We start from the raw sequence: 55,762 nt of genomic DNA, 5'->3' as shown, positions 1-55,762 counted from the left end.
TTGCCTCCAATTGGCTGGCGCAGCATCTCGGTTCGTTCCAGGTCGCGCATCCGTCGCTGGCGGTGCGCGTCGATACTTCGAACAGGGTTGTCGACTTTGCCAGAGAGGATATCGACATCGCCATCCGCTCCGGCGGCGGCAACTGGCCGGGCGTCGAGACCCATATGCTTTTCAGGGCCGATTTCACGCCGGTCCTTAGTCCAAAGCTCGCGGCAAGCATCGGCGGCGTCAAGGAGCCGGCCGACCTGCTGCGGCTGCCGATCCTCGACCCGGGTGACATCTGGTGGCGGGACTGGTTTGCCGCCGCCGGCCTGCCGGTCGAGGAGCTGGCCAAGCGTCCCGGCACCAGCATGGGCGCGCAGGCCTACGAGGCCAATGCCGCGATTGCCGGCCACGGCGTGGCGATCGTTACCAAGGCGCTGTTCAAGACCGAACTTGCCGACGGCCGCCTGATCCAGCCCTTTGATCTGGTCGGTGACGACGGCCACGCCTATTGGCTGGTCTATCCGACGGCACGACGCAACGTGCCGAAGATCCGCGCCTTCCGCGATTGGATCCTGAGCGAGATCGCTTGCCAGTAGGCTGAATCCCAGCAAGCCCGAGCAAAGCGCCGGGCCCAATCAGCCCGGCCGAATCCTTCGTCAGACATGCCGCAAACGTCCCAGGCTTGCCGCTGCACAAGACCCGGCGTGCTGCGCTGCAGCAACGAATCCGTCTTGACATAATTCATCGCAAGTGAGTAATTGCTCACAGCCAAGGCAAATGCTCATCTTGGTTTATGGGAGGAATTTTGATGAAACTTCGCACGTTCACCCTAGGCCTGTTCTCGGCCAGCGCCCTCGCTTTCGCCGCGCATGCCGAATCCATCACCATCGCCACGGTCAACAATGGCGACATGGTCCGCATGCAGAAGCTGACCGACGACTTCACCGCCAAGAATCCCGACGTCCAGCTGCAGTGGGTCACGCTCGAGGAAAACGTCCTGCGCGAGCGCGTCACCACCGACATCGCCACCAAGGGTGGCCAGTACGACGTGATGACCATCGGCACCTATGAAGTGCCGATCTGGGCCAAGCAGAACTGGCTTTTGCCGCTCGACAAGCTCGGCGACGATTACGACGTCAAGGACATCATCCCGGCCATAGCCGGCGGCCTGTCGGTCGACGGCAAGCTCTACGCAGCCCCGTTCTACGGCGAAAGCTCCTTCGTCATGTACCGCAAGGACCTGATGGAAAAGGCCGGGCTCAAGATGCCCGATGCACCGACCTGGGACTTCATCAAGCAGGCCGCCGACAAGATGACCGACCGCGCCAACGGCGTGAACGGCGTCTGCCTGCGCGGCAAGGCCGGCTGGGGCGAGAACATGGCCTTCCTGACCGCCATGTCGAACTCGTTCGGCGCGCGCTGGTTCGACGAGAACTGGAAGCCGCAATTCGACCAGCCCGAATGGAAGAACACGCTGCAGTTCTATGTCGACCTGATGAAGGCCGACGGCCCCGAGGGCGCGTCGTCCAACGGTTTCAACGAAAACCTGGCGCTGTTCCAGCAGGGCAAATGCGGCATGTGGATCGATGCTACCGTCGCTGCCTCCTTCGTTTCCGACCCGAAGAACTCCACCGTCGCCGACAAGGTCGGCTATGCGCTGGCGCCGGACAATGGCCTCGGCAAGCGCGGCAATTGGCTGTGGGCATGGTCGCTAGCCATCCCCGCCGGCACGCAGAAGGCCGACGCCGCTCAAAAGTTCGTATCCTGGGCAACCAGCAAGCACTATGCCGAGCTCGTCGCCTCGAAGGAAGGCTGGGCCAACGTTCCGCCGGGAACGCGCTCGTCGCTCTATGCCAATCCCGAATACCAGAAGGCAGCACCTTTCGCCAAGATGACGCTGGACTCGATCAACTCCGCCGATCCGACGCACCCGACCGTCAAGCCGGTGCCTTATGTCGGCGTCCAGTTCGTCGCCATTCCTGAGTTCCAGGGTCTCGGCACCACCGTCGGCCAGCTCTTCTCGGCGGCACTTGCCGGCCAGTCGAGCGTCGACGATGCCTTGAAGCAGGCGCAGGACGCCGCCACCGCGACGATGACCGAAGGCGGTTACATCAAGTAAGCTCCTCCCGGTGCCGGTTGCCAATGGCGACCGGCAACGGCCGCCCGAATCCCAGTTCGGGCGGCCAGCTTTCACACCGCTGAAAAACTTGGCCGACCTCGAAGGGTGACCGTCATGGCTACTCAGCAGACCCGTTCGCTTGCCCGTTTCATGATGGCGCCATCCGTGGTGCTGCTGCTGGTCTGGATGATTGTGCCGCTGGCATTCACGCTGTGGTTTTCCTTCCAGCAATACAACCCGCTCAATCCGATGCGCGACGGCTTCGTCGGGTTTTCGAACTACGCGCTGTTCTATTCCAACCCGGCATTCCTGCAGTCGATCCTCAACACGCTCACCATCGTCGTCAGCGTGCTTTTGATCACGGTGATTGGCGGTATTCTGCTCGCCCTTCTGCTCGATCAGCCGATGTGGGGACAGGGCATCGTCCGCATCCTTGTCATCTCGCCGTTCTTCGTCATGCCACCGGTGGCAGCACTGGTCTGGAAGAACATGATCATGCATCCGCAGTACGGGGTTTTCGCCGATATTGCGCGCTTCTTCGGCGGGCAGCCGATCGATTGGTTCGGGCAGCACCCGCTCCTGGCGATCATCATCATCGTTGCCTGGCAATGGCTGCCGTTTGCTACGCTGATCCTGTTGACCGCGCTTCAGTCGCTCGACGTCGAGCAGAAGGAAGCCGCCGAAATGGACGGCGCCGGCTTCATCAGCCGCTTCATCTATTTGACGCTGCCTCACATGTCGCGCGCCATAACCGTCGTCATCCTGATCCAGACGATCTTCCTGCTGTCGGTCTATGCCGAGATCCTCGTCACCACCAACGGCGGCCCGGGTTACGCCTCCACCAACCTGCCCTTCCTCGTCTATCAGAAGGCATTGCTGGAGTTCAAAATCGGCCAGGCGTCCGCCGGCGGTATCATTGCCGTCATTCTCGCCAACATCGTTGCCTTCTTCGCCATGCGCGCTGTCGGCAAGAACCTGGATAAATAAGGGAGGATAAGATGGCACGTGCAGTCACCACCCAGCACAAGACGATTGCTACCGCGGCCGCCTGGATCGTCGCGCTGCTGATCTTCTTCCCGATCCTCTATACGATCATCACCTCGTTCAAGTCGGAGCAGGAGGCTATCCAGGGCTTCAACCTGTTCCCGTCGGGAACCACGGAGAGCTATTCCGAGGTCCAGGCGCAGAACGGCTATTTCAAATTCTTCCTGAACTCGGTGTTCCTGTCGGTCGGCTCGACCATCCTGGCTCTGCTCGTCGCCATACCGGCGGCATGGTCGATGGCGTTTTCGCCGGGCAAACGCACCAAGGACATCCTGATGTGGATGCTTTCCACCAAGATGATGCCGGCCGTCGCCGTGCTGTTTCCGATCTATCTGATCTTCCGCGATACCGGTCTGCTCGACAGCCGCATCGGCCTGATGGTCATGCTGATGCTGATCAACCTGCCGATCGTGGTCTGGATGCTTTACACCTATTTTCGCGAGATCCCGGGGGAGATCCTGGAAGCGGCGCGCATGGACGGCGCATCGCTCTGGAACGAGATCATCTACGTGCTGACGCCGATGGCGGTCCCCGGCATCGCCTCGACCATGCTGCTCAACATCATTCTCGCCTGGAACGAGGCGTTCTGGACGATCCGGCTGACCACCACCGAGGCCGCGCCGCTCACCGCTTTCATCAGCTCCTTCTCCAGCCCGCAGGGGCTGTTCTGGGCCAAGCTTTCGGCCGCCTCGACGCTGGCGATCGCGCCGATCCTGATCATGGGCTGGTTCAGCCAGAAGCAGCTGGTCCGAGGCCTGACATTCGGTGCGGTAAAGTAGCGGGCATCGCCTGACGCAAAACGAAAAGATAGCCCTTCGGGGGAGGAAACCATGGGAAACATCACGCTCAAGAACGTCTCCAAATCCTTCGGGGCGACGTCCATCATCCTCGGCCTCGATCTGGTCATCGAGGACGGAGAGTTCGTCGTCTTCGTCGGCCCGTCGGGCTGCGGCAAATCCACCCTGTTGCGTCTGATCGCCGGTCTCGAGGATACCAGCGGCGGCACCATCATCATCGATGGTCGCGACGTCACCGGCGAGGCGCCGGCCAAGCGCAAGCTGGCTATGGTGTTCCAGTCCTATGCGCTCTACCCGCACATGACGGTGGCCAAGAACATCGCCTTCCCGCTGAAGATGGCGGGCGAGGACCAGGCGACCATCGACAAGAAGGTGAAGGACGCCGCGCGGATCCTGAACCTCACCAACTACCTCGACCGCCGCCCCGGCCAGCTCTCCGGCGGCCAGCGGCAGCGCGTCGCCATCGGCCGCGCCATCGTGCGCCAGCCGTCGGCCTTCCTGTTCGACGAGCCTTTGTCCAATCTCGACGCGGCGCTGCGCGGCACCATGCGGCTGGAGATCAGCGAGCTGCATCACCAGCTCAAGACAACCATGGTCTACGTCACCCACGACCAGATCGAGGCGATGACCATGGCCGACAAGATCGTCGTGCTCAATGCCGGCAATATCGAGCAGGTCGGCTCGCCGATGGAGCTCTATAAGACGCCGAAGAACCTGTTCGTCGCCGGGTTCATAGGTTCGCCGAAGATGAACCTGATCGAAGGCGCGCCGGCCGCCAAATATGGCGCCAAGACAGTCGGCATCCGCCCGGAGCATATGAACATTTCGAAGACGTCAGGCGACTGGAAGGCGACGGTCGGGGTTGCCGAGCATCTCGGCTCCGACACGTTTTTGCACGTCCAGGCGGATGGTGTCGGGCAGCTGACGGTGCGTGCCGACGGCGAGTTGGCCGCCCATCACGGCGACACAATCTACCTGACGCCGGAAAAGGCCAAGCTGCATCGTTTCGGCGCCGACGGGAAGGCGATGCTGCAATGAGGCTCCGGGGTAAATCGGCGCTGATTACCGGATCGGCGCGTGGCATCGGCAGGGCGTTTGCCGAAGCCTACATGCGCGAAGGGGCGACGGTCGCGATTGGCGACATCAATCTCGAAGCCGCCGAGAAGACGGCTTCGGAAATCGGCCGCAATGCCTACGCGGTAAAGCTCGACGTCACCGATCTCGCGTCTATCGATGAGGCCGTCAAGGCGGTCGAAGCCAGGGCCGGCGGCCTCGATATCTTGATCAACAACGCTGCTTTGTTCGACTTGGCGCCGATCGTCGAGATCACCAAGACAAGCTACGACAAATTGTTTTCGGTCAACGTCGCCGGCACGCTGTTTACGTTGCAGGCCGCCGCCCGTTCGATGATTGCCCGCGGCAAGGGCGGCAAGATCATCAATATGGCAAGCCAGGCCGGGCGCCGCGGCGAGGCGGTGGTTGCCGTCTACTGCGCCACCAAGGCCGCGGTCATCTCGCTCACCCAGTCGGCAGGGCTCGACCTGATCAAACACCGCATCAATGTCAACGCGATAGCACCGGGCGTCGTCGACGGCGAGCATTGGGACCATGTCGATGCCTTGTTCGCCAAGTTCGAGAACCGGCCGAGAGGCGAGAAGAAGAGGCTGGTCGGCGAAGCCGTGCCTTATGGCCGCATGGGCGCGGCGCAAGACCTCACCGGCATGGCGGTGTTCCTGGCCAGCGATGAGGCCGAGTACATTGTCGCGCAGACCTATAATGTCGATGGCGGCCAGTGGATGAGTTGAGGGGGCGAAGGCGCTCTTCCCCCCGTCTCCTCCACGGGGGGAAGAGCCGTCCCGCTAAAGGGTAAAGCAGATGACCGTGAAACTCTCTTCTTCCATCCTCGCCAAGCTGCCGCCCAAGGTCGCCGGCCCGAAATACGATCGCGCCGCGCTCAAGGCCGGCTTCGTGCATTTCGGCGTCGGCAATTTCCATCGCTCGCACCAGGCCGTCTATCTCGACGACCTGTTCAATTCGGGTGTCGGCCACGACTGGGCCATTGTCGGCGCCGGCGTCTTCGAAGGCGAGAAGGTCGGCCGCGGCAAGCTGCAGGAGCAGGACTGGCTGACCACCGTGGTCGAGCAGGACAGCGGCCATATGAGCGCGCGCGTCACCGGCGTCATGATCGACTTCCTGGTGCCGGGCGATGCGGCCGCAATCGTCGAGCGGCTTGCCGATCCGGCGATCAAGATCGTCTCCCTGACCATTACCGAGGGCGGCTATTTCATCGATCCGGCATCCGGCGTCTTCAATCCGACACATCCCGACATCGTTGCCGACGCTGAGCCGGGGGCGACGCCGAAGACCGTCTTCGGCCTCGTTCTCGCCGGGCTGCTGCGCCGCCGCGCCGACGGTATCGTGCCCTTCACAATCATGTCCTGCGACAACATTCCCCATAACGGCCACGTCACCTCAGATGGCGTCATCGGCCTTGCGCGGCTAATCGACGAAGGTTTGGCAAACTGGGTGAGCGAGAACGTTGCGTTTCCCAATGGCATGGTCGACCGCATCACGCCGGCCACCACCGACCGCGAGCGCGGCATTCTCTCCAGCGAGTTCGGCCTCGACGACAATTGGCCGGTGTTTTGCGAACCGTTCAAGCAATGGGTGCTGGAGGACCGTTTCACCGACGGCCGCCCGCCGCTGGAAAAGGTCGGCGTGCAGTTCGTCAGCGACGTCGCGCCCTATGAGCTGATGAAGATCCGCATCCTCAATGGCGGTCATGCGACCATCGCCTATCCGGCCGGGCTGATGGACATCCATTTCGTCCATGAGGCGATGCAGGAGCCGCTGGTACGCGGCTTCCTCGACAAGCTCGAGCATGACGAAATCATCCCGACCGTGCCGCCGGTTCCGGACACCGATCTCGAAGATTACTACCAGCTCATCGAGCACCGCTTCTCCAATCCGAAGATCGGCGACACCATACGCCGGCTTTGCCTCGACGGCTCCAACCGCCAGCCGAAATTCATCATCCCGACCATCACCGACCGGCTGAAGACTGGCAAAAGTGTCACCGGCCTTGCGCTGGAATCGGCGCTCTGGTGTCGCTACTGCTTCGGCACGACGGATTCCGGTGCCGTCACCGAGCCCAACGACCCGAACTGGGGCCGGTTGCAGGCGACGGCCAAGGCGGCGAGGGACATGCCTGCCGCCTGGCTTGCCATGGAGGACATCTATGGCGATGTCGGCCGCTCGCCGCCGTTCGCTGAAGCCTTCGGCCAAGCGCTGAGACTGCTGTGGGCGGACGGCGCGCGCGCGACACTGACGCGCTATCTCGCCGGCGACCTCTGAAGCCGATCCAGCGCGATGACGCCTGAACTGGTCATTTTCGACTGTGACGGCGTGCTGGTGGACAGTGAGATGCTGTCCGTCTCGGCATTGCTGGAGATGATCGCGCTTGCCGGTGGCAACGTCAGCGAGGACATTGCCTACGAGCACTTCCTCGGCAAGAGCATGAAGAGCGTCCGCGAAATCCTCGCAAGCGACTTCGGGCTCGATCTCACCGAGCAGCATCTGACCGAGATGCGCTCCGAACTGATGCGCAGATTCCGCGAGGAGCTGAAACCGATGCCAGGTATCGCACAGGTCCTGCCGAGGCTCGGCGTACCGTGCTGCGTCGCCTCCTCCGGCACCCTGGAACGCATCCGCTATGCGCTCGACGTCACCGGGTTGCTTGGGCTGCTGGAGCCGCATTTGTTCAGCGCCGCCATGGTGGCGCGGGGCAAACCGGCGCCCGATCTCTTTCTCCATGCAGCAGATAAAATGAGAGCGGCCCCGCGAAACTGCCTCGTCGTCGAGGACAGCCCGGCCGGCATCGAAGCGGCGCGGGCGGCCGGCATGCGCGTCCTTGCCTTCACCGGCGGCTCGCACACCGGCAACCCGGCATTGAAAGCGCGGCTTGCGTCGAGTGAGCCGGACTTTATATTCGCTGACATGCTGCAATTGCCCGATCTGATTGCAGGCCTGGGAGCGAGAGCAAGAACACCTTGACCAACAGTTTCGTTTGCGCGGTCGATGTCGGCACCGGAAGCGCTCGTGCCGGCATTCTCGACACCGGTGGCGCCTTGCTCGGCCGCGCCGAGCACCCGATCGCCATGCAACAGCCAAAGGCCGACCATGCCGAGCACGATTCGCAGGATATATGGTCGGCGGTGTGCATGGCCGTCCGCGCTGCCCGCGAAAAGGCGGGCGTGCGGGCCGAGGATATCGTCGGCATCTCCTTTGATGCCACCTGCTCGCTGGTGGTGCGAGACCGGCAAGGCGGCCAGCTCAGCGTGTCCGTCACTGGTGAAAGGCGCTGGGACACCATTGTCTGGCTCGACCATCGCGCAATTGCCGAGGCCGACGAATGCACTGAAAGCGGCCACGCTGTGCTCGACTATATCGGCGGCGTCATGTCGCCGGAAATGGAGACGCCGAAGCTGATGTGGCTGAAGCGCAACCTGCCCGGAACATGGAACGAAGCCGGCTATCTATTCGACCTCACCGACTTCCTCACCTGGAAGGCGAGCGGCTCGCTCTCCCGTTCACAATGCACGCTGACCGCCAAATGGACCTATCTAGCCCATGAAGCGACCGGCTGGCGGCGCGACTTCTTCGAAGCCGTCGGGCTCGGCGATGTCTTTGAGCACGGCAACCTGCCGGAAAAGGCAAGCCCGGTCGGTGCCGATATCGGCCCGCTCGGCGCGCAAGCCGCGACGGAGCTTGGCCTCACCGAAAAATGCCGGGTCGGCGCCGGCGTCATCGATGCCTATGCCGGCGCGCTTGGCGTGCTCGGCGGTTTCGCCGGTGACGCGACGAACATCGGCCGCCATCTGGCCCTGATTGCAGGTACGTCGAGTTGCGTCATGGCGATGTCGCCCGATCCGCAGCCTTTCGCCGGTGTCTGGGGCCCATATTATGGCGCAGCCCTTCCCGGCCTGTGGCTGTCGGAAGGTGGCCAGTCGGCCACCGGCGCGCTGCTCGACCACATCATCCGCTGGCATGGCGCTGGCGGCGAGCCGGATGCCGCCATGCATGCCAGAATTGCCCGCCGCGTCGCCGAGCTGCGCGCCGCCGAGGGCGACAACCTCGCCGCAAGGCTGCACGTGCTGCCCGATTTTCACGGCAACCGCTCCCCGCTCGCCGACCCGCATGCCGTCGGCGTCATCAGCGGGCTGACGCTGGATGCCTCCTTCGACAGTCTGTGCAAGCTCTACTGGCGCACCGCCGTCAGCGTCGCGCTTGGCGTCCGTCATGTGCTGGAAGCGCTGAACGAGAACGGCTATCTGATCGACACGCTGCACGTCACCGGCGGCCACACCAAGAACCCGCTGTTGATGGAGCTCTATGCCGATGCCACCGGCTGCACGGTGGTCGAGCCGCTGGCGGACGAGGCGGTGCTGCTCGGCACCGGCATGATTGCCGCCACCGCGGCTAGGCTTTTTCCCGATTTGAACGCTGCCTGCGTCGCCATGCAACAGGGCGGCAGGACGCGAGAGCCCAATCCGGCTGCCGCCGGCCGGTTCGATCGCGACTACCGCGTGTTTCTCGAAATGCACAGGCAAAGGCAGGCGCTGGACGCGATCCGATAAATCGGATCGGTTGCTATCTCTGGTTCCAGCGCCGGATGACCGGCTCGTCAAGGTCGTGCTCATAACCGAGCACGCTTATGCTGGCGGTATCCAGCACGAAAAACGCGCCGGCTTGCGGCGGCAGGCCGAGCCAGCGTGCGGCCAGCACTCTAAGGAAATGCGAGCTTGAGAAGACCAGGACATTGCTGCCGACCTCGCGCAACCGGCTGACGATCCGGTCCGCCCTCGAGCCGACATCCGTGGCGGACTCGCCGCTCGGGCAGCCGTCGCGAAAAAGACGCCAGCCGGGGCGCTCGGCGACAATTTGTTTGGTGATCAATCCCTCATAGGCGCCATAATCCCACTCCGCCAGATCGTCCTTCTTCACGCCTGACGAGCCGAAGCCGGCCAGGGCACAGGTGTTGAAGGCGCGCTGCGACGGGCTCGACCACACCGCCGAGAAGGACAGGCCCTTGAGCCGCTCAGCGATCCGCCTTGCCGCTTCCTCGCCGGCCGGCGTCAGCGGTATGTCGGTTCGGCCGGTATGTTTTCCGGACGCACTCCATTCCGTCTCGCCATGCCGAACCAGATAGATTTCGGGAAACGTGCTCATCAGGCTGCCTTTCAAATGGATCTGCCGCGACCATAGCGGCTTCCATAGCCTCTCCAACAGCCTGCATGGAGCTGACTGGCTTAACCCTTCCGCAAGTCAGCCTCTTGCCACCGGTGCCTATTTCATAGACAAACTCGCCGTAATGCGGAATCCGGCCGATCATGGCCGTTTCCGCGCTGAGACGCGGCTTCCGGCTCTTGCCGACGTGCCGCAATCGGATAGGCGGAAAACTAGAATGTCTGCGATCGAAGCCGACGCTCGCGCGCCGGAAAACCTTTGGCGTCGGGAAATCAGGGCGATGCTGGCGCTCGCCTGGCCGATGGTGCTGACCAATCTCGGCCAGACCGCGATGACCGCTACCGACGTCATGATGATGGGACGGCTGGGGCCGGACACGCTGGCCAGTGGTGCGCTTGGTGCCAACCTCTACTTCATGCCGCTCATCTTCGGGCTCGGCCTGATGCTGGCGACCTCGCCGATGATGGCGACGGAGCTCGGCCGCCGTCGGCACTCGGTGCGCGACCTGCGCCGCACCGTGCGCCAGGGTCTGTGGCTGGCGATCCTCATTTGCATTCCGATATGGGCCCTTCTCTGGCACGGCGAGAGCGTGTTGCTGGCCATGGGTCAGGAACCGGCGTTGGCGCACCAGGCCGGCATCTATCTGCGCTGGCTCGAATGGGCGGTGCTGCCCTTTTTCGGCTACATCGTCCTGCGCTCGTTCATTTCGGCGCTGGAGCGGCCGGGCTGGGCACTGATCATCGTTTTCGTTGCCGTCGCCTGCAATGCCTTCTTCAACTGGCTGTTCATGTTCGGCAATCTCGGCATCCCTTCGATGGGCATCGCCGGCTCCGGCCTTGCCACCACTCTGTCCAGCACGCTGATGTTCGCCGGCATGGCGATGGTGGTGATGCTTGAGAAGAAGTTCCGGCGCTATCGTCTGTTCGGACGCTTCTGGCGCGCCGACTGGCCGCGCTTCAAGGGCCTGCTGCGGCTCGGCCTGCCGATCGCCGGCCTGCTGGCGTTCGAGGTGACGATCTTCAACGCGGCCGCCTTTCTCATGGGCCTGATCGATGCGGCTTCGCTTGCCGCCCATGCGATCGCCATCCAGATCGCCTCGGTCACCTTTATGGTGCCGCTCGGCCTCAACCAGGCGGTGACGGTGCGCGTCGGACTTGCCCACGGCGCCGGCAATCCGGAAGGTGTCAGCCGGGCTGGCTGGACCGCCTATGTCGTCGGTGTCTCCTTCATGGCGCTGATGGGGCTGGTGATGATCCTGTGGCCGCATCTCTTGATCGGCGCCTTCATCGATCTGGGCAATCCGGCTAATGCCGAGGTGGTGGCGCTTGCCGTCTCGTTCCTCGCCTTTGCTGCGCTGTTCCAGGTTTTTGACGGTGCGCAGGCGGTCGCCAGCGGCATGCTGCGCGGCCTGCACGACACCAAGGTGCCGATGATCTATGCCGCGATCGGCTATTGGGGCATCGGGCTGCCGCTCGGCGTGCTGCTGGCCTTTCGTTTCGGCTTCAACGGCGTCGGCATCTGGATCGGCCTGTCGTCGGGACTGGCGGTGGTTGCGGCACTCCTGCTGGTGCGCTGGCTGCGGCGTGACAGGATCGCGCCGCCGCTGGTATTCGGGCGTTGAATTGCTGGTCGCCCGCTCAGCGGGCCGCCGCCCGTTGCTCGAGCGAACGTGCGTATTGCGTCAGCGGAAAGCACATGACGAAGAAGATCAGCGCTACCAGCCCATAGACTTTGAACGGTTCGAAGGTCGCATTGTTGATCGCGTTGGATGTCCTCACCAGCTCCTCGAAACCGATGATCGAGGTCAGCGCGGTCGACTTGATCAGCTGCACCAGGAAGCCGACGGTCGGTGCGCGGGTGATCGAAAACGCCTGCGGCAGGATGATCAGCCGGAGTTCATGCAGATAGTGCAGGCCGAGGCTGGCGCCGGCGTCCCACTGGCCGCGCGGCAGCGCATCGACGCCGCCGCGCCAGATCTCGGCGAGATAGGCGCTGGCGAAGAAGGTCAGGCCAAGCACCGCCGCGGTCCACGGCTCGATGCGCAGGCCCAGCATCGGCAAGCCGAAGAACATCAGGAAGAGCTGCATCAGCAGCGGCGTGCCCTGGAAAAGCGCGATGTAGCCGGAGGCAAACCGGCGCGCCCATTTATTCTTGGCGATCCGGAAGAACAGCACGATCATGCCGACCACGGCCCCGCCGACAAACGCGGCCAGCGACAAGAGCACCGTCCAGCGCGCCGCCAGCAGCAGGTTGCGCAGAATGTCCCAGAAGGTGAATTCGATCATGAAACGCCGGCTCCGAGAAGCCGGCGGCCGCCGCCGACCAGCAGCCGGCGCAGCCCAATCGACAGGGCGAGGTAGACCATCGTCACCACGAAATAGGTCTCGAAAGCCCGGAACGTGCGCGCCTGCAGCATGTCGGCTTCATAGGTCAGCTCGCGAACGGCGATCTGCGATACCACGGCGGATTCCAGCATCATGATGACGATCTGGCTGGTCAGCGCCGGATAGATCACCTTGAGCGCCTGCGGCAGCACGATCTTGATGAAGACCTGGCGCGGCCTGAGCCCAAGCGCCAGTGCCGCTTCCGTCTGCCCGGGCGGCACCGCGTCGAGCCCGGCGCCAACGATCTCGATCGTGTAGGCGGCCATGTTGAGCGTCATCGCCAACATGGCTGCCAGCACCGGATCGAGCCTGACGCCGATGCTGGGCAGCCCGAAGAAGATGAAGAACAGCTGCACCAGGAACGGCGTGTTGCGGATCATCTCGACATAGACGCCGATCGCCCGCTTGAGCAGCAGCGGACCGTTCCGCCGCCCTGCCGCGCCGAGGATGCTGAGCAACGTTCCCGCCAGCGTGGTGACAGTGATCAGCAGGATCGTCGTGGCCGCGCCGCGCGCGATCGCCCCTGTTGCCCCGGCAAGCCAGCCGAAGTCGAGGCTATAGGTCACTGGCCGTCAATCCTTGAGATTGGCGGGATCGAGCGGTGTCTTCAGCCAGGCCTTCGAGCTTTCGTCCAGTTTGCCGTCGGCCAGCATCTTGGCGACCGCATCGTTGACCGCTTGCTTGAGGCGGTCTTCCTTCTTGTTGAGGCCGATATGCGAGGGCGAGGTGAGAAGCTGGAATTTCTGCTCCGGCTTCAGTTCCTCCTGCCGGGCGAGCACCTGGGCGCCGACATCGTTGCCGACCACCATCAGTTGGGTCTGGCCCGAGATGAACGCCTGGATGACGGAATTATAGTTGTCGAAACGGCGGATGTCGGCCGAGGCGGGTGCCGCCTCGGTCAGCGAGGTGTCCTCCAGCGTGCCGCGATTGACGGCGATCGACTTGTCGGCAAGGTCTTCCTTGCCTTTGACCGAGAGTGCTGCCGGGCCGATGACGGCGATGTAGTAGGGTGCGTAGGCGGCGGCGAAATCGATTACCTGCTCTCGCTCCTTGGAGTAGCCGACGCTCATCAGCAGGTCGACGCGCTTGTCGGTCAGGTACGGAATGCGGTTCTGGCCGGTCACGCTGACCAGATTGAGCTTGACCTTGAGCTGGTCGGCGATGGATTGCGCCACGTCGATGTCGTAGCCCTTGATGCTCATGTCGGCGCTGGCCGAGGAGAAGGGCGGGAAGTCGGAAAAGATGCCGACATTGATGGCGCCGGCCTTGGCGATGTCGTCGATCGCGTCGGCATTGACGGCCTGCGTGGTGAAAGCAAAACCGGTCGCGCCGAGCACCAGCACGGCGGCGATGGACGATTTGAGTTTCATGTGAAGTGTCATTGTCATTCCCCTGCTGGAAGCTTGTTTGTTTGAGTGCAACCGCCGGCTCCAGCGCGGCGGTCGCCTTTGGATTCTCTGGTGGACCATGATCTTCTCCGAAAACCGGTTCCCACTTTCGGGATCATGGTCGAGCGTGTCAGCCCGCCTTGCCGGTGATTGCCGGGCTGAAGACCATCAGGCTGAGGATCTCGAACAGCACCTGCGCGCCGGCGTGCGCCGTGTTGGTGGTCGCGTCGTACTGCGGTGCCACCTCGACCACGTCGCCGCCGACGATGTTGAGTCCCTTCAGGCCGCGCAGCAGCTCGAGCACTTCGCGCGTCGTCAGCCCGCCGACTTCCGGTGTGCCGGTGCCCGGCGCGAAGGCCGGATCGATGCTGTCAATGTCGAAGGAGACATAGGTCGGGCCGTCGCCGACTATCCTGCGCGCCTTCTCGATAATGGCGGGAATGCCGAGGCCGGTCACCTCTTCGGCATGCACGACGGTCATGCCGGACTCATAGGTGAACTCCCACAGATATTCGGCCGAGCCGCGAATGCCGATCTGGATGGTGCGGCTCGGGTCGAGCACGCCGTCCAGTACCGCGTTGCGGAACGGCCCGCCATGGTGGAACTTGGTCATGTCGAACAGGCCGCTGGTATCGCAATGAGCGTCGATATGGATCATGCCCACCGGCGCCTTCTTGCCGACCGCCTTCAGGATCGGGTGGCTGATCGAATGGTCGCCGCCGACAGACAAGGGTAGGACGCCGGCGTCGACGATCTGGTTGGTGCGGCGTTCGATGTCGTCATGGCTGGTCTCCAGCCGGTAACGGCTCTGGAACGGCACGTCGCCGATGTCGGCGACCTTCAGCTCATGCGTCGGTGCGCATTCCAGCACATGATTGTAGGGGCCGATGCGCTCGATGGCGCGCAACGCCCTTGGCCCGAAACGGGCGCCCGGCCGGTTGGTGACGCCCAGATCCATCGGCACACCGATCATCGCCACCTGCAGATCGCCGAAATCCGGATTGTCGGCGGCGATTTCACGATAGGGCGCCGCGAGGAAGGTCGGGATGCCGGAATAGGGCGCCAGTCGCGTGCCGGTCTTGGAGAAGATCTTGTCGGCGACACGCTGGAATTTCGGGTCGAACATTTCGCCGCCATGGCTCTCGCCGTATTTGCGGCGCAATGCTTCGAGCTTGCCGCGGTCGTAACCCATGTCGGTCCTCCATGGCTGGTGCGGCGCGCGGGCGGCGGCCTCGATAGCCGCAGCCGCCGGCTGCCTGCAGATTTCACGTCTTGATGCAATGCCTGGGCAAAGTGTCCCGTAGCTGCATTGAAAAATCAATTGATATTGTTAGTGTGTTATCTGTGAGAAAATCTCACAGAGCCCAGGGTCCAAATGGCCAAGCGTTTGCCACCGCTCAACCCGCTGCGCGCCTTCGAGGCGACGGCGCGCCACGCCTCGCTGAGCAAGGCGGCGGCTGAGCTCAACGTCACCCACGGCGCCATCAGCCATCAGATCAAGGCGCTCGAGCAATCGTTGGGTGTCAAGCTGTTCGAGCGTGCCGGTCAGCGGGTGAAGCTGACGCCGCACGGCGCCGAGTTGCTGCCGGCGGTGTCGACCGCCTTCGACGGCATTGCCGCCGCCACGCAGCGCATGACGAGACCGGCCAGCACCGGCGTTCTCTCTGTATCCTGCGTGCCGGCGCTACTGTTGCTGTGGATGATCCCGCGGCTGGGCAGCTTCACCTCGCAATATCCGGATATCAGGCTGACGCTGATCCCATCCAATGATGCCAAGGACGTCCGCGCACCGCACATCGATGTCTGCGTGCACTATGGTGACGGCAGCTGGACCGACTGCTGGATGCGCAAATGGTCGGGCCTCGAACTGTTCCCGGTGGTCAGCCCGACGCTGATCAACAACCGCCCGATCCGCACCGTCCGCGACCTCGCCGATCACGTCTTCCTGCATGGCGACGACGGCCGCGAATGGCATACCTGGCTGGCCGCCGCCGACGCACTGGACCTCGAGCGCGGCCGTCGCCATCATCTCGGCGATGCGCGGATGGCGACCGAGGCCGCGGTTCACGGCCATGGCGTGGCGCTCGGCGATACGGTGACGGCAAGCGGACTGCTCGCCAGGGGCCTGCTTGTCGCCCCGTTCAGTCTTTCCGTGCCGGCCGTCGACGATTTCTACGTCGTCTGCCGCAACGAGATGCGGTCGGCGCCGATCGTGCAATTGTTCATCGACTGGCTGTTTGCCGAGAAAGAACAGGCCGACCGCCGCGCTGACGCACCGGTGGCAGGCCGCATCGGCATTCGCCGCAAGCGTCCGGCGCTCAAGGTGGTCGGCGCCAAGACCGCATCCTGAGGCGGAAACTGCCGTAGGCGCCGCTTGCAGCAGGGGCTTCTTTTTGTCGGGCCAGCCCGCAAAGCGGGAGGCGCGTTCAAAAATTCGATGCTAAGAGGCATTTGGAGCAATTCCAGGAAAAGTGCGCAGCGGTTTTCCGTCCGGAATTGCGCTAGACAAAAGCTAGAGCGAGCAACGAAGGCGCATTAAGCGATGGCAAAGACCGATATAGCGCGGCGCGTCTACAATCACACCTGGAAGCTCGACCCGATCGTCCGCAGCTTGCTCGACACCGATTTCTACAAGCTTCTGATGCTGCAGATGATCTGGGGCATGTATCCCAAGGTCGACGCCACCTTCTCGCTGATCAACCGCACCACCTCGGTCCGCCTTGCCGAGGAGATCGATGAGACGGAGCTGCGCGAGCAGCTCGACCATGCCCGCACCTTGCGCTTCTCTAAGAAAGAGATGATCTGGCTCGGCGGCAACACCTTCTATGGCCGCAAGCAGATATTCGAACCGGAATTCCTCGCCTGGCTGGAAAATTTCCGGCTGCCCGAATACGAGCTTTCCAAGCGCGACGGCCAATACGAACTCGCCTTCAGCGGTCCGTGGATGTACACGACGCTGTGGGAGATCCCGGCGCTGGCAATTATCAATGAACTTCGATCTCGCGCGGCCATGCGGGCGTTCGGGCCGTTCGCGCTCGACGTGCTCTATGCCCGCGCCAAGGCCAAGATGTGGGCCAAGACCGAGCGGCTGAAGGCGCTGCCCGGCATCCGCATCTCGGATTTCGGCACCCGCCGCCGTCATTCCTTCCTGTGGCAGCGCTGGTGCGTCGAAGCGTTGAAGGAGGGCATCGGCGAGGCCTTCACTGGCACCTCCAACGTGCTGCTCGCCATGGACAACGATCTCGAGGCGCTCGGCACCAACGCGCATGAGCTGCCGATGGTGTTCGCCGCGCTCACCAATTCGGAAAAGGAATTGAAACGGTCGCCCTACAACGTGCTGCAGGACTGGCAGCGCTACTACGGCGGCAACCTGCTGATCGTACTGCCGGACACCTTCGGCACCGCGGCGTTCCTGCGCGATGCACCGGACTGGGTCGCCGACTGGACCGGCTTCCGCCCCGACAGCGCGCCGCCGATCGAAGGCGGCGAGAAAATCATTTCCTGGTGGCGCGAAAAGGGCAAGGACCCCAAGCAGAAGCTGCTCATCTTCTCGGATGGGCTGGAGGTCGAGACCATCGAGGAAACCTATCGCCATTTCCGCGGCAAGGTGCGCATGTCCTTCGGCTGGGGCACCAACCTGACCAACGATTTCGAGGGCTGCGCGCCGACCGAGACCAACCGGCTAGACGCCATCTCGCTGGTCTGCAAGGTCACCGAAGCCAACGGCAGGCCGGCGGTCAAGCTTTCCGACAATCCGGCCAAGTCGACTGGCGACGAGAAAGAGATCGAGCGCTATTTGCGCATCTTCGGCCAGAAGGACCGCGTGGAGCAGTTGGTGAAGGTGTGAAGTAGGGGAACTCTTGCGTAGTATGAGTTCCTTCGCGCCCCCCTCTGTCCTGCCGGACATCTTCCCCGCGAGGGGGGAGATTGCGCCCTCATTGCTGCTTTCGCCAATTGCTGAAGTTGCAGAAGGAGAGCCGACGGCGGAACCGCCGATCTCCCCGCTTGAGATGTCCGGCAGGACAGAGGGGGGCGCTGTAGAGCGCTGCATTTCGGCAATCAGGCCCTTTCCCGGCCTCGTCGCTTCCTTGGAATTCCCATCCACGCCCGCCTTCGCCCACGCCTCCGACCGCGGCCATGTCCTGCTGCTTCCCACCGGCTACTACGTCGTCGGTGGCGCGCTCGCGGTTGCCGCCAGCTTCCTTGTCCTGGCTCTACTGCCGCCGGACTCCCTCGACCGCTTCTGGCGCAAACGCCTGCCGCTTTTTACCTTCGGCGACGGCGCGCGGACTGCCGTCAGCCTGGTATCCTTTGTCGGCTTTGCAATTCTGATTGCCGCCGGCCTGTTCGGCAGCCGCGATCCGCTTTCCAATCCGCTGCCGCTGACCGTGTGGACGCTGCTCTGGGTTGGCCTGGCTCTGTTGCAGGGGCTCGCCGGCGATCTCTGGTCGTGGCTCAACCCCTGGTACGGGCCATGCCGCGTCGCCTCGCGCCTGTCCGGCAGAACGCAGCCGAATCTGCTCCCCCAACGGCTCGGCTATTGGCCGGCTTTCCTGCTGTTCTTCGCCTTCGCCTGGTTCGAGCTGATCGACCCTGCGCCAGACGATCCGGCGCGGCTGGCCTGGGCCGCCGGCGCCTATTGGCTGCTGACCTTTGCCGCTATGCAGGTCGTCGGATACCGCGACTGGAGCCTGCGCGGTGAGTTCCTGACGGTGTTCTTTTCCATGGTAGCGCACTTCGCCATCATCGAGCGCAACGAAGACGGCCGGCTCAAACTCTGCTGGCCGGGTGCCAAGCTGCTCGGTGGCGCGCCGCTACCGCTCAGCGGCGTCGCTTTCCTGCTGCTTGCGCTGTCGTCTGTGTCCTTCGACGGCCTGTCGAAAACCTTCTTCTGGCTAGGCTGGTTCGGCATCAATCCGCTGGAGTTTCCTGGACGCACCGCTTTGATCGGCATCGGCAGTTTCGGTCTTGTGCTGAGCTTTGCCGTGCTTGCGGCCGTGTTCGCGCTAGCCGTCTTTCTTGGCCAGCACCTTGCCGGCAGCAACCATTCGCTCGGTCACGCCGCCGGGCTTTTGGCCTGGTCGATCGTACCGATCGCGCTCGCCTACCACTTCGCGCATTATCTGACGGCGCTGCTGGTCGACGGCCAATATGCAATTGCCGCTCTCTCCGACCCGTTTGCGTTTGGCTGGAACCTGTTCGGTACCGCAGACATGTCAATTGAAGCCGGCGTTGTCGCCGGCGCCGGCTCGGCGTGGTGGCTGTGGAACCTCCAGGCCGGCGTCATCATTGGCGGCCACATGCTTGTTGTGCTTGTCGCCCATGGCTTGGCCTGGCGGCTGCACGCCATTCCGGCTCGCGCCGCGCTCAGCCAGTTCCCGCTCACCGTGCTGATGATCGCCTACACCGTCCTCGGCCTATGGCTGCTTGCGACGCCGAGCGCCGGATGAACGAGGTGTGCGATGGCAGTCAATCGAACCTTGGGGAAAGCTCGCTTGCCACGTCAGAGCTTTGGTGATTTAGTTTGTACACATGCAATTTTCGCCCCTCTTAACAAGAGTGGCCTGCCTGCTACAGCCATTGGTCAAAGCTCAAAAACAAGGGGAACTGCCGTGACTGACAAGAATGGGTTTTTCGATCTCTCCAGATCCGCTCTCACCCGCCGCACGGCGCTGAAGGGCCTTGCCGCCGGCGCCGGTCTTGCCGTCGCGCCGGGTTTCGTGCGTTACAGCCAGGCGCAGAACTCGGCGCCGATCAAGATCGGCTTCCAGTCGCACCGCACCGGCATCGGCGCCGCCTATGGCCGCTGGTACGAGAAGACCACAGCGGCTGCCGTCAAGGCGATCAACGATGCCGGCGGCATCAACGGCCGACCCGTCGAGGTGATCATTGAGGATGACGGCACCGATCCCGGCCGGGGAGCCGAAGTCGTCGGCAAGTTCGCCTCTCAGCACAAGACCGATATCGTCTACGGCACGCTGTTTTCGCATGTCGTCATCGGCTCGGCGCCGGCCGCCGGCGAGGCCAAGATGCCCTATTTCGTTGTCAGCGAAGGCCACCACGTCGCCTCGACCAAGTTGAACCGCTACGTGTTCCAGCCCGGCATCACCGATGTGAAGAGCCAGATCCAGTCGATGGCGCCGTGGATTGCCGCCAATGCCGGCAAGAAGGTGACGCAGATCTTCCCCGATTTCGCTTTCGGCTACGACCATCGCGACTACCTGCCGCCGGCCCTGAAGGCGCAAGGCGCCGAGGTCATTGCGCAGATCGCGATTCCGCCGACGGAATCCTCCTTCACCAAATATTTCCCGCAGATCCCCGCAGAGACCGAGGTGATCTACCACGTCATGGTCGGCCCGGCGGTGCTCACCTTCGTCAAGGAGCTCGGCGAGTTCTACGGCTCCAATCGGCCGCAATTGTTCGGCTTCATCGATTCGCTCGAAGCCACCGACATCAACAGCCCCGGCCTCGAATTCCTCGACGGCAGCCATTTCTGGGAAGGCTCGCCGCGTTATGCGCAGCCCGATGACTCCCCTGCGCAGAAAGCCTACCGCGCCGCCGTCGGCATCGACGACAATGGTGCCGCCGTCGGCGACCCCAAGGACGTCTCCACCGCCGCGCACATGTTCGGCTGCTGGGAAACGCTCTACGTCGTCAAGAAGGCGATGGAGGATGCCGGCTACAAGGGCCCGGAAGACCGCGCCAAGCTGGTCGAGGCGACCGAGGCGTTGACCGAGTTCGCCGAGGGGCCGGAGCACCCGCAAGGGCCGAAAACCTTCAACGGCAAGATCCACCAGTGCTTTGGCATCCAGAACATCTCCAAGGTTGAAGGCGGCCGGCTGAATGTCGTCCACAAGACCAAGATCGAGGACGGCCTCTACGAGCCTGAGGGGGATTACACGACGCAGACGCTGTGAGCTTGGCTGCTGCAGCAAGCGTGAGCGCCAAGATACCCCCCTCTGGCCAGAGGGGGGTGCTTCGCGCATCCGCCGGTGCTTAGGCGATGCACTTCGGACCTCACCTGCTCCTCGCCGCCCTCGAAGGCCTCGTCACCTCCGCCGTGCTGGCGCTGACGGCGCTTGGGCTGTCGCTGGTGTTCGGCGTCATGCGCGTCGTCAATGTCGCGCATGGCGAGTTCTTCATGCTGGGCGCGGTGCTTGCCTGGGCGATCTCAACGGCGATATCCGGCCATCCGGCGCTCGGCTTCCTGGCCGCCCTGGTGCTGGCGCCGCTGATCGTCGGCCTGATCGCGCTGCTCGCCGAACGGCTGGTGCTGCGCCGGCTCAACTACAATCCGGAAGCCACCATCGTCGCCACCATCGGCATGCTCTACATCATCCAGCAACTGGCGCTGACCTTCTACGGCCCGGAGGCGCGGCCGGTGGAGCCGCCGTTCAGCTACCGCATCCTCCTGCCGTGGTTCGGCTATTCCGGCTACAAGCTGTCGATCATCGCCGCGTCGGCGCTGCTGCTGGTCGCGACCTGGCTGGTGCTGACGCGCACGAAAATCGGCCTCGTCATGCGCGCCACGCAATATGACAGCGAGACGGCGCAGGCCTTCGGCATCCCGGTGACCAGAGTCTATGCCGGTGTTTTCGCGCTCGGCGCCATGCTGGCTGCTGTCGCCGCGGTGCTGATCGTGCCGATCAGCCAGGCCCACTATCTGATGGGACAGGACCCGCTGTTGCTGTCGTTCATCGTCGTCATCATCGGCGGCCTCGGCTCGCTGCGCGGCACGGTCGTCGCCGCGGTGCTGATCGGCCTTTCCGACGGCATCATCTCGGTGTTCTTCTCACCGACGCTGGCCAAGATCATCGCCACCTTGCTCGTCGCCATGGTGCTGGTGTTCCGGCCGCAGGGCCTATTCGGGACGACATCGCGATGAAGGATGCTTCGCCGGCAAAGCCATATGCGCTGCACCTCGGCGTCATCGCCCTGCTTTTCGGGCTTAGCTTCGTCCTGCCGGAATACCATCACGGCCTGCTCGCCCGCATCATGGTGCTGGCGGTCTTCGCCATGGGCTACAATCTGCTGTTCGGCTATGTCGGGCTGCTCAGCCTCGGCCATGCCATGTTCTTTTCAGCCGGGCTCTATGGCGCCGGCCTTGCCGTCATCCATCTCGGCTGGAGCGTACCGGCCGCCTTCGCAGCCGGGCTTGCCTACGGCGCGCTTCTCGCGCTGGTGATCGGGCTGCTGGCGCTGCGCACCTCCGGCGTCGCCTTCATGATCGTCACCATGATGTTCGCTCAGGTATTTTATCTCGTCATTCTTTATTTCGCTGCCTGGACCGGTGGCGACCAGGGCATGGTCGTGCCGCAGCCGATGCGTGTCCTTGTCCTGGGCAGCACGTCACTCGACCTCACCAACCCGACCGTGCGCTATATGAGCGCGCTGGCACTGTTCTCGATCGTGCTGCTCATAAGCCTGGCGATAGTCCGCTCCGGCTACGGTCGCGTGCTGGTCGCCATCCGCGAGAACGAGGAGCGGACCAAGATGCTTGGCTACGACACGTTCTCCAGCAAGCTCGCCGCCGTCGTCATCTCCGGCAGCATCTGCGCGGCTTCCGGCGCGGCCTATGCGCTGCTGTTCGGCTATGTCGGCTCGAGCTTCGCCTCGGTGCAATACTCCATCCTGCCGCTGCTCTGGGTGCTGCTGGGCGGTGCCGCCACCACGCTCGGTCCGCTGATCGGCACGCTGTTCATGTATTATGTCATCGACGTCGCCAGCGGCTACACCTCGGCCTATCTGCTGGTCGTCGGCATAGCGCTCATCCTGCTGGTGCTGTTCTTCCCGAGAGGCATTCTCGGCAGCATCCGCCAGCGCTGGCTCGGGTGGTTGCCATGATGCCGCTGCTCACCACCAAAGGCCTGTCGCGCAGTTTCGGCGGCTTGCGTGCCGTCGACGGCGTCGACTTCGCGCTGATACCGGGCGAGATTCGCGCCATTATCGGCCCCAACGGTGCCGGCAAGACCACCTTCGTCAGCCTGGTCAGCGGCCGCATCCAGCCCTCGTCGGGCATGATCGTCTTCGACGGCGCCGACATCACCAGCCTGCCTGCCTACGCCCGGGTTCGCCTCGGCATCGCCTATACGTTCCAGATCACCAGCGTCTTTGCCAATCTCAGCGCCTACGACAATGTTGCCCTGCCGGTGCAGCGCACGCTGACCGACGGCCGCTCGAAGGGCGCGGTTCACACCGGCGTCATGGCGGCTCTCGAGCGCACCGGCCTTGCCGACCGGGCGCAAATGCCTGCCGGGCAATTGTCCTACGGTCACCAGCGGTTGCTGGAAGTGGCAATGGGACTGGCACTGAAGCCGCGGCTGCTGATCCTCGACGAACCGACGCAAGGGCTTGCCGACAGCGAGATCGACAATTTCATCGAGCTGGTGCGCGAGATCGCCGATAGCGCCACCGTGCTTTTGATCGAGCACAACATGCCGGTGGTCATGCGGCTCGCCGACCGCATCACCGTCTTCAACGCCGGCAGGATCTTGGCTGAAGGCACGCCCGAGCAGATCCGCGCCAATGCCGCGGTGCAGGACGCCTATCTGGGGACGACCCATGGCTGAGGCCCAGTCCAAGGCACTGACGATCTCCGGGGTCGACTGCTTCTATGGCGAGGTCCAGGTGCTCTATGGCCTCGATCTTGTGTTGAACGAGGGCGAAGTGCTCTGCCTGTTCGGCCGCAACGGCGCCGGCAAGACGACGACGCTGAAGGCAATCATGGGCCTGGTGCCGGTAAGCTCCGGCTCGATTCGGCTCGAAGGGCGGGAATTGAGCGGCTTGCCGGCGCACGAGGTGCCCAAGGCCGGCGTCGCCTACGTGCCGCAGGGCCGGCGGCTGTTCGCCGAGATGACGGTGGCGGAAAACATCGAGATCGGCCTGATGGCCCGCAACAAGGGCAAGGCGACGCGCGAGAACGTGCTCGATCTCTTCCCGCTGTTGCGCCAGCGCCTCAGGCAGCGTTCGGGCACGCTGTCCGGCGGCGAGCAGCAGATGCTGGCCATGGCCCGCGCCCTGTGTCTGGAACCGCAGGTGCTCCTGCTCGACGAACCGACCGAAGGGCTGATGCCGTCGATGATCGCCAAGATCCGCGAAACCGTGTCGAAGCTGCGTGCGCTTGGCGTGTCGACAATTCTTGTCGAGCAGCGCGTCGATGCCGTGCTGTCGGTCGCAGACCGCGTTTGTTTCATCGAAAACGGCCGCAACCGCGAGACGGTCGATGTCGAGGAACTGCGTTCCGATCCCTCCGCGGTCCGTCGCTATGTCGGCGTCGGCTGATCAGGCAAAGAACAGCAAGCCGGCAAGCAGGAATGTCGGGATCAGCACCGCGCCCGACCATGCCATATAGCCAAAGAAGCTCGGCATCTTGATGCCGCGATGCCTGGCAATGGCATAGACCATGAAATTCGGCGCATTGCCGACATAGGTGTTGGCGCCCATGAACACCGCGCCTGCCGAGATCGCCGCCAGCGTCGAGGCGAGCTCGGTCATCAGATGCTGCGCATCGCCGCCAGCCAGCTCGAAGAACACCAGATAGGTCGGCGCATTGTCGAGGAAGGACGACAGCGCTCCGGTCAGCCAGAAATAGGCAAGGTTGTCCGGCGCGCCGGTCGGCGAACTGACCAGCAGCACCAACGGCGCCAGCGCGCCATCGAGCCCGGCCCGCAAGATGGCGACGACCGGCACGATGCAGATGAAGATGCTGGCGAACAGCTTCGCCACCTCGGCAATCGGCCCCCAGTTGAAGGCGTTTGCGCCGCGAAACTCCTTCGGCGAGACGACAAGCGAAGTGAAGGCCAGTATCAGGATGGCGGCGTCGCGCACCAGATTCTGCAGCTCGAGGCTGACGCCCTGAAAAGAGAAACTCACTCCCGGCTTCCAGGCAGCGGAAATCAGGATCGCGGCGATTACGCCGGCCAGCAGCGGAATGTTGGCCAGGCCGCGAATGCGCACCTTGCTGTCGGGCGTCGGATCCTTGATCTTCGGCGCGCCTTCCTCCCGGCGATGCATGATGATGTCGATCGCCAGGAAAACAGCCAGCACCACGCCGGCGACGAACAGCATCTCGGGCAGCAGGTGAACTGTCGTCCAGAAGAAATCGACGCCGCGCAGAAAGCCGACGAACAGCGGCGGATCGCCCAGCGGCGTTAGCGACCCGCCGATGTTGGACACCAGGAAGATGAAAAAGATGACGACATGGGCGTTGAAGCGCCGGTTGTCGTTGGCGCGGATGAGCGGCCGGATCAGGATCATCGAGGCGCCGGTTGTGCCAATGATCGAGGCAAGCAGCGCCCCTCCCAGCAACAACCCGGCATTGACCAGCGGCGTGCCGTGTATGTTGCCGGCAACGAAGATACCGCCCGAAATGGTGAACAGCGCAAACAGCAGGATGATGAACGACATGTATTCCGTGAGCAGCGCATGCAGCACCGCCTGCGTGGCGGACGGGATGCCGAAGGCGATGGCCAGCGGCCCGATCACCAACGCTGCCCAGAAGGCAGCGATCTTGCCGTAATGGTGCTCCCAAGCATGATGGAACAGCAGCGGGCCGGTCGCGATGCAAAGCAATAGCCCGGCAAACGGCAGCACCCACCAAAGCGACATGGCGGCGCCCGGCAATTCGTGCGCTTCGGCCGCGAGAACCGCTCTCGGAGAAAAGATTGCTGCAATAAGTGCAGCACTTGCCGTCAACGCCGCAAACCGCATGAAGCCCCTCAAAAGTCTGTCAGGTTCGGCTGGATGACGTTCAAATCAGTGTCACGCCGGCATCGCGCATCCGGCCCAGCATCCTCTCCACGGAGCCGTTGAGATCGATGCCGCGGCAGGCGTCGAGCCGCACGGACGTCTCAAAACCGAGCTTGACCGCGTCGAGCGCCGAAAAGGCGACGCAGAAATCCGTCGCCAGGCCGACCAGGGTCAGCGTCTCGATGTTCCGATCCCGGAGATAGCCGGCAAGGCCGGTCGGCGTCGTCCGGTCGTTCTCGAAGAATGCGGAATAGCTGTCGATCGCAGGACGGAACCCCTTGCGGATCACCAGCTCGGCCTTGCTCCAGGCGAGGCCCGAATGGAAATCCGATCCCAGGCTGCCCTGGATGCAGTGATCCGGCCACAGCGTCTGGTGGCCATAAGGCACGTCGATCGTTTCGAACGGGTGCTTGCCGGGGTGGCTGGAGGCAAAGCTCGAATGGCCGGCAGGGTGCCAGTCCTGCGTCAGCAGGACGTGCTCGGTCCGCCGGATTAGGTCATTGACCAACGGCACGATTTCGTCGCCACCGGCCACTTCAAGGGCGCCACCCGGGCAGAAATCGTTCTGCAGGTCGATAACGACAAGCGCTTCGTCGGCCATGGAGCCTCCTTATTTTCTTGGTCTTGAGCTTAGGCTCCAATAAAAACGCGACCGGACGCAGAAACTTGACCAGATGGCCGGCTGCGTCAACCTCTCATGGCATAACAAATGCATTCCGGATGCACCGGTGCCAACAGTCGTGCAAACTCTGGCTTTGACAATTCCTGCCGGCTTGATATCATTTGCACACGAATGAATTTCCTGCCTTGAATGCTCGGGAAAATCTTTCGGCAGGATCCCCTCTCGGGAAGCCCATTCTGGGAAGGCAAAGCGTGATCCGTTACGCAAAACCCACCACGGTCGACGACGCCCTCGCTTTGCTGGGCGAAGGGCAATGGCGCATCCTCGCCGGCGGCACCGACTTCTATCCGGCACAGGGCAGCAAGCCTTTCCGCGACAATGTCCTCGATATCAATGGGCTGGTGGCATTGCGCGGCATTGCCGAAGCCGAAAACCATTGGCTCGTCGGCGCGCGCACCACCTGGACCGATCTCGTCCGCCATCCTCTGCCGGCGGCTTTCGACGCGCTGAAGCAGGCGGCGCGGGAAGTCGGCTCGGTGCAGATCCAGAACGTTGCCTCGATTGCCGGCAATCTCTGCAACGCCTCGCCGGCCGCCGATGGCGTGCCGGCGCTGCTGGTGCTCGATGCCGAAGTCGAACTGCGTTCCGCTGTGGCGACCCGGCATCTGCCCCTTGCAGAGTTCATCCTCGGCAACCGTCGCACCGCACTGCAGCCCGGCGAAATGGTCACGGCAATCCGCATTCCCAAACCCGCGACCGCCGGCAGCTCCGCCTTCGTGAAACTCGGCGCGCGGCGGTATCTCGTCATCTCCATCGCCATGGCCGCCGCACGCCTGGCCGTCGAAGATGGAATGGTCAGGAACGCGGCCGTCGCCGTCGGTTCCTGCTCGGTTGTCGCCAGGCGCCTGGCGGGGGTCGAGGCGGCGCTACGCGGCCGGCCCGTCGGCCAAGCGCTGGCCACTGCGATCCAATCCGCACCGATGGACGAGCTGTCGCCGATCGGCGACGTGCGCGGCAGCGCCGAATATCGGCTGGACGCTGCGCGCGAGATCGTCGCCCGCGCCGTGCTTGGTGCGATGGGCGCTGTTCCCGGCGAAAGGGCGGCGGCCTGATGGGCATGGAGCGCGCCGACATCGCCTTCGAAGTCAACGGCGCCGCCGTCAGCGTTTGTGTGCCGCCGGTGCGGCGGCTGTCCGCGGTGCTGCGCGACGAGTTGCGGCTGACTGGCACCAAGATCGGCTGTGATGCCGGCGACTGCGGCGCCTGCACGGTGCTGGTCGACGGCGAGCCGGTCTGCGCCTGCCTGATTCCCGCGGCTTCCGCCTCCGGCACCGTGGTGACGACCGTCGAAGGCCTCGCCAATGGCCGGCTGTCGGGGCTGCAGGCCTCGTTTCTCAGCCATGGCGCAGCGCAATGCGGCGCCTGCACGCCCGGCCTGCTGGTCGCCGCAACGGCACTCCTGGACAGGACGCCTTGCCCGAGCGAGGCCGAAACGCATGATGCGCTGGGCGGCGTGCTCTGCCGCTGTACCGGCTACCGCAAGATCGTCGCCGCGGTGATGGATGCTTGGCGCCACGCCGACGGCCTCGATCAGCACATGCCATCCTCTGGCCATGCCGTCGGCTCCTCCCCGATCCGCCTCGATGGCCTGCCGAAAGTCACCGGCGACGAAAAATTCGGCGGTGATTCTTTCCCGGCCGACGCATTGTCGGTGCTGGTGGTCCGCTCGCCGCATTATCATGCCGCTTTCACTTTTGGCGACCTCGGCAGTTGGGTGAAATCCCGTCCCGGCATTGCCGGCGTCTTCACCGCCGCTGACATTCCGGGAAAGAATTGTTTCGGCGTCATCGCGCCCTTCGCCGACCAGCCGGCGCTGGCCGAAGGGGTTTCGCGCTTTCGCGGTGAGGCGGTGGCCCTGGTTGCCGGCGAACGCGAGGCTATCCTCGATCTCGACCTTGCCGATTTGCCTGTCAGTTGGACCGAGTTGCCGCATTTTCTGGAAACTGGCGAAGCGCAGGCCGGCGGCGCGCAACTGGTCCATGAAAACCGGCCCTCGAACCTGCTCACCTCCGGCTTCGTCGAGCGTGGCGACCCCGAAGCCGCGCTCGCCGGTGCGGCTTTCGTCGTTTCCGGCGCCATCGACACTTCCTATGTCGAGCACGCCTATATTGAACCGGAAGCCGGCTATGCCTTCATGGACGGCGACACGCTGGTCGTCGTCGCCTGCACGCAGGCGCCCTATATGGACCGCGACGACACGGCAAAAGTGCTCGGCCTTGCCCCGGAACAGGTGCGCATCGTGCCGACCGCCACCGGCGGCGGCTTCGGCTCCAAGCTCGACGTCTCGCTGCAACCGCTCATCGGCCTCGTCGCCATGAAAACCGGCCGGCCGGCGGCGCTCGCCTACAGCCGCACCGAATCGATGATCTCGACCACCAAGCGCCATCCGGCTCTGATGAGAGCGAGCATCGGCGCCGATGCCGACGGCCGTGTCACCGGCATGGTCTTCGCCGGCGATTTCAACACCGGCGCCTATGCCAGCTGGGGGCCGACGGTCGCCAACCGCGTGCCGGTGCACGCCTCCGGCCCCTATGCGACGCCGAACTATCGCGCCGAAGGCCGCGCCATCCACACCAACGGCCCGATTGCCGGCGCCTTTCGCGGTTTCGGCGTGCCGCAGGCGACGATCATGCAGGAGACCCTCTATGACGACCTAGCCGACAAGCTCGGCATGGATCGGCTCGCCTTTCGCCTGAAGAACTGCCTTCGGAACGGATCCGAAACAGTCACCGGCCAGCGGCTCGAGTCGGGCGTCGGCATCGCCGACTGCCTCGAGGCCCTCCGTTCACATTGGCAGCGTGCCGTTCGCGATGCCGAAGCGTTCAATGCCGGTAGCAGCATCAAAAAACGCGGCGTCGGCATCGCTTCTTGCTGGTACGGCTGCGGCAACACCTCGCTGCCCAATCCGTCGACCATCAAGGTCGGCATCTCGGCATCGGGCGCAGTCGTCCTGCATCAGGGTGCGGTCGATATCGGGCAAGGCTCGAACACTGTCATCGCGCAGATCTGCGCCGATGCGTTGGGTCTTCCGCTCGAAAAATTCCTGCTGAAAGGCGCCGACACGGCGATCACCCCCGACGCCGGCAAGACCTCGGCCTCGCGCCAGACCTTCGTCACCGGCAAGGCCGCCGAAAAGGCCGGCCGCGCCTTGCGCGAGGAGATCTTGCGTTTCGCCAATGTCTCGGAAAAGGCGGCGATTGCGCTGGACGGCACAAGCCTGAGCATCAGGGAAGGCGAAGCGACCCGCCGCGTCGATCTTTCCTCGCTGAAGGCAGACCCCGAAGGCTTTGTCTTTCGCGCCGAGGAAAGCTACGACCCGCCGACGCTGCCGCTCGATGCCAAGGGCCAGGGCAAGCCTTATGCCGTCTATGGCTATGGCGCGCAGATCGCCGAACTGGAGGTCGACCTCAGGCTCGGCACCGTGAAGCTTATAAAAATCACCGCCGCTCACGATGTCGGCAAGGCCATCAACCCTTTACTGGCAGAGGGCCAGATCGAGGGTGGCATCGCCCAGGGCATCGGCATGGCGCTGATGGAGGAATTCATCCCCGGGCGCACCGAAAACCTGCACGACTATCTGATCCCGACGATCGGCGACGTGCCACCGATCGAGACCATCCTGATAGAAGTTCCGGATCCGGAAGGACCCTTCGGCGCCAAGGGTTTGGGCGAGCATGTGCTGATCCCGACGGCGCCGGCGATCCTCAACGCCATCCGCCACGCCACCGGTGTGCTGGTCACCAAAATTCCGGCGACGCCGACCCGCATCCGCGCCGCCATCCTCGACAAGGAGGCGCGCCGATGAGCGAGCTTGCCGAACGCTTCGAGACCCACGATCCCGGCGAGAAGCTGGTGGCCGAGAAGATCCGCTGCGATGCCTGTCCAGTCATGTGCTACATCGCCGATGGCCGCACCGGCGCCTGCGACCGCTACGGCAATGTTGGCGGCAGGATCGTGCGGATGGATCCACTGACCATCCTCGACCACGCGGCCGAGACCGGCGCCGCAATCGTACCCTTTGCCGAAGAAGGCGAGGCATGGGACGGCGAACTGGTCAACACCGGCCGCCGCTTCGTCACCGCCATCGGCGCCGGCACCACCTATCCCGATTACAAGCCGGCGCCCTTCATCGTCAGCCAGGAGGTCGAGGGCGTCGATCTGGTCACCGTCGTCACCGAGGGCATCTTCTCGTATTGCGGCGTCAAGGTGAAGATCGACACCGACCGTCATATCGGCCCCGAAACGGCTACGGTCCGTGCCCAAGGCGAGGCGATCGGCCATGTCACGACCGGCGAATACGGCTCGCAGATGCTGTCGCTGGGCGGCGTACATCATCTGACCGGCGGCTCGAAGGCTGAAGGGCGCGCCACCTGCGACGCCATGCTCGCCCTGTGCAACCGCAAACCGGTTGAACTCGTCATCGACGGCGGCGCCACCGTCATCGTCGAAGCCGGCAAGCCGCCGGTCATCGACGGCAAGCTCGAGCAGCGCATGCGCGTCGGCTGCGGTTCGGCTACCATAGGCATGTTCGCGACCCAATGGCGCGGCCTTGTCGACGAGGTGGTGGTGGTCGATGACCACATCACCGGCGTCGTCTCCGAGCATCAGGCCGGCAAGGTGCTTGGCTGGCAGGATACCGGCATCAAGATCATCGGCCGCCGTTCGACGCCGGGCCGTTATTTCAAGGTGTCGGAGCCCGGCCTCGGCTGGGGCGGCACCAGCATTTCCGACCCGCTGTCGATCCTTGGTGAATGGAACGCCAAAAAGGGTGCGCGCCCCGGCATGTCGCTGCTGATGGTCTCGACCACTGGTGAGCAATTCGCCTATTACGAGCTCGACGACGAATTGAAGCCGGTCCAGAAACCGTTCCCGGAGCGGCTGCGGAAGTCGGTCGAACTGATCGAGGACAATTGCGAGCCGGCGCTCTGCACCGTGCTTTTCGTCGGCGGCGCCGGCGGCTCGCTGCGCGCCGGCGTCACCGAGAACCCGGTCAATCTGACCCGCTCGGTGCAGGGCTTGACGACCTACGTGACGGTCGGCGGCGCGCCGGTCTATGTCTGGCCGGGCGGCGGCATCACGCTGATGGTCGACGTCACCCGCGTCCCGGAAGGCGCCTTCGGCTATGTGCCGACGCCGGCGCTGGTGGCGCCGATCGAGTTCACCATGCGCCGCGACGATTATGTCAGGCTTGGCGGCTACGAAGGCGAAATCCGCAGCGTCGACGATATCCTGGCCAAGGGCGGCGAATATCTCAATCCGCGCCGCGGCACGGCCGCACCCCGTGACAATCCCTGGCCGCCGCTGGCGCAGTTGCGTCGCGCGACCGCAAACGGGGCCGGGCGATGAACGGCCCGCAGGCGCATTGGCTCGAGGACGGCCGGAGGCTTCACCTCAATCATGGGCCGATCGATCTGATCGTCGAGGCATTCGGCGAGGCGAGTGAATGCAGCGCCGCATATCGCCAGGCAGTGGCGCGCTTCCAGACAATCCTGGTTGAACTGGTCGAAGAGTTGCCCGAACTGCGGCGCCCGGCCGCCTCGCGGCCACGTGCTTTCGTTGGCCCGACGGCGCGCCGCATGGAAGTGGCGGTCGTTCCGCTAGCGAAACAATTCATCACGCCGATGGCGGCCGTCGCCGGCTCGGTAGCCGACGAAGTGCTTGGCGCGCTGCTTGCCGGCCGCCGGCTCGAGCGCGCCTATGTCAATAATGGCGGCGACAGCGCGATCTATCTCGGCCACGGGCAGTCGATGATGCTTGCCATTGCCGGGACAGGTCATGGGTTGGCAGATCGTCTCACGATCCGCCCCGAAGACGGGATCCGCGGTGTCGCGACAAGCGGCTGGCGCGGCCGCTCCTTTTCGCTGGGCATCGCCGACGCGGTCACGGTGCTGGCGCGAACGGGTGCTGAAGCCGATGCCGCCGCGACCTTGATCGCCAACGCCGTCGACCTGCCCGGTCATCCGGCCGTTAGGCGCGTACGGGCGCGCGATCTCGCACCTGACAGCGACCTCGGCGACCGTTTGGTGACGCAGGGCGTGGGGCTGCTTTCCGCCGCTGAAATCGCTATCGCGCTGGAAGGCGGATTTGCCGTTGCCGAGGAGTTTCGGCGGCGCGGCCTGATTGCCGCCGCGGCACTTTTCCTCGGCGGTCAGGCGCGCATCGCAGGTCCGATGGCGCTCGCCAATAAAGTTTTAGAGAGGGAAATTGCTCATGCCTGAGTTTCCGATCCGCAAGATCGCCGTGCTGACCGAAGAGATTTTTCACGAAGGCGGGCCGGTGGCGAAGGTGCCGCGGCGCCGCGCGGCGGCCATGGCTGTGGTCAAGAACCCGTTCGCCGGCCATTACGTCGAGGAACTGCAGAGCGCCATGGAGGATTTGAAGCCGCTCGGGCTGCTGCTCTCCGACAGGCTTGTTGCCGCATTGGGCGGCGACGTCAAACAGATCGACGGTTACGGCAAGGGCGCCATCGTCGGCATGGCGGGCGAGCTGGAGCATGGCGCGCTGTGGCATGTGCCGGGCGGCTATGCCATGCGCGAACGGCTCGGCGACGCCAAGGCGATCGTGCCCTCGGCAAAGAAGGTCGGCGGCTTCGGCGCGCGGCTCGATGTGCCGCTCGGCCACATCAACGCCGCCTATGTGCGCAGCCATTTCGATGCCATGGAAATCGGCATCAGCGATGGCCCCCGTCCCGACGAGATCCTGTTTTGCCTCGCCATGACCTGCGGCCCGCGCGTGCACGACCGCATGGGTGGGCTGGCGGCCAAGGAAATTAAGGCATGGGATGGGCTGCGGTGAGCGCCGAGGACAATCGGCTCAAGCTGGTCGAGGCCGAGGAGCCTGACGAAAACGACTATCGCTTGCAGGAGCAGGTCGGCTTCATCCTGCGCAAGGCGCATCAGCGCCATGTCTCGATCTTCGCCGCACACATCGCCGATCTGACGCCGCCGCAATTTGCCGCTTTGGCCAAATTGCGCGACGTCGGCGAGACCTCGCAGAACCAGCTTGGCAGCCTGATCGCCATGGATGCGGCGACCGTGAAGGGCGTCATCGACCGGCTGAGAGCGCGTGGCTTTGTCGAACTTAGCAAACACGAAGTCGACAAACGGCGCCTGCTGGTCAATCTGACCGCTGAGGGGCGCGACGCGATCGAGCGGCTGATCCCGCTTGCCCGTGAGATTACGCAGGAAACGCTGGCGCCGCTTTCTGCCAAGGAAGCGGCCATTTTCATGAAGCTGCTGGCCAAGCTGGCTTAATCTGCTGCCTGCCGGCGCTTGGTTGTTGTTCCTGCCGGGCGCTGAACGCCCGGCAGGAAAGCCTCGTCTCAGAGGCCGTTGTCCTTCAGGATCTGGGCGGCATTCTCCTTGGTGATCTTCTCCGTCGGCAGGGTGATGGTCTTTTCCACTTTCTCCCCGTTCAGGAACTTGATCGCCTGCCGCAGCCCTTCGGCGCCCGGCGTCACATAAGTGAACGTCGCCGTCAGCTCGCCATTGGCGACCAGCTGCACGCCTTCATTGGGCAGGCCGTCGATGCCGATGAACTTGATGTCCTTCTCACGTCCGACGTCCTTGGCGGCAAGATAGGCGCCATAGGCCATCGGATCATTGTGGCCGTAGACAAGATCGATTTTCTCGTTGTTGCGCAACGCCGTCGCCATGATGTTGTAGGCCTGGTCCTGCTTCCAGTCGCCCGACTGCTGGTCGAGCAGGTATTTTATGCCCGGCTCCTTGTCGGTGAATTCATGGAAACCGTCATGGCGGTCGTGTGCCGGCTGGGTGCCCATGCCGCCCCAGATCTCGACAACGTTGCCGGCGGCCTTGCCCTTGCCGCCAAGCAGCTCGACGGCATATTCACCGGCAGCCCGGCCGATCAGCTTGTTGTCGCCGCCGACGAACTGCGTGTAGTCGTTGGTTTCGACGTTGCGGTCGAGCACGAAGACCGGGATCTTGGCATCGATCGCCTGCTGCACGACACCGGTCAGGCCGGCGGATTCTTTCGGTGATACCAAGAGCGCATCGACCTCCTGACGGATAAGGTTTTCGACATCGGCGACCTGCTTCTCGGTCTTGTCCTCGCCGTCGGTGATGATCAGCTCGACTTCCGGATGCTTGGCCGCTTCGGCCAGGATGTCCTTGTTGAACTGGGCGCGCCAGGGTTCGATGGTCGTCACCTGCGAGAAGCCGATCTTCCACTTCTTGTCCTGCGCATGGGCGCCGCCGGCAAGCATGGCGGTCGTGGTCAGGAGTGCCGCTGTCAGCCCGGCGAGCTTCAACAATTCACGTCGTTTCATTTCTTGTTTCCTCCAATATTCAGAGACGCGGTCTCTTGCGACGGCCGCTTTGCCGCGGCCGTTTCCTTGTGCGCTTGCCCGCCGGGCAGTCGCAGATAGAAGAGAAGATCACCGGCATTGCGCTCCTGTACGAGCACGGTACCGATGATGATCATCCCCTTCAGCACCAGCTGAAGGTTCGAATTGATGTTGTGCAGCTGCAGGATGTTGGAGAGCAGCCCGAAGATCAGCACGCCGCAGAACGTCCCGGTGAGGCTGCCGCGTCCGCCCATCAGGCTGGTGCCGCCGATGACCACGGCGGCGATCGCGTCGAGCTCCAGCCCGGCGCCGGCATCAGGCTTGCCTTGCCGGTATTGCGCGACATAGAGCACCGCCGCGATGCCGGCCAGCAGCCCTGACACGGCATAGGTGGCAATCTTGACGCGGCCGGCGGCGATGCCCGACAGTCGCGCCGCCTCCTCATTGCCGCCGATCGCATAGACATAGCGGCCAAACGGCGTGAACCGCAGCACGGCGCCGTAGGTCAGGATGGCGCCGAGGAAGAACAGGCCCGGCATCGGGATCACGCCGAATACCAGCGAGCGCAGCATTTCGAAATCGGCGGTGGCATTCGAGCCGGTGTAGACCGGCAGCACCGCATTGTTCTGGCCGGCTGTCAGCCGGGCGATGCCGAGCGCAGTGACCATCATCGCCAGCGTCACGATGAAGGGCTGCAGCCGCCCGGCGACGATGATGAAGCCGTTGAGCGCGCCGAACAGCAGGCCGACGCAAGGCGCCACCAGCAGCACGCCGAGCACGCCGAATTTTGAGCCCACCTGCGGCAGCAGGAACCACAGCACCAGACTGCACAGGATCACCCCGACAATGCCGGGTGTCACCAGCCCGCGAACGCTGTCCAACCTGATGTCGTGCGTGGCCTGCGCGCCGGCGCGGGATTTTTCGATGTTCAGCAGGATGAAACGAGTGACGAGAATGCCGAGGCAAAGGGCTGCCAGGGCAACTGTCGGCACCCCCAGCACCACCGCCGGCGTCACGCCGGGGACCGTCAGCAGCATGGCACAGACGACCGTGCAGATAGCCATCAGCGAGCCGACGGAAAGGTCGATACCGCCGGTGATGATCACCGCAGTCATGCCGGTGGCAATCAGCCCGGTGGTCGACACCTGGCGCAGCACGTCGAGCAGGTTGCCGTAGGACAGGAAGATGTTGTTGCCCTTGGAGCTGATCGGCGAGCCGAGCACGCCGATCAGGAAGATGGCGATCAGGCCCCAATAGAGCTTCGTCCGGGACAGGATATGCAAAATGCTCATGCGGCAGGCCTCGTCATCGTCCGTCGCGGCGCCGCAAGCCGCATGATGGCCTCCTCGCTGGCTTGCGCGCGGGGCAGGATTCCCGTCTGGCGGCCGTCGGCCATGACCAAGATACGGTCGGAAAGATGCAGCAGTTCCGGCAATTCCGAGCTGATGACGGCGATCGCCAGCCCGTCTCGCGCCAGCTTGAAGATGAGATCGTAGATTTCCCGCTTGGCACCGACATCGATGCCGCGTGTCGGCTCGTCGAGCAGCAGCACCCGCGGCCTCGTCGCTAGCCATTTGCCGATGACGACCTTCTGCTGGTTGCCGCCGGACAGCGTGCCGGCCGGCTGCTCGACGGTCTCGCAGCGAATGCCGAGCGCCTTGACGGCGTCCCGTGCCAGCCCTTGCTCACCGGCCAGCGAGCGCACGCCGAACCGCGCCAGCGCGCCGACCAGCGGCAGCGCGACATTGTCGGTGATCGAGGCCTCGAGATGCAGGCCTTGCGTCTTGCGGTCTTCCGTGACCAGGGCGATGCCGAGCCGGCGCGCATCGCGCGGCGAACGGATTTCTACTGCCTCGCCATCGAGCCTGATCTCACCGCCGGCACGTCCGCCGCTGGACCCGAAGATGGTTTCCAGGATTTCGGTACGGCCCGAGCCCAGCAGCCCGCCGATACCGAGGATTTCTCCTGCGGCAAGATCGAAGCTGACGCCGTCGAGCACGGTGCGCCAACCATGGCGATTGGGCTTCGACAACGACAGCTCGCTTACGGACAGGACCGTGTTGCCACCGGGGATGCGGTGCTCCTGGGAGGAAGCAAGCAGGTTTCGCCCGACCATCGCCGAAATTATGGCGTCTTCGTCGAGCTTGTCCATCACCCGCGTCAGGACGTGGCGTCCATCGCGAAACACGGTGACGCGGCTGGCCAGATGCATGACCTCGTCGATGCGGTGCGAAATGTAGACGATCGCCACGCCGCTGTCGGCGAGCTGGCGGATGATGCGGAACAGCCGCTGGCATTCGGCCGGCGAAAGCGCCGAGGTCGGCTCGTCCATGATCAGAATGCGCGCCGACATCGACAGCGCCTTGGCGATCTCGACCAGCTGCTGTTCGCCGACGCGCAAGGCACCGACGCGCGCATCCGGGTCGAGCTCGATGCCGAGCCTTTGCAAGAGCGCGCCGGCAGCGCGGCTGCTCGCCTTGCGGTCGACGATCAGCCCGGCGATCAGCTTCTCGCGGCCGAGAAAGATATTGTCGGCGACGCTAAGTTCGGGAACGAGGTTCAGCTCCTGGTGGATGATGGCGATGCCGGCGCGCTCGGCTTCGCGGACGCCGGCAAAGCGCACCGGATGGCCATCGATACTGACCGTTCCGTTATAGTCCGTATAGACGCCGGACAGGATCTTCATCAGCGTCGACTTGCCGGCGCCGTTCTCGCCCATCAGCGCATGGACCTCGCCGCGCCGCAGTTCGAAGCCGACATCGACAAGCGCGGCGATACCGCCGAAGGACTTGGAGATGTGCTCGGCGCTCAGCACGATCGCCGAGCCGTCCGCCACAACGCCTTGCGCAGGGATGGAATTGCCGTGCTGCATGATAAGGACGGCCTCCCTCCGTCGTCACCGAACACCTCAAACGCTAATCTAAACGTTTCGATCATGTCAAGGTAATATCTGGAGCCTGAGATTGTTCCATTTCAATTCTTGCGCAAAATCATAAGATTCCGTACGTATTGCTACCGTGGAGTGGTGAAACGTTTCGAAAATGACAGCGTCAGGACGAAAAAAGCAGCGCAAATTCACTGCCCCGACTATGCTTCATGTGGCCGAGGCCGCGCGTGTTTCCGTGGCCACCGTATCGGCGCTGATCAATGGCACCGCGACCGTCAGCCCCGAGCTCAGCCAGCGGATCGAACAGGCGATCCGCGACATCGGTTATAAGCGCAACGCTATCGCCCGCAGCCTCAAGATGGGCACCACACGCACCATCGGGCTCACCGTCCCACACATCACCAATCCGTTCTTTACCGACGTGGTTTCGGTCATCCAGCAGGCTTTCGACAGGGCCGGCTACGCCGTCATGCTGTGCTGCACCGACGAGCACCTGAACACGCAGGACGACCAGATCAGGCTGCTGCTCGACCGCATGGTCGACGGACTGATCGTCGCGCGTGTCGGTGACGGCGCGATCCTCAAACGGATTGTCGACGACGCCAATGTGCCGGTCGTGCTGCTCGACCGTGTTTGCCAGGGTGTCGACACCGATGCCGTCGTTCTCGACAATCAGCGCGCGGTGTTCGACGCCATCACTTATCTGATCGATCTCGGCCATCGGCGCATCGGCTACATCTCCGGCTCGTTCGATATCTCGCCGATGCATGACCGCATGGCGGGATACCGCGAGGCCCTCCAGGCCGCCGGCCTGCCGGCCGAACCCGAGCTCGTCCGCTTCGGCAACTTCCACGAAGTCGATGGCTACAACGCCACCATGCAGCTGCTTTCGCTGCACGACCGGCCGAGCGCCATCTTTTCGGCCAACAACCCGATGGTGATCGGCACCATGAAGGCCATTCGCGATATCGGCCTGTCCTGTCCGGAGGATATTTCCGTCGCTTGCTTCGACGATTTTCCGTGGTCGGATGTGTTCCGGCCGCAATTGACCACGGTCGCACAGCCCGTGCAGGCGATCGGCGAACAGGCGGCCAATCTGCTGCTCGACCGGCTCGCCGGAAACAGGGATGCGCCGCCGCGCAAGCTGACGCTCAAGGGACGCTTGATGATCCGCAATTCATGCCGTCCGCTAGGTGCGACTGCGCAGAGCGTCAGCGCGTAGCGCGTGGGCTCTGTTCAGAAACTTTGCAATGCCGGACGGACAGCGCTCCCTCTGTCCTGCCGACCCCAGGTCTGCGCAGCCACTACGGGGGTTCGTCGTTCAAAAACCGAGCAATTGAAGGACGCGGCGCCGATCGGGCCAAGTGGCCAACAATTAGCCAGCCGACAGTCAGGAAAATCTTGGCAATCGAAGCATGTCGGATTAGGAATATGACGAGATGCGACAGATCGTTCACACGGGCGCCGGCTTGAGTCATGCGCGTGAAATCGATCCTAATCGGGCTGGTACTTGCTGGGATGGCCGCATTCTCCGGCTGCACCACCGGCGGAGCGTTACAGACCTTTCCCCAGGCCTATGGCGGCCTCACCGACGCCGGTTTTCGCGTTCCGCCGGTTCCGATCTACAAGGTTGACCAAAAGTTCCATCGGCAGACAGTGCCTTATGCGACTGAAGAGGCGCCGGGCACCATCATTGTCGATACAGGAGCGAAGTTCCTCTACTACGTGTTGGGAGACGGTCAGGCGCTGCGCTACGGAATCGGCGTCGGCAAGGCGGGCTTCGAGTGGCATGGCACTGCTCACGTTGCGAGGAAGCGCGAATGGCCGGATTGGAGCGCGCCGTCTGCGATGATCGTGCGCGAGCAGAAGCGAGGCCGCATCATACCGGCCCATATGGAGGGCGGACTCATGAACCCGCTCGGGGCGCGGGCGCTCTATCTTTTTAACGAGAAAGGTGACACTGGATATCGCCTGCACGGTAGCCCTGAATGGTGGTCCATCGGCAAAGCTGTGTCGGCGGGCTGCATTCGCCTCATGAACCAGGACATCATCGATCTCTATGACCGCGCCACAATCGGCACCAAGGTGATCGTTATTTAGTGGACGCCGCGTTTCCCGCTAACGGACGAGCATGACGGATCGAAAACCTCCGCGCAAAACGCGCGAAATGTTCGCTATGTTTTCGCACACCTGTTCGCGATGTTCCCTGCCTAAGGCCGGCCTTGCCCGCAACAGTGGCAAGTGGCGAACCAACTCTCAGGCAGCTTCCGACAGCGATTTGTGGGCGTCGGCCAGGATCTCGAACGAGCGCACCCGCGCCGCATGGTCGAAAATCTGCGCTGTGACCATCAACTCGTCGGCGCCTGTCCGGCGCACAAACGCCTCGATGCCTTGCCTGACTGTTTCGGGAGAGCCGACGACGGCGCAGGAAAGCGCTTGGCCGAGCATGGTCTTGGCCATTGGATCGAGGTCGCGCTCATATCCTTCGACCGGCGGCGGCAATCGGCCGGGCCGGCCGGTGCGCAGATTGACGAAGGCCTGCTGCAGCGAGGTGAACAGCAGCCGCGCCTCGGCATCGGAAGGAGCGGCGAAGACGTTGAGGCCGAGCATCACATAAGGCTTGTCGAGCTGCTCCGAAGGCTGGAAACGCGAGCGGTAGATCTCCAGAGCATGGTCGAGCTCGGCCGGCGCAAAATGCGAAGCGAAAGCGTAGGGCAGGCCGAGCATGGCGGCAAGCTGCGCGCCGTAGAGGCTGGAACCGAGAATCCAGATCGGCACCTTTTCGCCTTCGCCGGGCACCGCGCGGATGCGTTGGCCGTCTTCGGCCGGCTGCAAGTAACCCATCAGCTCGACGACGTCCTGCGGGAAATTGTCGGCGCCAGCGTCGAGGTTACGGCGCAGCGCCCGTGCCGTGGCCATGTCGGTGCCGGGCGCCCGGCCGAGGCCGAGATCGATGCGGCCAGGATGCAGAGCGTTGAGCGTACCGAACTGCTCGGCGATGACCAGCGGGGAATGATTGGGCAGCATGACGCCGCCGGCGCCGACGCGTATCGTATCGGTGCCGCCGGCCACATGGGCAATGACCACCGAGGTGGCAGCGCTGGCGATGCCCGGCATATTGTGGTGCTCTGCCAGCCAATAGCGCCGGTAACCCAGCCGCTCGGCATGACGGGCGAGATCGAGCGAATTGGCGAGTGACTGTGAAGCGTTGCTGCCTTCGACGATCGGCGACAGGTCGAGAACGGAAAGAACGGTCATCGGCGCGGGTTTCCTGTGGCCGAAGGGATGTAGGAAGCCGTTGCCGAGGCGGCAAATTCAAAATGTTGATGGAGCGCTGAGGGCACAACGGACGTGCGACCGATGCAAGGTCGTGATCTGCACCATCGGGGGGACGCTTTTGACCCTTTAAGCCGCTACTTGTTCACCTCGGAAATCTCTTCGTCCTCGATCGCTGCCGTGTGTTGCGCCGCCAGGAAATTGCCGACATGGCTGAGACCGTCGAAATGATCGCAGAACACCTTGATGACGACCAGCAGCGGCACCGCCAGCAGCGCGCCGACAAAACCCCATAGCCACGACCAGAAGGCGATGGCGATGAGGATCGCCACTGCGTTGATTTCGAGACGGCGGCCGACCACCGTCGGCGTCACGAACTGGCCTTCGACGATGTAGCATAGAACGACGAAGGCCGGCGCCAGCAGCGCGTAGGAAATCGTGTCGAAGCTTATCAGCGCAATGATCGTGACCAGCGTGATGGTGATTAACGCTCCGATATAGGGCAGGAAATTGAGCAGAGCCGCTGCCGCGCCCCAGACCTGCGCGTTTGGCACGCCGAGTGCCCACAGGCCGAGCCCGATGACCACGCCGAGACATGTATTGATGATCGTGACGGTAAGCAGATAGTGCGAGATTTCACGTTCGACGTCGTAGACGACACGCAGTGCCCGCTTCTTTTCGCTGAGACTGGGGAAGGATTGGACGATCTTTTCATAGAACATCGTGCCGGAGGCGAGCAGGAACAGCGACAGGACGAAGACGATGGTGACGCTGGTGCCGGCCGACAGTACATTGCCGGCGGCCTGCGAGAGAATACCGGATGGCGCCATCGCCACCCTCTGAACGCCCGGCTCCTGGGATGTCTGCGTCAGTCCCTCTATCTGACGCGAAACCTCCACGATCCTTTCGAACGGACGGCGCAGTTGTGCCAGACGTTCGGTAAGCTGCTGGCCGATCGTCGAGGTGTTGTTGATGAGATCGATGACCGGGCCGCTGAGCAGATATCCCGCGACGGCGACGAGGCAGAACGAAAGCAGCACCAGCAGTGTCGCTGAAATGACATCGGGCATGCCATGCTTGCGCAGGAGGCGAACGATCGGCGTCAGCGTCAGCGCCAGCAGGAAAGCCAGAATGACCGGCATGAAGAAGGCGCGGGCGAAGTAAAGCGCGTAGATCGCCATGAGGATGAAGATGCCGACGAGCAGCGAACGCATCAGATGCGCATCCGCCCGCGCCTCGACGCGCGGATCCGGGCTTTCGGCAGCGCTTGCGCCCGAAGCGTCGGGTTCGGCTTTCATTCTGACCCTCGGCGGCACACCGCGATTGGTGCAGACCGTTGGCGAAAACGCCTCTGTCGCTTCAAGGTTCCGTTAGCCGGCGTCACCGGCAAGGCCGCCTCGCGGCCTTGCCAATGAATCAGGTGACTGGGAATCAGGCAACCGGCGCCGCCACGGCGGGAACGGCCTTCGCAGTTTCCCGGCGCACGATCGGCGCCACTTTGGTGCCGTAGAGTTCGATGGCCTTCATCACCTTGGCGTGCGGCATGGTGCCGATCGCCATTTGCAGCAGGAAGCGGTCGTTGCCGAATATCCTGTGCTGGGCAACGATCTTCTCGGCCACCTGTTCTGGATTGCCGACGAACAGCGCGCCGTTTGGGCCGCGCGATTGGTCGAAATGCGCCCGCGATGTCGGCCCCCAGCCGCGCTCGCGGCCGATGCGGTTCATCACCTCGGCCTGCGGCCCGTAAAAATCGTCGGCTGCCTGGTCCGTGCTGTCGGCAATGAAGCCGTGCACGTTGAGACTGGTGGCAAGGCTTGCCGGATCGTTGCCGGCGCGCCTGGCTGCATCCCTGTAGATGTCGAACAGCGGTGCGAACCGCGCCGGCTCGCCACCGATGATCGCCAGTGCCAGCGGCAACCCGAGCACGCCCGCGCGGGCGACGGATTGCGGTGTTCCACCGACGGCGATCCAGATCGGCAATTTGTCCTGCAAGGGCCGCGGATAGACGCCGCGGTCGTTGATCGGCGCGCGCAGACTGCCCGACCAGGTCACCTTGACATGATCGCGGATGGCGAGCAGCAGGTCGAGCTTTTCGGCGAAGAGCTCGTCATAATCTTCGAGATTGTAGCCGAACAGCGGAAAGGACTCGATGAACGAGCCGCGCCCGGCCATGATCTCGGCACGGCCGCCGGACAGAAGATCGAGGGTGGCAAACTGCTGGAAGACGCGCACCGGATCGTCGGACGACAGCACGGTGACAGCGCTGGTCAGCCTTATGCGCTTGGTCCGTTCGGCCGCCACCGCCAGCGCCACCACCGGAGCCGAGGCAGCATAGTCGGGACGGTGGTGCTCGCCGAGACCAAAGACGTCCAGCCCGACCTGGTCGGCGAGCTCGATCTCCTCGATCAGGTTGCGCAACCGCTCATGCGCACCGATCGCACCGGGACCTGGTTCCGGGCTGACGTCGGCGAAGGTGTAGAGACCGAGTTCCATAGTGTGTCATCTCAGCGTTTTGTCTTGGCGCTACACGTAGCGATCAGTCCGCCGCCCCGCCAGATGCCTGGATGGTGAACAGCCGGGTGCCTTTCAGCCGAATTCAATCGAAATGGCGTCTCCCGGCTGCAACAGATCAGAATTTCATGGCTGGCATACCGTTTTGGCGCTTGAACTCTCGGTTTTCACGCGTATGTAAGCCTCGCAAATTGACTTCAGGGAAGTGGACTTGGCTATCTATAGGGAAAAAGACGTTTTCGAGCGGCGCAATGCCGCAAACGAGGCAAAGAAGGCGCTTCTGGAGCGCTTCAAGGCAAAGCCGGCGGCAGATGATCCAGCGGTGCTGGCACGACAGGCCGAGCGCAAGGCGATCCTCGAGGCCCGCGCTATACGCGAGGCCGAAAAGGCCAGGCTGAGGCAGGAAAAGCTGGCGCGCGAAGCGGTCGAAAAGGCCGAGCGCGAGGCAGCTGCCGAAGCGGCACGCATCGCTGCGGAAGAAGCCGCACAGGCCGAAGCGAAGATCCGGGAAGCTGAAGAGAACGAGCGCATCGCCCGTTTTCTTGCCGACGAGGCCGAACGCAAGGCCAAGCGTGATGCGCGCTATGCCGCGCGCAAGCAGCGCACCGGCAGGACGCCGCCCGGCTTCTCCGCGCGATAGCGCCTTCCGGCACTGATCAGCCGAATTCAAGAATCAGGGGCCGCCTTGCAGCGGCCCCGAACGCGTTCGTCTGTCAGAATCGGCTAAGCCGCGAGCTTCAGTCCCATGATGCCGCAGACGATTAGCGCGATGCAGGCCAGCCTGATCGCCGTCGCTGGGTCGCCGAGCTGCCATATCCCCAACAGCGCCGTGCCGACGGTGCCGACGCCGGTCCACACCGCGTAAGCGGTGCCGACCGGCAACGCCTTCAGCGCCAGGCTGAGCAAGGTCAGGCTGACGATCATCGAGGCAACCGTCAGGACGGTTGGCAGCGGCTTCGAGAATCCGTCGGTGTATTTGAGGCCGATCGCCCAGCCGATCTCGAACAGGCCGGCGAGGAACAGGAAAACCGACGACATCGGAACGCTCCGTTTCGATGGCTTTCGGCCGATTTCTTGAAAAGCGCAAAAATTGCCTTCGCCGCATCCAAGGGGATGCGCGTGAGCTTAATGAACAATCATACCGGCCGCGTTTGCGGCCGGTCGAAATAAGCCGGTAGCTGCGGCTCTACTTGTCCTTCAGCTTCATCGCCTTCACTGGCGGTGCCTTCAGGGCCGGCGCCGGAGCCGGTTTCTTCGCGTCCTTCTTCGGCTTGCGGGCCTCCTTGCCTGCCTTCATCGCACCCTTAGCCATGATTCGTTCCTCCAGTTGATATCTGGCGAAGTGAAACAAGAGAAAACGCTCGACTGCAAGAGGCCGCTGCCGTGCAGTCGCCTGGCCGATGGGCTGTCAACCGGTTTCTAATTCCCTCGTAAACCGCAGCGGTCCGTGCCATGGTCTTCTTCGCACTGCAGCATCAGCCCTCGCGTTTCGCCAGCTGATGATCAGGCAGGCCGGTCAGGACGACAATGCGGATCCACATCGGTTGCCAGATGAGCTTCGACTTCCCGCAGGAAACACCGCTGATCGCGATGCTAAATGTCCATTATTCGCGCGCATCCGATCTTGAGCGGCCGGACTTCCTGACGTCGAACCCGCCGGTGCCGATCGAGAGCTACCGCGACAGTTTCGGCAATTGGTGCAACCGTTTCGTTGCGCCGGCCGGGCGCTTTGCGTTCGGCACGGACGCGGTGATCCGCGACCCCGGCTCCTTCGAGACGCGCGAGCTGACGGCGTGGCAGCACGAGGTCCGCGATCTGCCGTCGGAGACGCTGCTGTTCCTGCTGCCCAGCCGCTATTGCGAGAGCGACGTGCTGTCGAATGAAGCGTGGCGGCTGTTCGGCAGCACCCCGCTCGGCATTCCGCGCGTCCAGGCGGTCTGCGACTTCGTCCATAACCACATCGTCTTCAACTATTTCAATGCGCGGCCGACGCGCACCGCCGCCGAGGCCTATCGCGAGCAGAGTGGTGTATGCCGCGACTTCGCTCATCTCGCTGTCGCCTTCTGCCGCGCCCTGAACATTCCGACCCGCTACTGCACCGGCTATATCAGTGATATCGGCCTGCCAAAGCCGTGGTCGGACATGGATTTCGCCGCCTGGATGGAAGTCTATCTCGGCGGCCGCTGGCACGCGTTCGACCCGCGCAACAACGCGCCGCGCATCGGCCGCATCCTGATTGCCTCCGGACGCGATGCCGCCGATGTGCCGCTGACCCACATTTTCGGGCCGGGCGCGCTGGCTGGCTTCAAGGTCTGGACGGACGAGGTCGTCGAATAGCCCGCGCCGCCCTTTTGAACAACTGACCTTGTGAACAACTGGGCGCTTCAGGCGTTGTGAGAGCTGTGGAGCGTGGGCGGACGCTCCGCCAATCTCGGGGCATCAACCAGGGCAGCACACCATGGCGGCGCATGGCGGGTCGAAAAAAGTGATCTATGCGGCGCTCGCCGGAAATCTTGCGATCGCACTGACCAAATTCGCCGCTGCCTTGTTCACGGGCAGCTCGGCAATGCTCTCGGAAGGCGTCCACTCGCTCGTCGATACCGGCAATGGCAGCCTGCTGCTTTACGGCATGCACCGTGCCGCGCGCCCGGCCGACCGCACGCATCCGCTCGGCCATGGCCGCGAGCTGTACTTCTGGAGCTTCATCGTCGCGCTCCTTGTCTTTGCACTGGGCGCCGGCATATCGTTCTACGAAGGCGTGATGCACATCATGGCGCCGGAGCCGATCGCCAACGCCAAGGTGAACTACGCTGTCCTCGGCCTTTCCTTCCTCTTCGAAGGCACCTCTTGGCTGGTGGCGCTGAAGGAATTCCGCCACCAAAAAGGCAGCCACGGCTGGCTCGAGGCGGTGCAGCTCAGCAAGGATCCGAGTGTCTACACCGTACTCTTCGAGGACAGCGCGGCACTTCTCGGCCTCGTTGTCGCCTTCGCCGGCATATTGGCGGCGGAACTGCTGGACATGCCGAAGCTCGACGGCGCCGCGTCGATCGGCATCGCGCTGATCCTGGGCGGGACCGCGATCTTCCTGGCGCGCGAAAGCAAGAGCCTGCTGCTCGGCGAGCCGGCCTCGCCCGAGGTGCAAACAGAGGTGCTGGCCATCGTCCAGCAGGACCCGGCGGTGCAACGGGCAAATGGCGTGCTGACGCTGCATATGGGTCCGCAGGAGATCGTCGCCGCTTTGAGCATCGAGTTCGAGGATCATTTGTCGGCGCCGGAGATAGAGACCTGTGTCGAGCGCCTCGAGACGCGGCTGAAAGCGGAGATGCCGGAGGTGACGCGGCTGTTCGTCAAGCCGCAGACCACCGGCACCTGGGAACGCCGGAGCAAGGCCTTGGCGGCGTCCGGAGGGGAACCGGCCTGAGGAAATGGCTGCGCCATCGGGCAGTCCCGGTTATGATTGCGGGCAAAAGCTCCAGGAGGAACGAAGATGAAAATCGACGGCGCGTGTCATTGTGGCGCTATCACTTACGAGGCCGAAGTCGATCCGGAAAAGACCACCATTTGTCACTGCATCGATTGTCAGAAGCTAACCGGAACGGCCTTTCGCGTCACCGTGCCGGCGTCCGAGGACAATTACAGGATCACCAAGGGCACGCCGAAGATCTACATCAAGACCGGTTCGAGCGGCGCCAAGCGCGCCCAGGCATTTTGCGGTGAGTGCGGCTCGCATCTCTACGCCACGTCGGCGGGCGAGGGACCGAAGGTTTACGGTATCAGGGTCGGCACGGCACGGCAGCGCGAGCAACTGGTGCCGAGAAAGCAGATCTGGCACCGCTCGGCGCTGCATTGGCTGCCGGAATTCGAAGGCACAACCATCATCGAGGAGCAGTAGCGCCAGACCGGGGCGAAGCCTCCGGTTCCGGCGCAGCTCTCAATCGTCGCCTTCGACGACCCTTAGCCTCAACTGCCCGGTTTTCGAATCGGCGACGCGCGGGCTGCTTTCCGCTTTTGCTCCGCTGCCATTCGAACCAGCGGTGTCCTCCGCCGGCTGCACGCCAAACTCCAGCGCCTCGATCTTTTGTCCGCGCCTGGTCACCTTCGATGTCGAGACCAGAATGTCGTCGATATCCTTGGCCGATTGGCCAAAATGCGTCTGCAATTTGCGCACCCGCTCGTCTAGCCGGGAGACGTCTTCCATCAGCCGGATAACCTCGCCCTGGATCAGGTGTGCCTGCTCGCGCATGCGGGCATCCTTGAGGATCGCCTGGATGACCTGGATCGACAGCATCAAAAGCGATGGCGAGACGATGACGATCCGTGAGCGATGCGCCTTCTGGACAACGGCCTCGAAATTCTCGTGGATTTCGGCGAACACCGATTCCGAAGGCACGAACATGAAGGCGGTGTCCTGCGTCTCGCCCTGGATCAGGTATTTTTCGGAAATATCGCGGACATGCACCTCGATGTCGCGGCGGAAAGCCTGTGCGGCGGTCTTCTGCAGTTCGGCGCCTTCGGCGGCCCGGATGGCATTCCAGGCCTCGAGCGGAAACTTTGCATCGATGGCAAGCGACGGTGCGCCGTTCGGCATCTTCACCAGGCAGTCGGGCCGGCTGCCATTCGACAAGGTCGCCTGGAATTCATAGGCGCCGTGCGGCAATCCGTCGGCGACGATGGCTTCCATACGCGACTGGCCGAAGGCGCCGCGCGTCTGCTTGTTGGAAAGGATCGCCTGCAATTGCACGACCTGGCCGGCCAGCGACTGGATGTTGCCTTGCGCGATATCGATGACCGCCAGCCGTTCCTGCAGCTTGGCGAGGCTCTCATGCGTCGATCTCGTCTGCTCGGTCATGGTCTGGCCCAGGCGGCCGGTCATGGCATCGAGACGCTGGCCGATCGACTGTGTCAGTTCCGCCTGGCGCGCCCCGAACACTTCGGCGATGGCGCCCATGCGGCCCTGCATTTCCGCCTGGCTTGCCAAGATGCCGGCCATCCGCACCTCGGCGTCGCGGGCGTGGTCGGCGGCTTCGGCGGCCGCCACTGCACGCGCCTTGGCCGATCGCCAGAGCGCAACGACGAGCGCCACGAACAGTCCAAGGAACAGCATTGCGCCGAAACCCAGGGCATGGCCGAGCGTGATCGTGGTGGCGCCTAGGCGGGCGACAGGTTCGGACAGGATGGTGGCCAGATCGTTCATGTCGACAGCATAGATGATTCGGTCTGCCAGCACAGATCAAAACGTGAACGACCCGAAGGCGCCCCGGTTGACGCTTTTCCTGCGAGGTCTTAGGTGAGACGCCATGTCGATCAAGCCGCTTATCATCCTTCCCGATCCCGTCCTGCGTCAGGTTTCAAAACCGGTCGAGCGTGTCGACGGGGATTTGCGCAAACTGGCCGGCGACATGCTGGACACCATGTATGACGCGCCCGGCATCGGCCTCGCAGCGATCCAGGTCGGCGAACCCTTGCGCATGCTGGTGATCGACCTGGCCAAAGAGGACGAGACGCCGGCACCGCACGTCTTCATCAATCCCGAAATCCTCGAAAGCTCCGACCAGCGTTCGGTCTACGAGGAAGGCTGCCTGTCGATCCCGGATTACTATGCCGAGGTCGAGCGTCCGGCGGCGGTGCGGGTGAAGTTTCTCGACCGCGACGGCAAGCTGCAGGAGATCGAGGCCGAGGGGCTGATGGCGACCTGCCTGCAGCATGAAATCGACCACCTCAACGGCGTGCTGTTCATCGATTACATCTCCAAGCTGAAGCGCGACATGGTGGTCAAGAAATTCAAGAAGCTCGCCAGGGACAAGGCGCCGGGCAAGATGGTGGGGTAGGCGTCGACGAATGCCCCTGCGTGTCATCTTCATGGGTACGCCCGAATTCTCCGTGCCGACGCTGCGGGCGATTGCCGGGGCCGGGCACGAGTTGGCAGCCGTCTACACGCAGCCGCCGCGCGCCGGCGGCCGGCGCGGGCTCGAACTGACGCCGTCGCCGGTGCAGCGCGAGGCGGAGCGGCTTGGCATCGAGGTGCGGTCGCCGGTGTCGCTGAAGGGCGAGGCGGAGCAGGAGGCGTTCCGCGCCTTAGGTGCCGACGTCGCCGTGGTCGTCGCCTACGGGCTGCTCCTCCCCAAACCCATTCTCGAGGCGCCGCGGCTCGGTTGCCTCAACGGCCACGCATCGCTGCTGCCGCGCTGGCGCGGCGCTGCCCCTATCCAGCGCGCCATCATGGCCGGCGATACCGAAACGGGCATGATGGTGATGCGGATGGAGGAAGGCCTCGACACCGGCCCGGTGGCAATGGTTGAAAAATGCGCCATTGGACCCGACATGACGGCCGGCGATCTGCACGATCGGCTGATGGTCTTGGGTGCTTCGCTGATAGTGCAAGCGCTCGAACGGCTGGAGCGGAATACGCTGACATTTACCACACAGGCGGAGGTGGGGGTGACCTACGCCAAGAAAATCGATAAATCGGAGACTCGCATAGACTGGCTGCGACCTGCCGGCGACGTGCACAACCAGATTCGCGGCCTGTCGCCCTTTCCCGGTGCATGGTGCGAGGCCGAAATCGGCGGCCGCGTGGAACGGCTGAAACTGCTTCGCTCGACGCTCTCGCAAGGCGCCGGCGAACCGGGAGGAATTCTCGATGACCGGCTGACGGTCGCCTGCGGGTCAGGCGCGATCAGGCCGGTCGAAGTTCAACGTGCGGGCGGAAGGCCCATTGCCGCGCAGGAGTTTCTGCGCGGGGCCAAGCTCGAAAAAGGAATGAAATTGTCATGAGCATGATGTCCATACGCGCGGCGACGCCGCGGGACCGCGAGGCGATCCGCCTTGTCGAAGAACACGCATTCGGCCAGCAGACGGAGGCCGGACTGGTCGACGCGCTGGTCACCGGCGGTGATGCCGTCGTCGAACTGGTGGCGGACGAAGACGGGCAAGTGGTCGGCCATATCCTGTTTTCACGGCTTTTCGTGCAGAATGGCGGCAAGAGCTTCCCGGCGGTGGCTTTGGCTCCTTTGGCGGTCGAGCCGTCGTTCCACGGCACCGGCATCGGAGGTGCGCTGGTCCGCGAGGCGCATATCCGCCTGAAGGCTGCTGGCGAGACGCTCGCCGTGGTGCTCGGCGATCCGGCTTACTATGGCCGTTTCGGCTACAGCCGCGCCCGTGCAGCAAAATTCGAGAGCGAGTACCAAAGCGAGGCTTTGCAGGCGCTTGCCTGGGGCGAGGCGCCGGAGACCGGCATGCTGGTCTACGCCTCGGCCTTCGGCTCAGCCCTCGCCGCCTGATTTCGCCTCGATCCGGGAATGCCGCGTTTTCGCCTCGACATCGAATATGACGGCAGTCTCTTCGCCGGCTGGCAGCGCCAGGCCAACCAGCCTTCGGTGCAGCAGGCGATCGAGCGGGCGATCGAGAAGTTCTGTGGCGAGCAGGTTTCGCTGCGCGCCGCCGGCCGCACCGATGCTGGCGTCCATGCGACCGCTCAGGTGGCGCATGTCGATCTGATCAAGGCATGGCCCGGCGACAAGGTGCGCGACGCAGTCAACGCGCATCTGCAAGCGGCCAAGGTGCGCATCGCCATCCTGAAGGCCGCAGTCGTGCCGGATGGCTTCGATGCGCGTTTCTCGGCGATCGGCCGCCATTACCTCTACCGCATCGTCAATCGCCGCGCGCCGGCGGCGCTCGACAAGGGCAAGATCTGGTGGGTACCGAAGCAGCTCGATGCCGGTGCCATGCACGAGGCGGCAAAGGTGCTGGTTGGCCGGCATGATTTCACCACCTTCCGCTCGACCCAGTGCCAAGCCACCAGTCCCGTCCGCACGCTCGACCGGCTGGATGTCAGCCGCACCGGCGATTTCATTGAGGTCCGCGCTTCGGCGCGGTCATTCCTGCACAACCAGGTGCGCTCGATGGTCGGCTCGCTCAAACGTGTCGGCGAAGGCGGCTGGACTGTTGCCGACCTCAAGGCGGCGCTTGAGGCGCGCGACCGTGCGGCCTGCGGTCAGGTGGCGCCGCCCGACGGGCTGTTTCTCGTCGGCGTCGATTATCCGACGCCTGGCTGATCCGGAACGCTGATCCCGAGCAGCGCCTGCAGGCCGAACAGGACGATCAGCGACGCCACGAACATGCCGGCAAAAACGGCGCTGCCGGTGGCCGCACCCCTGCCGATCGCAACGTTGGTCATCCGCCAGGTCAAGACCATCGACAGCGCGAACAACAGCAGCGACACGAGTCCGGAGACTTCGTTGGCCGACGTCAGGAAGAGCCGGATCAACGCCGATGGCAGCATCATCCAGGCGATGATCGCCGAGGCCCAATTGCTGGCCACGACATAATGGACGAATCGGCCGCCGACGCCGACCCGCGGCGCCACCAGGGCGAGGCCTATGAGCGGCAGCACCCAGGCGCCGATATCGACGGTTGCCAGGCGGATCAACATGCTGAAACGGCCGACGAATGCGTTGGGATCGCCGATCTCGTTGGCAATACCGACCCAGCCGACGATCAGTGCCGGCGCCGCGACGACAATGGCAAAAAAGGAGTTCCAGAAACCGTCCGCCGAAAGGTCGAGCAGGCGAAATCCATCGGCTTTGCCGAGCATCAGCCGCCAGGCACCGGCAAGCGAAGCGTAGGTTTCATCCGCTGAAAGCATCACTAGGATATGTCCTGCGCAAACCAGTCTTCAACGAAGCGCAGATAAATCTGCGTCAGCGTCTCGAGGTCGGCAATCGCCACGCGTTCGTCGACCATGTGCATGGTCTTGCCGACCAGTCCGAATTCGACCACCGGACAATAATCCTTGATGAAGCGGGCATCGGAGGTGCCGCCGGAGGTGGAGAGCGCCGGCTTCCTGCCGGTCACCGCCTTGATCGAGCCGCCAAGCGTCTCGATCAACCTGTCGTCGCGTGTCAGGAAAACGTGGCTCGGTCCGTCGCGCCAGACGATCTCGTAGTCGACCGGCGTCTTCTTGCCGGCGCGGTATTTCTTGCGTTTCGCCGCCCGGTCGAGGCGGTTGTGGATCTCGGCCTGGATCGTCTCGGCGGTCCATGTGTCGTTGAAGCGAATATTAAAGGTAGCCGCCGCCTTCGCCGGGATGACGTTGGTGGCAGGATTGCCGACATCGATGGAGGTCACCTCAAGATTGGTCGGCTGGAAATCCCTTGTTCCGTTGTCGAAGACGGGGTGAAGCAAGGCGTCGACCAGCGTCACAAGGCCGCGCACCGGGTTGTCGGCTAGCTGCGGATAGGCGGCGTGGCCCTGGCGGCCGTTGACGACGACCGTGCCGGAGAGCGAGCCGCGCCGGCCGATCTTGATCATATCGCCGAGCGCATCGGGATTGGTCGGCTCGCCGACGATCGCAGCATGCCATTTCTCGCCCTTGGCAGCCGCCCATTCGAGCAGTTTCGTCGTGCCGTTGATCGCCGGCCCTTCCTCGTCGCCGGTGATCAGCAGCGAGACCGACCCCTTCGGGCCGCCCTTCTGCGCGATATGTCGCGCTACCGCCGCGACGAAACAAGCAATGCCGCCCTTCATGTCGACGGCGCCGCGGCCGAACATCTCGCCATTGGCGATCTCGGCGCCAAAGGGTGGGTGCGTCCAGGCTGTTTCATCGCCCACCGGCACCACATCGGTATGACCGGCAAACATCAGATGCGGGCCGTTGCCGGAACGCCGCGCGTAAAGGTTCTCTATGTCAGGTGTGCCGGATTCGGAAAACACCGGGCGCTCGACGGCAAAGCCGAGCGGCTTCAACATTTCTTCCAGCGCGCTCAGCGCACCGCCTTCGGCGGGCGTCACGGAAGCGCAGCGGATGAGAGCAGCCAGATTTCTGGTCGGATCGGTAGGCAGCGTCATGGGCAAAAGCGATAGTCGAAAGCGCAAGGCCTGTCACGGCCAGACATAAGGGCCAGCCATGCCGCCGACATTATGGTTTTCATGCCGTATGATTGCGGCAAAGGCCTCTCGACCAAGGCAGGGCCATTGCATGGTCACGCGTGGCAAGACAATCGTAATCGCAGGTGCCGGCAGTATCGGATGCTACGCCGGCGGCTGCCTGATACTTGCCGGGCGAAAGGTGGTTCTGCTGGCGCGGCCTCGCATCGAGAAGGCGCTGCAAAAAGGTGGATTGCGCATCACCGACCGTGATGGCCGCGACCGATCCGTCAAGCCGGAGGCATTGTCGGTCACCGCCGATCCGGCCGCGGCATTCCCCGGTGCCGATGTCATCCTGGCAACGGTCAAGAGCGGCGCGACGCAGGACATGGCCGGGCTTATTGCGGCCCATGCCCGACCGGATGCGGTGATACTCAGTCTGCAGAACGGCGTCGACAATGCCGATAAATTGCGAGCCCATCTCACCGCCCGGCGGGTGCTCGCGGGCATGGTGCCGTTCAACGTGGTCCAATCGGCGGAGGGCGAATTGCCGCTTCGCCTGCACCGCGCCAGCGGCGGCAAGGTGATGATCGAACAGGGCGCGACAGGCCTTGACGAACTGCTCGACGTCGAGGGCTTTGCCGTCGCCACGCATGGCGACATCGAAGCGGTGCTATGGGGCAAGCTGCTGCTCAACCTCAACAACGCGCTGGTGGCGCTTTCCGGCCTGCCGCTGGTGGCAGAGCTTGCCGATCGCCGCTGGCGGCTGATCCTGGCCGGCCAGATCGACGAAGCATTGGCGGCAATGACGGCGACAGGCATCGAACCCGCTCGCATCGCCGGCCTGCGTCCCGCGCTGCTGCCGAAAGTGCTTCGCCTGCCCGACTGGCTGTTCAAGTTCTTGGCGCGGCGGATGCTTGCCATCGATCCGGCCGCGCGTTCGTCGATGTGGGATGACCTTCAGCGCCGCCGGCCGACGGAGATCGGCGAACTGCAAGGCGCGGTCCTGCGTTTGGCCGAAAAGGCCGGCACGCCGGCACCTTTGCTGAAGCGCGTGGCGGCACTGGTGCGCGCGGCCGAGCAGGAGAGAAGCGGATCGCCCTGCCTGTCGCCGGAAGCCGTTGTCGCGACCGTCAGATCGTAGCCCGCACAGGCGCCCAGTAACGACCCTTGCCGGTGCGCTTGGCTTCGTACAGCGCATGGTCGGAACAGGTGAGCAGGATTTCCGGATCGCCGCCGTCGGCGGGTGCGAAGGCGCTGCCGACGCTCAAGCCGACATGGATGGCGGAACCGACCCCGAGGTCGAAAGGCACCGAGACCTTTTCGATGGCCCGCTTTGCCAGGTAGGTGGCCTCGATCTCCGAGGTTGCGGGCAAAAGGATGACGAATTCATCGCCGCCAATGCGGAAGACCACGTCCCCCGGACGGAAGCCGCGCTTCAATCGTTCGGCCACCTTGCGCAGCAGCACGTCGCCGACGGCGTGGCCAAAACGGTCGTTGACCTGTTTGAAACCGTCGAGATCCATGCTGAGCACTGCAAACGGCTTGCCGCCATTGGCGGCCGGCGCCGCAAGGTCGCGGCACATGTCGCGCAATTTCTCCTGCAGGAAGATGCGGTTTGGCAGGCCGGTCAGCGCGTCCTTGATGGCCAGGTCGCGATTGTCCAGTTCGGCGCGGATCATGCGGGCATTGATTGCGTGGTTCTGAAGCAGCACGATGATGACGCCGACCACATAGAACGGCGTTTGAATTCCGACGATCGGCATTCCGGGCGCCGCAGAAAACAATGCGCCGACCACGTAAGGCAGGCTTACGGCCAACATGACGAATATGGCGAAGCGCGGGGTCGCCGCATTGCGTGACGACACCACGCCGACGACGCCTGCGACATTCAAGGCGGCAAGTACGGAAAGCGCCATATTCCCGCTGGCAACACAGCCATAGCAGCCGAGGCCGAAAACGACCGACCAGACGCCGCTGGCTGCCATCAGGCCCGCCAGCGGCCCTTTCGAGCCGCGCCTGCGGGCCTGCTCGCATTCCCGCATCAGCAGAACGCGGACGGTGAAAAGCATCAGGTCGGCGGCAATCCAGGCGTAGGGCCACCAATCCCCGGTGGCAAGAGCGGCGCTGACCGCAACCAACAGAACGCTGATGGTGCCGAACAGGACTGCGAATTTGCGGTCGAAGGTGGTGTCGAGAAGCCGGGCGCGGACAGCTTCCGGTTCCAATTTCATCGGCGAAGAGAACCAGGCAAACAGGCGAGCGGCGGCGCTCCACGTTTTGCGCGGCTCCTTGGTGGTCAGGGATAGGTCGCTTGCCAGTCGAGCGCTCCGTGCCGGTCGACACAGTCTTCGCCGGCATGCTGGGCCAGGGTGATTAACATTCGCTTAGAGCATCCGGCGCAAAACCGGGCTTTCGGAACTCCCCGCTCCGCCGCTCTGGAGTATCCGTGTTGGTCAAGGGAGAGATGGTGTCCAGGTCCGATTGTCCCTGAGTAGTGCGTTTGCGAGGATGATGAGCTTTCGC

54 protein-coding genes (1 of these 54 cut by a window edge) are annotated in these 55,762 nt (G+C 63.7%); 35 read left to right on the top strand and 19 right to left on the bottom strand.

The window, feature by feature from the left end; all coding sequences use genetic code 11:
• The 9 genes from gcvA (NKI39_RS27525) to NKI39_RS27485 form a co-directional block, all read left to right on the top strand.
• Positions 1-581, top strand: the 3' portion of a protein-coding gene (gene gcvA, locus NKI39_RS27525; protein ID WP_352835803.1) for a transcriptional regulator GcvA. The gene continues 331 nt to the left of window position 1, outside the view; only the last 581 of its 912 coding nucleotides appear in the window; the start codon falls outside the window, past its left edge; the stop codon is at positions 579-581.
• Between the two features lie 212 nt (positions 582-793).
• On the top strand, positions 794-2,104 hold the full coding sequence (locus tag NKI39_RS27520; protein ID WP_352814026.1) for an ABC transporter substrate-binding protein: 1,311 nt from the start codon (positions 794-796) through the stop codon (positions 2,102-2,104).
• A 114-nt stretch (positions 2,105-2,218) separates the two neighbouring features.
• Entirely contained in the window at positions 2,219-3,091 is an 873-nt protein-coding gene (locus NKI39_RS27515) for a carbohydrate ABC transporter permease (protein ID WP_023676993.1), read from the top strand.
• Positions 3,092-3,102: 11 nt separating this feature from the next.
• Entirely contained in the window at positions 3,103-3,927 is an 825-nt protein-coding gene (locus NKI39_RS27510; protein ID WP_023676992.1) for a carbohydrate ABC transporter permease, read from the top strand.
• A gap of 51 nt (positions 3,928-3,978) precedes the next feature.
• The gene (locus NKI39_RS27505) at positions 3,979-4,983 is read left to right on the top strand and encodes an ABC transporter ATP-binding protein (RefSeq protein WP_352835801.1); all 1,005 of its coding nucleotides are present in this window, start codon (positions 3,979-3,981) and stop codon (positions 4,981-4,983) included.
• Positions 4,980-5,750, top strand: a complete 771-nt coding sequence (locus NKI39_RS27500; RefSeq protein WP_352835798.1) for an L-iditol 2-dehydrogenase — start codon at positions 4,980-4,982, stop codon at positions 5,748-5,750. Before NKI39_RS27505 ends, NKI39_RS27500 begins: the two co-directional genes overlap by 4 nt.
• Before the next feature lie 70 nt (positions 5,751-5,820).
• Positions 5,821-7,299 (top strand): mannitol dehydrogenase family protein, encoded by a 1,479-nt coding sequence (locus tag NKI39_RS27495; RefSeq protein WP_352835795.1) that lies wholly within the window; start codon positions 5,821-5,823, stop codon positions 7,297-7,299.
• 15 nt (positions 7,300-7,314) lie between these two features.
• Entirely contained in the window at positions 7,315-7,998 is a 684-nt protein-coding gene (locus tag NKI39_RS27490; RefSeq protein ID WP_352449475.1) for an HAD family hydrolase, read from the top strand.
• Complete coding sequence (locus tag NKI39_RS27485; RefSeq protein ID WP_352835793.1) at positions 7,995-9,581, top strand: FGGY-family carbohydrate kinase; 1,587 nt, start codon at positions 7,995-7,997, stop codon at positions 9,579-9,581. Before NKI39_RS27490 ends, NKI39_RS27485 begins: the two co-directional genes overlap by 4 nt.
• Before the next feature lie 13 nt (positions 9,582-9,594).
• On the opposite strand, the gene NKI39_RS27480 is transcribed toward NKI39_RS27485, so the two are convergent.
• Entirely contained in the window at positions 9,595-10,176 is a 582-nt protein-coding gene (locus tag NKI39_RS27480) for a histidine phosphatase family protein (RefSeq protein ID WP_352835806.1), read from the bottom strand.
• Positions 10,177-10,408: 232 nt separating this feature from the next.
• On the opposite strand from NKI39_RS27480, the gene NKI39_RS27475 reads away from it, so the two are divergent.
• Positions 10,409-11,812, top strand: a complete 1,404-nt coding sequence (locus NKI39_RS27475) for an MATE family efflux transporter (protein ID WP_352615069.1) — start codon at positions 10,409-10,411, stop codon at positions 11,810-11,812.
• A 16-nt stretch (positions 11,813-11,828) separates the two neighbouring features.
• Here the strand turns inward: NKI39_RS27475 and NKI39_RS27470 are convergent, their stop codons facing one another.
• From NKI39_RS27470 to speB, 4 genes are all read right to left on the bottom strand, one after another.
• Positions 11,829-12,476, bottom strand: a complete 648-nt coding sequence (locus NKI39_RS27470) for an amino acid ABC transporter permease (RefSeq protein WP_352539924.1) — start codon at positions 12,474-12,476, stop codon at positions 11,829-11,831.
• Positions 12,473-13,141, bottom strand: coding sequence for an amino acid ABC transporter permease (locus NKI39_RS27465; RefSeq protein ID WP_352819616.1), 669 nt, complete (start codon positions 13,139-13,141; stop codon positions 12,473-12,475). Before NKI39_RS27465 ends, NKI39_RS27470 begins: the two co-directional genes overlap by 4 nt.
• A gap of 6 nt (positions 13,142-13,147) precedes the next feature.
• Positions 13,148-13,957, bottom strand: a complete 810-nt coding sequence (locus tag NKI39_RS27460; protein ID WP_352835791.1) for a transporter substrate-binding domain-containing protein — start codon at positions 13,955-13,957, stop codon at positions 13,148-13,150.
• A gap of 136 nt (positions 13,958-14,093) precedes the next feature.
• Positions 14,094-15,155, bottom strand: a complete 1,062-nt coding sequence (gene speB, locus NKI39_RS27455) for an agmatinase (RefSeq protein WP_352449470.1) — start codon at positions 15,153-15,155, stop codon at positions 14,094-14,096.
• 183 nt (positions 15,156-15,338) lie between these two features.
• On the opposite strand from speB, the gene gcvA (NKI39_RS27450) reads away from it, so the two are divergent.
• The 8 genes from gcvA (NKI39_RS27450) (at position 15,339) to NKI39_RS27415 (ending at position 24,244) form a co-directional block, all read left to right on the top strand.
• Complete coding sequence (gcvA, locus tag NKI39_RS27450; protein ID WP_023676980.1) at positions 15,339-16,313, top strand: transcriptional regulator GcvA; 975 nt, start codon at positions 15,339-15,341, stop codon at positions 16,311-16,313.
• A 192-nt stretch (positions 16,314-16,505) separates the two neighbouring features.
• Positions 16,506-17,810 (top strand): nicotinate phosphoribosyltransferase, encoded by a 1,305-nt coding sequence (pncB, locus tag NKI39_RS27445; RefSeq protein ID WP_352472380.1) that lies wholly within the window; start codon positions 16,506-16,508, stop codon positions 17,808-17,810.
• A gap of 163 nt (positions 17,811-17,973) precedes the next feature.
• Positions 17,974-19,413, top strand: coding sequence for a hypothetical protein (locus tag NKI39_RS27440; protein WP_352835789.1), 1,440 nt, complete (start codon positions 17,974-17,976; stop codon positions 19,411-19,413).
• Between the two features lie 162 nt (positions 19,414-19,575).
• The gene (locus NKI39_RS27435) at positions 19,576-20,880 is read left to right on the top strand and encodes an ABC transporter substrate-binding protein (RefSeq protein WP_352472378.1); all 1,305 of its coding nucleotides are present in this window, start codon (positions 19,576-19,578) and stop codon (positions 20,878-20,880) included.
• Between the two features lie 86 nt (positions 20,881-20,966).
• Entirely contained in the window at positions 20,967-21,848 is an 882-nt protein-coding gene (locus NKI39_RS27430) for a branched-chain amino acid ABC transporter permease (RefSeq protein WP_352455934.1), read from the top strand.
• On the top strand, positions 21,845-22,807 hold the full coding sequence (locus NKI39_RS27425; protein ID WP_352819612.1) for a branched-chain amino acid ABC transporter permease: 963 nt from the start codon (positions 21,845-21,847) through the stop codon (positions 22,805-22,807). Before NKI39_RS27430 ends, NKI39_RS27425 begins: the two co-directional genes overlap by 4 nt.
• The gene (locus NKI39_RS27420; protein WP_352736693.1) at positions 22,804-23,532 is read left to right on the top strand and encodes an ABC transporter ATP-binding protein; all 729 of its coding nucleotides are present in this window, start codon (positions 22,804-22,806) and stop codon (positions 23,530-23,532) included. The genes NKI39_RS27425 and NKI39_RS27420 overlap by 4 nt, the downstream gene beginning before the upstream one ends.
• The gene (locus NKI39_RS27415; RefSeq protein ID WP_352472376.1) at positions 23,525-24,244 is read left to right on the top strand and encodes an ABC transporter ATP-binding protein; all 720 of its coding nucleotides are present in this window, start codon (positions 23,525-23,527) and stop codon (positions 24,242-24,244) included. The genes NKI39_RS27420 and NKI39_RS27415 overlap by 8 nt, the downstream gene beginning before the upstream one ends.
• On the opposite strand, the gene NKI39_RS27410 is transcribed toward NKI39_RS27415, so the two are convergent.
• Positions 24,245-25,672 (bottom strand): sodium:proton antiporter, encoded by a 1,428-nt coding sequence (locus NKI39_RS27410; RefSeq protein ID WP_352835785.1) that lies wholly within the window; start codon positions 25,670-25,672, stop codon positions 24,245-24,247.
• 40 nt (positions 25,673-25,712) lie between these two features.
• Positions 25,713-26,312, bottom strand: a complete 600-nt coding sequence (gene pncA / locus NKI39_RS27405) for a bifunctional nicotinamidase/pyrazinamidase (RefSeq protein WP_023676971.1) — start codon at positions 26,310-26,312, stop codon at positions 25,713-25,715.
• Positions 26,313-26,584: 272 nt separating this feature from the next.
• Here pncA and NKI39_RS27400 point away from each other — a divergent pair, with 272 nt between their 5' ends.
• From NKI39_RS27400 to NKI39_RS27375, 6 genes are read left to right on the top strand one after another with little or no spacing between them, the layout of a single operon-like run.
• Entirely contained in the window at positions 26,585-27,445 is an 861-nt protein-coding gene (locus NKI39_RS27400; RefSeq protein WP_352835783.1) for an FAD binding domain-containing protein, read from the top strand.
• Complete coding sequence (locus NKI39_RS27395) at positions 27,445-30,198, top strand: molybdopterin-dependent oxidoreductase (protein WP_352835780.1); 2,754 nt, start codon at positions 27,445-27,447, stop codon at positions 30,196-30,198. The genes NKI39_RS27400 and NKI39_RS27395 overlap by 1 nt, the downstream gene beginning before the upstream one ends.
• Positions 30,195-31,739, top strand: coding sequence for a 6-hydroxynicotinate reductase (locus tag NKI39_RS27390; protein ID WP_352769453.1), 1,545 nt, complete (start codon positions 30,195-30,197; stop codon positions 31,737-31,739). Before NKI39_RS27395 ends, NKI39_RS27390 begins: the two co-directional genes overlap by 4 nt.
• The gene (locus NKI39_RS27385) at positions 31,736-32,611 is read left to right on the top strand and encodes a UPF0280 family protein (RefSeq protein ID WP_352835777.1); all 876 of its coding nucleotides are present in this window, start codon (positions 31,736-31,738) and stop codon (positions 32,609-32,611) included. The genes NKI39_RS27390 and NKI39_RS27385 overlap by 4 nt, the downstream gene beginning before the upstream one ends.
• The gene (locus NKI39_RS27380; RefSeq protein ID WP_352506039.1) at positions 32,604-33,188 is read left to right on the top strand and encodes an amino acid synthesis family protein; all 585 of its coding nucleotides are present in this window, start codon (positions 32,604-32,606) and stop codon (positions 33,186-33,188) included. Before NKI39_RS27385 ends, NKI39_RS27380 begins: the two co-directional genes overlap by 8 nt.
• Positions 33,185-33,646 (top strand): MarR family winged helix-turn-helix transcriptional regulator, encoded by a 462-nt coding sequence (locus NKI39_RS27375; RefSeq protein ID WP_352506064.1) that lies wholly within the window; start codon positions 33,185-33,187, stop codon positions 33,644-33,646. Before NKI39_RS27380 ends, NKI39_RS27375 begins: the two co-directional genes overlap by 4 nt.
• A 68-nt stretch (positions 33,647-33,714) precedes the next feature.
• Here the strand turns inward: NKI39_RS27375 and NKI39_RS27370 are convergent, their stop codons facing one another.
• The 3 genes from NKI39_RS27370 to NKI39_RS27360 are packed head-to-tail and all read right to left on the bottom strand — an operon-like array spanning position 33,715 to position 37,570.
• Positions 33,715-34,680 carry a substrate-binding domain-containing protein gene (locus NKI39_RS27370; RefSeq protein ID WP_352835774.1) on the bottom strand — a complete coding sequence of 322 codons (966 nt, stop codon included), beginning with the start codon at positions 34,678-34,680 and terminating at the stop codon, positions 33,715-33,717.
• Positions 34,677-35,990 (bottom strand): ABC transporter permease, encoded by a 1,314-nt coding sequence (locus NKI39_RS27365; RefSeq protein ID WP_352835773.1) that lies wholly within the window; start codon positions 35,988-35,990, stop codon positions 34,677-34,679. Before NKI39_RS27365 ends, NKI39_RS27370 begins: the two co-directional genes overlap by 4 nt.
• Positions 35,987-37,570, bottom strand: a complete 1,584-nt coding sequence (locus NKI39_RS27360) for a sugar ABC transporter ATP-binding protein (protein ID WP_352835770.1) — start codon at positions 37,568-37,570, stop codon at positions 35,987-35,989. The genes NKI39_RS27365 and NKI39_RS27360 overlap by 4 nt, the downstream gene beginning before the upstream one ends.
• Before the next feature lie 217 nt (positions 37,571-37,787).
• Between NKI39_RS27360 and NKI39_RS27355 the strand changes: the two genes are divergently transcribed.
• Together NKI39_RS27355 and NKI39_RS27350 are read left to right on the top strand one after the other, a co-directional pair.
• On the top strand, positions 37,788-38,807 hold the full coding sequence (locus tag NKI39_RS27355) for a LacI family DNA-binding transcriptional regulator (RefSeq protein WP_254815864.1): 1,020 nt from the start codon (positions 37,788-37,790) through the stop codon (positions 38,805-38,807).
• A gap of 254 nt (positions 38,808-39,061) precedes the next feature.
• Positions 39,062-39,685: a L,D-transpeptidase gene (locus tag NKI39_RS27350; protein WP_352539938.1), complete on the top strand. Its 624-nt coding sequence runs from the start codon at positions 39,062-39,064 to the stop codon at positions 39,683-39,685.
• Positions 39,686-39,841: 156 nt separating this feature from the next.
• On the opposite strand, the gene NKI39_RS27345 is transcribed toward NKI39_RS27350, so the two are convergent.
• From NKI39_RS27345 to NKI39_RS27335, 3 genes are all read right to left on the bottom strand, one after another.
• On the bottom strand, positions 39,842-40,843 hold the full coding sequence (locus NKI39_RS27345) for an LLM class flavin-dependent oxidoreductase (protein ID WP_352814003.1): 1,002 nt from the start codon (positions 40,841-40,843) through the stop codon (positions 39,842-39,844).
• A 155-nt stretch (positions 40,844-40,998) separates the two neighbouring features.
• Positions 40,999-42,159 (bottom strand): AI-2E family transporter, encoded by a 1,161-nt coding sequence (locus tag NKI39_RS27340; RefSeq protein ID WP_352835767.1) that lies wholly within the window; start codon positions 42,157-42,159, stop codon positions 40,999-41,001.
• Between the two features lie 133 nt (positions 42,160-42,292).
• On the bottom strand, positions 42,293-43,354 hold the full coding sequence (locus NKI39_RS27335; RefSeq protein ID WP_352835764.1) for an LLM class flavin-dependent oxidoreductase: 1,062 nt from the start codon (positions 43,352-43,354) through the stop codon (positions 42,293-42,295).
• A gap of 229 nt (positions 43,355-43,583) precedes the next feature.
• Here NKI39_RS27335 and NKI39_RS27330 point away from each other — a divergent pair, with 229 nt between their 5' ends.
• Positions 43,584-44,012 (top strand): DUF6481 family protein, encoded by a 429-nt coding sequence (locus NKI39_RS27330; protein ID WP_352835761.1) that lies wholly within the window; start codon positions 43,584-43,586, stop codon positions 44,010-44,012.
• Positions 44,013-44,095: 83 nt separating this feature from the next.
• On the opposite strand, the gene sugE is transcribed toward NKI39_RS27330, so the two are convergent.
• Together sugE and NKI39_RS27320 are read right to left on the bottom strand one after the other, a co-directional pair.
• Positions 44,096-44,410, bottom strand: a complete 315-nt coding sequence (gene sugE, locus NKI39_RS27325) for a quaternary ammonium compound efflux SMR transporter SugE (RefSeq protein WP_352472361.1) — start codon at positions 44,408-44,410, stop codon at positions 44,096-44,098.
• Between the two features lie 148 nt (positions 44,411-44,558).
• The gene (locus NKI39_RS27320; RefSeq protein ID WP_013528464.1) at positions 44,559-44,684 is read right to left on the bottom strand and encodes a hypothetical protein; all 126 of its coding nucleotides are present in this window, start codon (positions 44,682-44,684) and stop codon (positions 44,559-44,561) included.
• Between the two features lie 215 nt (positions 44,685-44,899).
• Between NKI39_RS27320 and NKI39_RS27315 the strand changes: the two genes are divergently transcribed.
• From NKI39_RS27315 to NKI39_RS27305, 3 genes are all read left to right on the top strand, one after another.
• Positions 44,900-45,709 carry a transglutaminase-like domain-containing protein gene (locus NKI39_RS27315; RefSeq protein ID WP_352501143.1) on the top strand — a complete coding sequence of 270 codons (810 nt, stop codon included), beginning with the start codon at positions 44,900-44,902 and terminating at the stop codon, positions 45,707-45,709.
• A gap of 121 nt (positions 45,710-45,830) precedes the next feature.
• On the top strand, positions 45,831-46,793 hold the full coding sequence (locus NKI39_RS27310) for a cation diffusion facilitator family transporter (RefSeq protein WP_352835758.1): 963 nt from the start codon (positions 45,831-45,833) through the stop codon (positions 46,791-46,793).
• A gap of 66 nt (positions 46,794-46,859) precedes the next feature.
• Positions 46,860-47,264: a GFA family protein gene (locus NKI39_RS27305; RefSeq protein WP_023676952.1), complete on the top strand. Its 405-nt coding sequence runs from the start codon at positions 46,860-46,862 to the stop codon at positions 47,262-47,264.
• A 39-nt stretch (positions 47,265-47,303) separates the two neighbouring features.
• Here the strand turns inward: NKI39_RS27305 and NKI39_RS27300 are convergent, their stop codons facing one another.
• The gene (locus tag NKI39_RS27300; RefSeq protein ID WP_352835755.1) at positions 47,304-48,566 is read right to left on the bottom strand and encodes a DNA recombination protein RmuC; all 1,263 of its coding nucleotides are present in this window, start codon (positions 48,564-48,566) and stop codon (positions 47,304-47,306) included.
• 103 nt (positions 48,567-48,669) lie between these two features.
• Here NKI39_RS27300 and def point away from each other — a divergent pair, with 103 nt between their 5' ends.
• The 4 genes from def to truA are packed head-to-tail and all read left to right on the top strand — an operon-like array spanning position 48,670 to position 51,426.
• A complete protein-coding gene (gene def, locus NKI39_RS27295) occupies positions 48,670-49,200 on the top strand; it encodes a peptide deformylase (RefSeq protein ID WP_352539945.1) in 531 nt (176 codons plus the stop codon).
• A gap of 16 nt (positions 49,201-49,216) precedes the next feature.
• Complete coding sequence (gene fmt, locus NKI39_RS27290; RefSeq protein WP_352835804.1) at positions 49,217-50,146, top strand: methionyl-tRNA formyltransferase; 930 nt, start codon at positions 49,217-49,219, stop codon at positions 50,144-50,146.
• Positions 50,143-50,652 carry a GNAT family N-acetyltransferase gene (locus tag NKI39_RS27285; RefSeq protein ID WP_352835752.1) on the top strand — a complete coding sequence of 170 codons (510 nt, stop codon included), beginning with the start codon at positions 50,143-50,145 and terminating at the stop codon, positions 50,650-50,652. The genes fmt and NKI39_RS27285 overlap by 4 nt, the downstream gene beginning before the upstream one ends.
• Before the next feature lie 18 nt (positions 50,653-50,670).
• A complete protein-coding gene (gene truA / locus NKI39_RS27280; protein WP_352835749.1) occupies positions 50,671-51,426 on the top strand; it encodes a tRNA pseudouridine(38-40) synthase TruA in 756 nt (251 codons plus the stop codon).
• Here the strand turns inward: truA and NKI39_RS27275 are convergent.
• Both NKI39_RS27275 and dapE read right to left on the bottom strand, forming a co-directional pair.
• Positions 51,408-52,016, bottom strand: a complete 609-nt coding sequence (locus tag NKI39_RS27275) for a transporter (protein ID WP_352455970.1) — start codon at positions 52,014-52,016, stop codon at positions 51,408-51,410. The genes truA and NKI39_RS27275 overlap by 19 nt on opposite strands.
• 2 nt (positions 52,017-52,018) lie before the next feature.
• Positions 52,019-53,218 (bottom strand): succinyl-diaminopimelate desuccinylase, encoded by a 1,200-nt coding sequence (gene dapE, locus NKI39_RS27270; RefSeq protein ID WP_352472355.1) that lies wholly within the window; start codon positions 53,216-53,218, stop codon positions 52,019-52,021.
• A 130-nt stretch (positions 53,219-53,348) separates the two neighbouring features.
• Between dapE and NKI39_RS27265 the strand changes: the two genes are divergently transcribed.
• Entirely contained in the window at positions 53,349-54,380 is a 1,032-nt protein-coding gene (locus NKI39_RS27265) for a 2-dehydropantoate 2-reductase (RefSeq protein ID WP_352835748.1), read from the top strand.
• Here NKI39_RS27265 and NKI39_RS27260 read toward each other — a convergent pair.
• On the bottom strand, positions 54,370-55,470 hold the full coding sequence (locus NKI39_RS27260; protein ID WP_352813998.1) for a GGDEF domain-containing protein: 1,101 nt from the start codon (positions 55,468-55,470) through the stop codon (positions 54,370-54,372). The genes NKI39_RS27265 and NKI39_RS27260 overlap by 11 nt on opposite strands.
• Positions 55,471-55,762 lie beyond the last annotated feature (292 nt).

It is taken from the genome of Mesorhizobium sp. M0664 (genome assembly GCF_040320565.1).
Taxonomy (GTDB): Bacteria; Pseudomonadota; Alphaproteobacteria; order Rhizobiales; family Rhizobiaceae; genus Mesorhizobium.
Note: the sequence above shows the minus strand (reverse complement) of the source record. Positions and strands in the feature narration are given on the sequence as shown.

What these genes read in the sequence shown, in the direction of transcription:
- dapE (WP_352472355.1), bottom strand. Translation starts at nt 53,218, where the DNA reads ATGACGCTGCCTACCGATCCGACCAGAAATCTGGCTGCTCTCATCCGC.
- NKI39_RS27520 (WP_352814026.1), top strand. Translation starts at nt 794, where the DNA reads ATGAAACTTCGCACGTTCACCCTAGGCCTGTTCTCGGCCAGCGCCCTC.
- gcvA (WP_023676980.1), top strand. Translation starts at nt 15,339, where the DNA reads ATGGCCAAGCGTTTGCCACCGCTCAACCCGCTGCGCGCCTTCGAGGCG.
- NKI39_RS27425 (WP_352819612.1), top strand. Translation starts at nt 21,845, where the DNA reads ATGAAGGATGCTTCGCCGGCAAAGCCATATGCGCTGCACCTCGGCGTC.
- NKI39_RS27315 (WP_352501143.1), top strand. Translation starts at nt 44,900, where the DNA reads ATGCGGATCCACATCGGTTGCCAGATGAGCTTCGACTTCCCGCAGGAA.
- NKI39_RS27420 (WP_352736693.1), top strand. Translation starts at nt 22,804, where the DNA reads ATGATGCCGCTGCTCACCACCAAAGGCCTGTCGCGCAGTTTCGGCGGC.
- NKI39_RS27305 (WP_023676952.1), top strand. Translation starts at nt 46,860, where the DNA reads ATGAAAATCGACGGCGCGTGTCATTGTGGCGCTATCACTTACGAGGCC.
- NKI39_RS27500 (WP_352835798.1), top strand. Translation starts at nt 4,980, where the DNA reads ATGAGGCTCCGGGGTAAATCGGCGCTGATTACCGGATCGGCGCGTGGC.
- NKI39_RS27275 (WP_352455970.1), bottom strand. Translation starts at nt 52,016, where the DNA reads ATGCTTTCAGCGGATGAAACCTACGCTTCGCTTGCCGGTGCCTGGCGG.
- NKI39_RS27285 (WP_352835752.1), top strand. Translation starts at nt 50,143, where the DNA reads ATGAGCATGATGTCCATACGCGCGGCGACGCCGCGGGACCGCGAGGCG.
- NKI39_RS27395 (WP_352835780.1), top strand. Translation starts at nt 27,445, where the DNA reads ATGGGCATGGAGCGCGCCGACATCGCCTTCGAAGTCAACGGCGCCGCC.
- pncA (WP_023676971.1), bottom strand. Translation starts at nt 26,312, where the DNA reads ATGGCCGACGAAGCGCTTGTCGTTATCGACCTGCAGAACGATTTCTGC.
- NKI39_RS27385 (WP_352835777.1), top strand. Translation starts at nt 31,736, where the DNA reads ATGAACGGCCCGCAGGCGCATTGGCTCGAGGACGGCCGGAGGCTTCAC.
- NKI39_RS27345 (WP_352814003.1), bottom strand. Translation starts at nt 40,843, where the DNA reads ATGACCGTTCTTTCCGTTCTCGACCTGTCGCCGATCGTCGAAGGCAGC.
- truA (WP_352835749.1), top strand. Translation starts at nt 50,671, where the DNA reads ATGCCGCGTTTTCGCCTCGACATCGAATATGACGGCAGTCTCTTCGCC.
- NKI39_RS27440 (WP_352835789.1), top strand. Translation starts at nt 17,974, where the DNA reads ATGTCCGGCAGGACAGAGGGGGGCGCTGTAGAGCGCTGCATTTCGGCA.
- NKI39_RS27355 (WP_254815864.1), top strand. Translation starts at nt 37,788, where the DNA reads ATGCTTCATGTGGCCGAGGCCGCGCGTGTTTCCGTGGCCACCGTATCG.
- NKI39_RS27505 (WP_352835801.1), top strand. Translation starts at nt 3,979, where the DNA reads ATGGGAAACATCACGCTCAAGAACGTCTCCAAATCCTTCGGGGCGACG.
- NKI39_RS27495 (WP_352835795.1), top strand. Translation starts at nt 5,821, where the DNA reads ATGACCGTGAAACTCTCTTCTTCCATCCTCGCCAAGCTGCCGCCCAAG.
- NKI39_RS27350 (WP_352539938.1), top strand. Translation starts at nt 39,062, where the DNA reads ATGCGCGTGAAATCGATCCTAATCGGGCTGGTACTTGCTGGGATGGCC.
- NKI39_RS27310 (WP_352835758.1), top strand. Translation starts at nt 45,831, where the DNA reads ATGGCGGCGCATGGCGGGTCGAAAAAAGTGATCTATGCGGCGCTCGCC.
- sugE (WP_352472361.1), bottom strand. Translation starts at nt 44,410, where the DNA reads ATGTCGTCGGTTTTCCTGTTCCTCGCCGGCCTGTTCGAGATCGGCTGG.
- def (WP_352539945.1), top strand. Translation starts at nt 48,670, where the DNA reads ATGTCGATCAAGCCGCTTATCATCCTTCCCGATCCCGTCCTGCGTCAG.
- pncB (WP_352472380.1), top strand. Translation starts at nt 16,506, where the DNA reads ATGGCAAAGACCGATATAGCGCGGCGCGTCTACAATCACACCTGGAAG.
- NKI39_RS27370 (WP_352835774.1), bottom strand. Translation starts at nt 34,680, where the DNA reads ATGAAACGACGTGAATTGTTGAAGCTCGCCGGGCTGACAGCGGCACTC.
- speB (WP_352449470.1), bottom strand. Translation starts at nt 15,155, where the DNA reads ATGGGTTACGACCGCGGCAAGCTCGAAGCATTGCGCCGCAAATACGGC.
- NKI39_RS27380 (WP_352506039.1), top strand. Translation starts at nt 32,604, where the DNA reads ATGCCTGAGTTTCCGATCCGCAAGATCGCCGTGCTGACCGAAGAGATT.
- NKI39_RS27470 (WP_352539924.1), bottom strand. Translation starts at nt 12,476, where the DNA reads ATGATCGAATTCACCTTCTGGGACATTCTGCGCAACCTGCTGCTGGCG.
- NKI39_RS27510 (WP_023676992.1), top strand. Translation starts at nt 3,103, where the DNA reads ATGGCACGTGCAGTCACCACCCAGCACAAGACGATTGCTACCGCGGCC.
- NKI39_RS27475 (WP_352615069.1), top strand. Translation starts at nt 10,409, where the DNA reads ATGTCTGCGATCGAAGCCGACGCTCGCGCGCCGGAAAACCTTTGGCGT.
- NKI39_RS27335 (WP_352835764.1), bottom strand. Translation starts at nt 43,354, where the DNA reads ATGGAACTCGGTCTCTACACCTTCGCCGACGTCAGCCCGGAACCAGGT.
- NKI39_RS27360 (WP_352835770.1), bottom strand. Translation starts at nt 37,570, where the DNA reads ATGCAGCACGGCAATTCCATCCCTGCGCAAGGCGTTGTGGCGGACGGC.
- NKI39_RS27320 (WP_013528464.1), bottom strand. Translation starts at nt 44,684, where the DNA reads ATGGCTAAGGGTGCGATGAAGGCAGGCAAGGAGGCCCGCAAGCCGAAG.
- NKI39_RS27460 (WP_352835791.1), bottom strand. Translation starts at nt 13,957, where the DNA reads ATGACACTTCACATGAAACTCAAATCGTCCATCGCCGCCGTGCTGGTG.
- NKI39_RS27340 (WP_352835767.1), bottom strand. Translation starts at nt 42,159, where the DNA reads ATGAAAGCCGAACCCGACGCTTCGGGCGCAAGCGCTGCCGAAAGCCCG.
- NKI39_RS27415 (WP_352472376.1), top strand. Translation starts at nt 23,525, where the DNA reads ATGGCTGAGGCCCAGTCCAAGGCACTGACGATCTCCGGGGTCGACTGC.
- NKI39_RS27390 (WP_352769453.1), top strand. Translation starts at nt 30,195, where the DNA reads ATGAGCGAGCTTGCCGAACGCTTCGAGACCCACGATCCCGGCGAGAAG.
- NKI39_RS27265 (WP_352835748.1), top strand. Translation starts at nt 53,349, where the DNA reads ATGGTCACGCGTGGCAAGACAATCGTAATCGCAGGTGCCGGCAGTATC.
- NKI39_RS27365 (WP_352835773.1), bottom strand. Translation starts at nt 35,990, where the DNA reads ATGAGCATTTTGCATATCCTGTCCCGGACGAAGCTCTATTGGGGCCTG.
- NKI39_RS27300 (WP_352835755.1), bottom strand. Translation starts at nt 48,566, where the DNA reads ATGAACGATCTGGCCACCATCCTGTCCGAACCTGTCGCCCGCCTAGGC.
- NKI39_RS27430 (WP_352455934.1), top strand. Translation starts at nt 20,967, where the DNA reads ATGCACTTCGGACCTCACCTGCTCCTCGCCGCCCTCGAAGGCCTCGTC.
- NKI39_RS27260 (WP_352813998.1), bottom strand. Translation starts at nt 55,470, where the DNA reads ATGAAATTGGAACCGGAAGCTGTCCGCGCCCGGCTTCTCGACACCACC.
- NKI39_RS27410 (WP_352835785.1), bottom strand. Translation starts at nt 25,672, where the DNA reads ATGCGGTTTGCGGCGTTGACGGCAAGTGCTGCACTTATTGCAGCAATC.
- NKI39_RS27515 (WP_023676993.1), top strand. Translation starts at nt 2,219, where the DNA reads ATGGCTACTCAGCAGACCCGTTCGCTTGCCCGTTTCATGATGGCGCCA.
- NKI39_RS27490 (WP_352449475.1), top strand. Translation starts at nt 7,315, where the DNA reads ATGACGCCTGAACTGGTCATTTTCGACTGTGACGGCGTGCTGGTGGAC.